The sequence below is a fragment of the Clostridium sp. chh4-2 genome (genome assembly GCF_002899675.1).
Taxonomy (GTDB): Bacteria; Bacillota; Clostridia; order Lachnospirales; family Lachnospiraceae; genus CHH4-2.
The window spans coordinates 57672-115342 of record NZ_PKUU01000012.1 but is presented as its reverse complement, the minus strand read 5'-3'; the positions used below and the strand labels follow the sequence as shown (position 1 = coordinate 115342).

Here is a 57671-nt window from a genome sequence, read left to right as displayed (position 1 = left end):
CAGACCGCCTGCCGCACTCCCTCCTGCAGCCTGGCCGCCAGAAGAAAATCGGCCAAAAGCTGATGAAGTCCGCTGTCGGAGCTTTTTATAATGCCGCGGATCACATCCACAGTCAGAACCGCCGTATTATTGTCGCTGAGAATCAGTTCCCGGACAGCCTCAATCACATCGCGGTCTCCTAAGTCAATCCTGGCCGCAATGATGTCGTCAAAATATTTCATGGTAAATCCGTGAATGGAATTTCTCTTATAATCCAGTTTTTCCGGAGCCATCCGGTCCAAAAGATAATCCGCCACGCTGCATTCAAAAAACTGGAACATCCGGTAATCCCTTAAAAGGATAAACACGTGGCTGATCTGAGGAAAATAGCGTTTCGTCCTCACAGTTCTGCGGTACATAGTTTCGGAATAGGGAAACCGGTTTAATTTATCCACGATATAATAATAATCGTCGCTGTACTTCTTTCCGGCAAAAAACTCCGTCAGTTTTCCATAATGCTTCTTCATCAGCTCCCCATAGGATGTAATCGTTTCCTGTCTGCAGTATTCCAGCGCTTCCGGGGTGATGGTATCCGGTTCCGCCCGGTATGTGCCCATCTGCTCCACTTCTTTTACCTGCTTTTTCAAACCGCTTCCTGCTAAAAGAAGCTTTTTATTCCATTTCTTCTTAAAATCCTCCACCAGCTTCAGCCGGGTATCTCCATTGTACTCCATAGCCCTTCCCTCACCACATTCTGCCGGCCAGCATGGTCATTCTGATAAATGTGAGTTCACTCTCCTCATGCAGCCTCACCGGCGTTTCCAAGTTTTCCAGCCTCTCTCCATCCACAAACAGGGCGGTAATCCCATCTTCAAAACACTGCCATGCATTTTCCACAGCCGTTTCAAATTCCGCTTCTTTTGTATTATAATGGATTCCAAAAGCGATTTTACCCGATTCCGCCTGGTTTTCGATCTCTTCTTTAGAAAGCACACAGGCGATATCCGCGTCTTGACAGCCTTTTTTATAAGCGTCCAGATTGATCCGCACCGTTTCTTTCAGAAGGTCTCTCACCGTGAGGACGGAAGCCGGATAGTCGTAGATGACGGCCGCTGTTTTGGCCCGGTTTCTGCCCAGCTTTTTTACGTAAATTTTTACTTTCACAGGCACCTCCATTGTGATTGGTCTTATGGGTTTATTTTACCTTGGAGGGGAGGGTTTTACAAGTCTTTATGAAAGTTCCTGCTAATACATCAGTTCAAAATCGATTATATTTTTCATTTTATCATTATTCACATAGCGGCTGAGATTTTCATAGAATACGGAAAACTGCCGCTGGCCTGTGGATGGGGATTTTCCGGAAACATGAGGGGTGATGATCAGGTTTTTAAGCCCCCATAACGGGCTGTCTGGCGGCAGCGGCTCCGGAGTTGTGACATCGATGGCCGCTCCGGCAAACCGGTCATTTTTGAGAAATTCATATAATGCTTCCTGGTCTATCAGAGCTCCCCGCCCTATATTTATCAGATAAGCATCTTTTCTCAGCAGCGATAGCCTGTTCCTGTCCATAATATGAACCGTTTCCTTGGTGGTAGCAAGGCTCAATACAACAAAATCTGCCCTGGGAATCACTTCATTTAACTGCTCCGACGTATATAATTCATCCAGATATTCCGGTTTTTCAATCATCGTCCGTTTCACTCCGATCACTTTCATCCCCAAATTCCGGGCTTTTACAGCGAGGGTTCTCCCCACATCTCCCAATCCCACGATACAGAGAGTTGAGCGGAATAAGTCTTTTGTCGAATCCATCTTTTTCCATTCGCATAAGCTCTGCTGGTCCCTGAAATAATGAAGATTTCTGGACAGCATGAGCATAAGACCCAGAACATGATCTGATATGGGCATACCGTATGTACCGGCGCTGTTGGTGAGCACCGCATCCTGATTGCAATATAATTCCCTGTTTACATGTTTGTCCACCCCGATGCTGCTGAGATGGAGCCATTTTAAATGAGAGGCCATTTTCACCTGTTCCGGCAAGGGAAATCCCACCATAACATCGGCTTCTCCAATTTCCGGCGGAGTAATCTCACCGTCTCTTTTAAAGACAAATCGGCATCCTGGAAAATCTTTGACCAGAGTTTCTTCCTGTTCTTTATCAAATTCAAACCCGGCCGTATATATAACAGCAACGTTAATCATTGAATACCTCCCATTACCCCTTCATTCCCGAAGTGGCTATTCCCTGCACATAATATTTTTGGAAAAAGATAAATAACACCAGCATAGGCAACACTGCCAACGTCAGCGCGGCCATCACCGTGCCGTAATAGATGACCGTATCATTAAATAACGACTGGACGCCAACCTGTACGGTCCTGATATCTTCGTTGATCGTAATAATCAGCGGCCACATAAAATCAGACCATCTGAGCACCACATCCAGAATGAAAACCGTCGCAAACACAGGCCCTGATATGGGCACCACAACGCTGTAAAAAGTCTTGAATTTGGATGCCCCGTCAATCTCTGCGGCCTCTATAATCTCATCCGGCACGCTCAGGAAAAACTGTCTGAACATGTAGATGCTGAAGCATCTGGCAGAAAACGGAATGATCAGCCCTGCAAGACTGTTCAGCATTTTCATCTTATTAACCAGTACGAAAAGCGGAATCACAATGCTCTCAAACGGAAATACCATCAGGGATAAAATCAATGTGAGAATTAATTTCTTACCCTTAAATTCAAATTTTGCCAGCGCATAACCGCACATTGAATTAATTGGAAGGCTTACCAGCATAATAATTGAAATATAGATCGTACTGTTTATGATATATTTAAACATATGTACATTATTAAGGGCATTCTTAAAATTTTCCAGGGTAAAATCCATAGGTAAAAATGCCCTAATGCTGGTCAAATCCTGAAATATTCTGTTTTCCGGCTTAAAGGCGGTCACAATCATCCAAATAAGCGGAAGCAGAAACAAAATTGACAGTCCAATGCTGACGAAATACAATATAATTTTTATAAAAAGCCTTGAATGTTTCCTGCTCATATCTCCTCCTGCTGCTTTTCAACGATCCTTTTATCCCACATTTAATTTTCATTATCTACAAACCTTTTTACAATAAATGAAATTGCAACGACAATGATAAAAAATACAACCGACGCAGCGCTGGCGAAACCAATATTATGGTATTTAATGCCCTGCTGGTAAATGTAAAATACCATGGTCGTTGTAGAATTATCGGGACCTCCATTGGTCATAACATAGGACTGTGTAAACATCTTCATGGCGGATATTGTGGTCATCAGTATAACAAATACGCTGACATTGCGGATAGAAGGTATGGTTATATGAATGATCTTATCAATGGTATTCGCTCCGTCAATAGACGCCGCTTCATATAAATCATTTGGAACTCCCTGAAGTCCGGCCAAAAATATCATCATATAATATCCGGCCAACTGCCACACAGACATGCCGAGAATCGAATTCAGCGCCGTTTCTCTGCTCCTCAAAAACATGCAGACAGGCAGACCCATTTTTTCCAGAATCGTATTGACCAGACCATAGCCGGGAGTAGGATTTAAGATTACCGTCCATAAAATCGACACTACAGTCATGGACAACAGAACCGGACTGAAAAATGCGGTTCGGAAGATCGTACTCCCCTTCAGTTTTTGATTTACCAGCAATGCCAGCAGGAAAGAAACCACGCACACCACCGGCACTAATACAACCGCATATTTAATTGTATTTATCATCGCCGTGGCAAACAAATCGGCTGCAAACAGGCTGGCATAATTCTCAAATCCGATAAACTTAATCTTCTGGGGCTTCAGCATATTAAAATATGTGAAACTATACCCTAAAGCCATCAAAGCGGGAATCACTAAAAATGTAACGATAATGATAACCGCCGGACCGACAAACAGATATGGCGTGACCCTGTTAACAAATTTTCTGCTGTGCATCAATTTCTTTCCCTTCATTTGATTCCTCCTAAATTCTGCCCTTTTATTCCGCAAAATTCATCTCGTATTCTTCATCCACTGCCTTAGCCGCCTCATCCAATTTTTTCTGAGGTTCCGAACCCAGGATAATATCCGAAACAGCGCTGTTATATGCGGAATTCAAAGTAGTCCAAACCGCAGTTCTGGGCCTCGGCGCACCGTTGTTTTCCAACTGTTCCATGAATATGCGGTAGGGCTCTTCCCGATACTGCGTAAGTGCCTCAGTCGAAGAGTGTCTTGCCGGAAGATAACCCGAAGCCGGACTTCCTGAAAGGTTTGCCTCTTTATCAGTCATATAATTTAACAGGGCATACGCCGCTTCCTTGTCACCGGCGCTTTTTGTCATTCCCACAGTCCAGCTTCCGGTAGGCGTCGCTTCTTTTCTGTCATTGGAAACCGGGTAATAGGTCACTCCCCAATTCAAGTCGGGATATTGGTTTTGAAGCATGGAAATCTGATAGGAAGTGGCAAGCCACAGTGCGGAACCTCCGTCTGCAAACTCTGTGCTGGTGGGTTCGATATTAGCGATCCCGTCTTCGTAAAATCTCTTGATAAAGGATGCAACTTCAACGGACTCTTTGCTGTTTATATATCCGTCTGTCTTCGTTCCCTCCGGATTGGTGAGACAGGAACCAAGCTGTTCCAAAAGCGGAGAATAATAGTAGGTAATTTGGCTTTGATTTGTATTCAGGGTGATTCCGAACCGGTTCTCTTTTTTCAGTTGTTTTGCCGTTTGATACAACTCATCCCAAGTCCATGCTTTATCCTGCGTCTGAGGCACTTCAATCCCTTCCGCCTCCAGCATATCCTTGTTATAGTAAATACCTACCGATGATTCCCATAAAGCGACTGCATAGAGTTTTCCGTCTACGGTTCCCTGTTTCAGGCAAGATTCCAGCATATCCTTTTTATCTTCCTCTGTTACAAATTCATCCAGAGGAACTAAAATTTCATTTTGAGCATAGCTGGACACATTTGGCCCGTCCACCAGCATTAAATCCGGCAGATTGTTGGCAATGACCGCCGTATTGATCTTCTCTGAGTAACTGTCGGAACCGCTTTTAGGAAATGTTTCCTGGACAGCCTGATATTTTCCTTCATACTCTTTATTAAAGGAATCCAGCATTGTGGTCCACCATTCTTCAATTTCCTGAGTATTTTGCGGTCTCCATATGGTTATCTTCTTCACTTCGCCTCCGGTTTCTACCTTCGTACTCTGCGCTTCTGAACCTGCCCCTGCAGGACTTGGATTGGAACATGCCGCCATAAGACCGGCTGATAATATCGCTGCCATAACATACAATAATTTTTTCATTCTTTCATCCCTCCATTTTTCCAAATACTGTTTATCTGAGAAACCGCCAGTTCTTCTACCTCCTCCCTCTTCTCAAACCAGTATTCAATTTTTTTATTCTGCGGCTTAAAGAAATAAGTTTTTGTCCCCACTTTTTCGCCGTCGTTCACATATAGTTCAACAACACTTTTATCCACAAAAATCTCCAGCTGTATCACTGTTTCCACGGTTACGTTTAACTCAGGCTCCGTCTGTATCCCTTTCTTCCCGTACAGTAAGCCAAGCTGATCCCCTTCGTACCTCACTCCAATCCACCTTTCCTCATTCTGCGCCAGTATAATTTGAAATGAGGTTCTGTTCCTGATTTTCAGGTTTAAATGATACCCATTTGAACGTTCGGGCGGCTGCTCATTCACCCTTCCGCCTTTTATCACCATTGTTTTATGATGTAAAAGCTGCCTTATTTCCTCTGCCGGCCTGGTAATCAGCCGCCCCTCCCGGACAATCAATTCTCTTGGAATTGTCATGCAGCCGTTCGATCCGCTGCCTTCCTCTTTGAATTCCCCATAAGCGCTTACCACCCAGCCAAAAGCCAGATTCCGTATTCCTGCTTCAAAAGTCTGCACTGCATAGCATTCTGTTCCGAAATCATAGATACCTTCCTCCTGTGGAACGAATTTTCCCTTCACAATTTCTCCCACATAGTATTTCATTAACCGCTTTCTTCCCATCGGATCAACCGCATTCTGCAGAGAACACAGCAACGCATACCGCTGATTTTCTCCCCGTATCAGATTAACGCATTCCATTGTTTCACATTTCGTATCATCCTGGAAAAAAGGGCCCCAGTCCGTCCATTTTCCCTGCCGCTGCACATATTTTTCCACCGTGCACGTTCCATTGACCGTAGTTCCGATCAATATACATTTTTCCTGCCCAATCCGTACGATCTTTGGATCCCTGAAATTAAAATCCCTGTTTCCCCCCGGCTTATCAGCAATAATCACCTGTTCCTGATCCACGGTAACTCCATCTTCACAAACAGCCTGCATCTGTACTTCTTTGGTCTGGGGTCCCTTATTCCATGGTGAAAAATGTCTGGTAAAATAAAGAAATATCTTATGTTTTTCCGGCCATGCGGACCCGCTGTAGGCTCCGCCTTTGTAGTTTTTCAAACCGTACAATTCTCTTTGAGGAAATAATGCGATAGGGAGATGGGTCCAATGAATCAAATCTCTGCTGCAGGCATGTCCCCAATACATATTTCCCCACGCCATTCCTGCCGGATTCATCTGATAGAACAGATGATACCGCCCTTCATGGAAACACAAGCCGTTGGGATCGTTCATCCAGTTTTTATAGGTACTGAAATGGAACGCATTCCTATAAGTCTGGCCATAGGCCTGATCCATATTCGTTTCATCATACTTATAGATTTCTTCATTCTGAAATTCTAAAAAACAGACTCCATGTTCCAAAACATCCTGGTTTTTACAAAGATAAGCAAAGTGAATATCAATTGAATTACAGAAAATCTTATAGGTACCGTTTTTTTCCAATCGAATTCTGTCATACCATGGCTGATCGCTTGTATAGCGCTTTAAGAAAATTAAATCGTAATCCTTGTATATTTCCACCAGGCCGTCACCGGTATTTTGGCTTATAATCCAAATCAATTCCGAATATTTATCAGTTTTTAATAGATACATCCCGCTCCTTTCTGAACAATATTCAATGTTTATCCATTTATATTTACAATTAAAATTATATTATCAATTCAGGTAGTTTTCCATTTTCAAAAAAACAAAAAGAACATGCATTTTTGTGTCATAGACACAAAACACACGTTCTCATCAAAATCCGCCAATATGCCGATGGATTATCTTACCCATTGTTACTTATTATTCAAATATTCATATAAATAGCTCAGATATTCTTTATCAATCTTACTGGCAAATGGATTCACATTAAATATTTCCCTGATCTTATCCACGCGATATGCCACTGTATTTTTATGAATAAACAATTTTTTACTGGCCTGAACCATACTGTAGTTGCACTCTTCCAATTCACCAATAATTTCTTTATAGTTATCGATCACACTGTCATCCAGGATCTCATCAAATACGTTAAATACAGACTGCAGTTCGCTGATGGGAATCATGCTTTTAAAGTATTTTCCAACATGGTCATAAAAGAAAAATCCGCTGTCTCCCACAAGATTTGCTTCCATCCATTTACAGTGCATATACGCGGTCCGGTAATTCAACAGGTTATTCTGAAATGAGCCCACATAGCTTCTGTAATTAATATTATTTTCTTTCAGCAGCATGAAAATCGGATTTAAATATTCTCCGATAATATATTTGTAATCCGCCAGTATATTACGGTTGTCAGTCACATTTTTAAATATAATTACATGATAATCATCCGTCCGGTAAGAGATATCCTGCCTGGTATGCAGCGGATGTCTGCGGATCAGTTTAAAAATCTCTTCCAAATCATAATTATCCATAACGTGAATCAGGATAGGTATACGAACCAGCGTAGTCTTATACTGCAGCTGATTTGCCAGAAAAAATAACCGGTCGAGATCCAGCTTTTCCTCAAACAGCAATTGGTTGATGAATGCTTCCTTATTCGTCCTGTGTTTAAATACTTTTTCCTTCTGCATCTCGTAACTGATCGTTGCTTCCAATCCCATTTTGATGACAGAAGCTATGGATTTTATCTCTTTCGGGTCTCCGTTAATTCCCACCACTCCAACCCTTTTCCCGTTATACACCAGCGGAAGAAGAATTCCCTCTTCTCCATCCGGCTCCGGATCTCTGCCATTCTTTATTATCTTATAAGCCGCTTCATGAAAGCTGCCTATCCGGGAACTGTCCTTACCAGCAATTATAATTCCTTTTTCATTCATGATGTTAACATTATAATCGATTAAACCAGCTAGTTTTTCAATAAATTTCTGGGCAAGAGCCACTTCAAGCATAGACTGACCGCCTCCAAATACGTCAAATTAGATATTTATTTTCCTATATATTGCACCGCTTGTTTCCCTTATATCATATATTCCCGGCAATCATCTGTCTAGTTTATTGTCTTTCTTTTCGGAAACCCGGTTTTTTATTCGCCCCTTTGTACCAGTGGATTTTACCCGGAATCATGGTTTTTCACCGAATTGACAATTGAATTTCGGTGTGTTATAGTAATTCCATTGTGATTAAGGAGAATTATCATGGATTTTTATATGACTGATCAATTGAAAAGGAAGCAGAACTCTGTACAAACCAGACCGATGAAACATTGTGCAGAGTATGGCGATATACGCTTTAACATTCATCGGGAAGGGAAGTAGTGGATTAAGTCCGGCCGTAAGAGCCGGGATTATTCGATTGCTTGTTTTTCCTGTGAAAAATTGCGTGCGGAAGGCTATGGACAATGTTTTGTCCATGGCCTTTTGTTATTTTATGCCCCGGGTAAGGGATGGATAGCAGAAGGCGGATACATTGGTTGTATCCTGAATTCTGCTTTTTTTATTGGTCAGATTGCGAGCGGCTGATCTTGAATTTACATTAAGCCTGAAGGCATTTCGGAAAAAGCTCTCACGTTTTAATGTAAATCTTCAAGGCATTTTCCAAAATGCCTTCAGGCTCGATGTAAATCTTCACCACATATAAGAACACTAAGAAAGGATGTATTATTATGAGTTTACTTGATATTACCGAATTAACCCATTCCTTTGGCGATGGCTTCCTCTATAAAGATGCAAATCTTACCCTCAACAAAGGAGAACACATGGGCATTGTAGGCCAAAATGGAGCCGGAAAAAGCACATTGATCAAGCTTTGCACCGGACAAATCGTCCCCGACTCCGGCAGAATCGCCTGGCAGCCCAAAATCACCGTAGGCTGCTTAGACCAATACGCCCAAATAGAAAAAGAAATGACATTGGAATCATTTCTAAAATCTGCGTTTTTCAATCTCTATGGGATCGAATCAAAAATGAATGAACTATACGATCAAGCCGCAAACGGGGATTTCAGCGTCTTAGCTGCCGCCGCCAGATATCAGGAACAGCTGGAACACCATGATTTCTATATGATCGATACCCAAATTGAGCAGGTGGCTTCCGGCTTAGGCCTGCTTCCCATTGGCTTAGACCGTCCCATCATGCAGATGAGCGGGGGCCAGAGAGCCAAGGTCATCTTAGCAAAGCTTTTATTGGAAAAACCCGACATCCTGCTGCTGGATGAGCCCACAAATTTTCTGGACAAAGAACATATTTCCTGGCTTTCCGGCTATTTAAAAGACCTGGAAAATGCCTTTATGGTGGTTTCTCACGATTATGATTTTCTTGAAAAAGCCGTAAACCGCATCTGCGATATAGATAACGGAAAACTCACGAAATATTACGGCACCTACTCAGAGTTTTTGAAAAAGAAAACCCTTCTTCGTGAAGACTATATCCGCCAATACTCCGCCCAACAGCGGGAAATCAAAAAAACGGAAGAATTTATTCGAAGAAATATTGCCGGAAGGAAATCTAAGATGGCGCGGGGACGCCAAAAGCAGTTAGACCGCCTGGAGCGAATGGAAGAACTGGATCAAAAAGAAATCAAACCCGTTTTCCATTTTACCTGCCCTCCCATCACGGAAACGGAACATCTGAATGTAAGACATCTGTCCGTGGGATACCATTACCCAGTACTTTCAGGTATTGACTTTGCCATAAAAGGCGGACAGAAAGTGGTGATCACAGGCTTTAACGGAATCGGAAAATCGACCTTGATGAAAACTCTGACAGGGCAGCTTACTCCTTTAGGAGGCAGTTTTACTTTTTCCGATCAGGTAATCACCGGATATTATGAGCAGGATCTGATATGGAAAGACGATACGAAAACACCACTAGAAATCGTCTCCGATTTCTTTCCATCCCTGCCATCAAAAGAAGTCCGCCGCCTGCTTTCCCGATGCGGAATTTCCAGCAAACACGCGGCACAAGAGGTGGGCACACTCAGCGGCGGAGAACAGGCAAAGGTGAAAATGTGTTTATTTCTCATAAAGCCCTGCAATTTTTTAATCATGGATGAACCCACAAATCATCTGGATATCCAGGCAAAAGCAGCTTTAAAGACAGCCTTGACGGAATTTCCCGGCACAGTACTCCTGGTATCCCATGAAGAGGCTTTCTATAAGAATTGGGCCGATCGGGTGATTCCTGTTGGCAAGGGGAAATCTTTATTTAGTTAACTAAGGTACGCCGGAAAGAAGGGGAAGCCTGGGCGGGCGGCGGAAATAATAAGGAATAGGGGATTCGAGTTTCGACCCTAAGAGGTACTAAGGCCGCCAGAAACGCAAAAAGGCAGCGCGGTGCCCATTCACGATGAACTCCTGATGACTTCATCGTTCAAGGGGCACCTCAAATACTGATTCGGTATTCAGTATTTGTCTGCCTTTTTCCGTTTCTGCCGGCCAAGTACCTCTAAGGGTCTGCAAACGATCCCCTATTCCTTATTATTTCCGCCGCCCGCCCAGGCTTCCCCTTCTTTCCGGCTGTTGCTTGGCTAGCTAAGGAAAAAAGATTTGGGGGATAGAGTAGTTTTTTACATCAACCGCGAAGGAATTTTCAGAAATGCCTTGAGGATTTAATGTAAAGGGTGAGGTCTTTACGCTAAATGCCTTGACGTTTAAAGTAAAACATGAAAGCATTTCAGAAAATCCCTTCACGATCTACGTAAATGTAGTGCTATATAAATACCTATACACCAATATTGTTTTTAACTAGGCCAGCCAAAACCAGCATGGAATCAGGAGGCGGAGCCGGAAGGAACTGGTCTGAGAAGGCATCCGGGCCGCCGAAGGAAGATACAGCCGATTGGGATCGTATGGAACCCCTTTAGAACTACTTAGACCCGGAAGGACAGAACGAGGCAGGTAGAACCTGATTTCGGTGTCAGGTTCTAAAGCGCCGCTGAGCAGCGAAGTCATCAAGAGTTCACTGCGAATGGCGCTGGCCTGCCTCGTTCTGTCCTTACGGGCCTTAGTAGTTCTTAGGGGCGAATCCCGAATCCCAATCGGCTGTATCTTCCTTCGGCGGCCCGGATGCCTTCTCAGACCAGTTCCTTCCGGCTCCGCCTCCTGATTCCATGCGTCCCTTTCGCCAACTACGTTAAATAACAATTTTATGCCTTTTTATCTTGAGCCATCCACCTTGGCATTGGAATCTGCGCCAATATAATCGCTGCAAAAACCAACACACATCCGAACTGCTCTTTCGGCTTTAACACCTCTCCCAAAATCACCCAGCCCGCCAACAGCGAAAACACCGATTCCAAACTCATAATCAAAGAAGCGATAGCCGGTTCAATATTCTTCTGAGCCACAACCTGCAGGGTATACCCCACGCCGCACGACATGGCGCCGGCATAGAGAATCGGCGCCCAAGCCTGACAGACCGCAGACCATTCCGGTTTTTCAAACAAAAACATAAAAATTCCTGAGATAATCCCTGCCGTAAAAAACTGTACACAGGATATCAGCACCCCATCCGCCTTTGGGGAAAAATAATCAATGACTAAGATATGAAAGGAAAAGCCAATGGCGCACAAAAATACGAAAAAATCCCCTTTGCTGATGGAAAGCCCTTCCGTCATGCACAACAGATACATTCCAACCACTGCAATCGCCACGCTGATCCACACATTAAACGGAACCTTCTTCTTAATAAAAAGCCCCAGAATCGGTACGATAATAATATATAAAGAGGTGATAAAACCGGCCTTTCCAACCGACGTATAGGAAACGCCGATCTGCTGAAGCATTGCCGCAAAGCATAAAAAGATTCCGCAGCAGAATCCGCCGATCACTCCTGTTTTGAATCGCGCCCTCTTCTCGTCTTCATCCTGGTCAGATTCCACGCCTTCATTTGACCTGCCGAGAAAAAATATACATGGAACCAGAACGATTCCGCCTATAATAAATCTGGCCGCATTAAATGTAAACGGCCCTACATATTCCATTCCCACGCTTTGAGCCACAAATGCCGCGCCCCAGATCAGCGAGGTCAGAGCCAGCATCAGACTGCTCCTAATCCTTTTCGTTTTCATATGTAAAAATCTCCTATTCCTGTAATCCTTTGAGCAAATCAACGCTCATTCTATCACAGTTATAGGAGATTTGCAATAATAGCGAATCTAGTTTGTAAGGAATCCCTTTCCGATAATTTCACTGGAATTTGAGATCAGTATAAATGCGGTCGGCTCAATCCGGCGGATGTAATTACGGAGTTTTACCGCCTGGCTGCGTTTCATGGTGGTCATGATCACCGTCTTCTTATGATGGGTAAATGCGCCCTGCGCTTCGTATACTGTGGCGCTTCTGTTTAATTTGTGAATGATGTATTCACAGATCGGCTCCGGATCGTCGCAGACAATGTTAAAGCATTTGCAAAGATTGATATTCTCGATGACTCCGTCGATCACCAACGATTTTGCCATAAGACCGAGACTTGAGAACAAACCGGTCGTCGGGCCGAAAACGAAGAAAGACATAATCACGGAAGTGATATCCACCACCAGCAACGCCGTACCGATATTCATGCTGGTATATTTTTTCAGAATCATCGCGATAATGTCCGTACCGCCACTGGATGCTCCGATGTTAAATAACACGGCAGAACCCACTGCCGGCAAAAAGATTGCAAACATCAGCTCTAAAAGAGGCTCCGGCGTAAGCGGGGCGTTCATCGGATAAATCCGCTCCAGAGCGGAAAGGCTGAATGACATCAGCATACTTGCATATACCGTCTTGATTCCCACGCTTTTGCCCAGGAAGACAAAACCGCCTACAAGGAGGGATGTGTTGACAATAAAGGTGAAATCACTGGCCGACCAGTGAGTCATTTTACTGATAACTGTTGAAAAACCGGTAACGCCGCCGAATGCAAAATTATTGGGGAACTTAAAGAAATAGATTCCCACCACCATAATCCAGATGCTGATCGTAATTACGCCGTACTCCGCCGCCACTCTTGCGGTCGGATTTTTGATTTCTTTCATAATATGAGTCCTTTTCCCCTACGAATGGGCATAACAAGAGCTCAAATAAAAGGCAGTCAATCCATTTCTCTTATTTGATTCCGTGTAACCCCTTCGTTACTCCCTTATTCTTATTTTATTCTCGTTTTAATCTTTTACCTCAATTTACTTCAGCCGTGAAGGCATTTTCAAAAATGCCTTCACCCTTTATGTAAAAATCTGTTGGCTTTCTTTATTTTCCTATAGAATATACCTCCTTCATATAACAATTACAAACACCAATATAATTGGAAAAGCCACAACTATTTCATTGTGAAATAGTCATGGCTTTTCTTATCATCTCTTTTTATCCGTTTTTTCAGACTTTCTCAAATCCAACCTTCTCCAAAAACCTTGTAAATGCCGCCCTTCCTTCCGGCGTACATTTATAAACTCCGGCATCCTCCAGCACTTTTTCAAATACCAGACCCACTTCTTCCTTTAGAATCTGCTGGATATTGTCCCTGGTAATTAAATCATATTTAGGAAGAAATTCCTCAACCCAGTCCGCATGTTTTTCCAGCATCTCATCGGAGCGGATCTCTTTTTTCTCCACTATGTACTCTCCCAAAACTGCCAGCTCATTTTTCAGTCTGGACGGCAGAACGGCTAGGCCCATCACTTCGATCAAACCGATGTTTTCTTTTTTGATGTGATGGAGCTCCTGATGGGGATGGTAAACGCCCAGCGGGAATTCCTCTGTCGTTATATTGTTGCGGAGCACCAGATCCAGTTCAAACATATCCCCATTTTTTCTGGCGATCGGGGTTATGGTGTTATGGGGCTCTCCGTCCGTTTCCGCAAAGATAAATGCGTCCTCATCCGTATAACCTCTCCACGCATCCAAAACCTTGGCTCCCAGTTCAATCAGCCGGTCGGAATCCTTGGCGCGAAGTCTTAACACGGACATCGGCCACTTTACAATTCCCGCCTCCACGTCTTCAAAGCCCTGAATCTTAAAGTCGGCTTCCATAGGCGCTTTCGCCATGGCGAACGTATAATGGCCGCCCTGGAAATGGTCATGGGTTAAAATGGAGCCGCCCACGATAGGCAGATCCGCATTGGAACCCAGGAAATAATGTGGGAACAGTTTTACGAAATCAAACAATTTGATAAATGTCTGTTTCTCAATCTTCATGGGTACGTGCTGTCCGTTAAACACAATACAGTGCTCATTATAATACACATAAGGGGAATACTGGAAGCCCCACTGGCTGTCATTGACCGTAATCGGTATGATTCTGTGGTTATTGCGGGCCGGGTGGTTGGTCCGTCCTGCGTAGCCCACGTTATCCATGCAGAGCAGGCACTTGGGATATCCGCTCTGTTTGGCCAGTTTGGCCGCGGCTATGGCCTTGGGATCTTTCTCCGGTTTGGATAAATTGATGGTAATATCCAAATCTCCGTATTCAGTAGAAGTAACCCATTTCATATCCTTGCATACCCGGTATCTTCTGATATAATCGGAATCCTGGCTCAATTGATAGAAATAATCGGTGGCAGTTTCCGGCGAAGTCTTATATGCATCCCAGAACTTTGCCGTCACCTCACTTGGACGGGGCATCAAACAGTTCATAAGCCTTGTATCAAATAAATCCCTGTAAACAATGCTGTCTTCAATCAATCCCTGTTCACAGGCATAATCAAGTAATTCCATCAGGATTTCTTCCAAACTTCTTGATCCGGTAATCTCCATATCCTCGTACTCATCCATGTTAAGCACGTCTAAGATCTGATTTCTGGCATAGATCTCATCCTCTGCCAAAAGCAGTCCCTTATCCAAACCGTACTGTACTAATTCCTTTATTGCCTGATCTACCATATGGCTCCTCCTCGCGCCATAAGGCGCTCATTTCATTTTCTCAATTTTCCTGTTGCCCTGCCTTTATTGGCCTGAAATTAAAAGTGTGAAAGCATAAATCTTTTACATCCGTTTTCTCAACGGCCAAAAAGACAGCGGATATTCATAACTGCAAATTGCAAATGCACGGAACCGTTACGAATATGCTATCAATTATTATAGCCATGTATCTCTGTAAAAACAATATAATATCCAACACATTATTTATAATATTTTGTGATTGAACGGACTCTTCCGGCGACAAGACCGCCTACAATGCCAATTACCCCGCCTGCCGCAGTGCCTGCAAACAAAAGAGCCGGAAGATATACCAGGACTCCTGGCTGCTTTGTCACCCATACCGCAATACACAGCTGGCCGATGTTATGGCCGATCCCGCCAACAACGCTGACTCCGGTCTGGCTGAACCATCCCGTCTTTTTTAAAATCACCATAAGGATTAAACTCACGCTTCCCCCGGCCAGTCCGTACAGCATGCTGGACATATTGCCAAAGGTAAAGCCTACTAAGACAATCCTCAGAAGCGCAACTGCTGCGGTTCCCGGAACGCTGACCGTGTATAAGCCCACTATCGTAACTAAGTTAGCCAGTCCCAGCTTCATGCCGGGTACGGGAAACGGAACCGGTATCAAGGCTTCCACGTAGCTGAGAACCATGGCCAATGCAATCAGCATCCCATACCGGGATACCATAACCGCTCTATTTCTTGAATTCACATTATGTCCTCCATCCTATTTTCCCGCAGAGAGAATAAACAGCAAAAAGGATGCTCCTAATTCTCCCGGGGCATGTCTGCCGTCTAAATCATTCAATAAAACGGTTCATATCTATAATCTTTCCTGCGTATCATGTTATACTCAATCACCTCTGTGTCAACATAAGTATGCGAATATATAAACGGCGTATCCGTCTTATCATAATTAATCCCTTTTAACAAAAGAAAGGAGCGGCATTCCTCTCCGCTAAGTCCGGCCGGCCCGTTAATCTCCGGAAACTGGGAGTTTGTCACGGTCTGAATCCGGAGCGTATCCCATACTGCCTTTCTGCCCTTATATTGGAAGAGATAGTCAAAGGAGGAAAACTCCGTTTTAGAAAAACTCTGAATCTGCTCCCTGGACAGCTGTTCCCTCAGAAAATAATCGATGCAGTACAGAGCAAAGGCATTGCCCGCAAAAAATGTCTTTTTCACAACAACCACTTCTTCGCCTGGCACAGCGTTCAGTGACGAAACGGCTTCCTCCCCGGCTTTCTCTATAAATATCCCTTCCAGCCGGATATCCGGCTCTGCCCCGCCTTTTCGGATAATATTCTCATACAGCTCCGGTACAGCCAGATTAAAAACTACCTTCTGGGCCATGGGATTTACGTATGTTCCGCTGCCATGCCGGGAAAATACCCTTCCCTCCATCTCAAGCTCCTTCAGGACCGATCTCAATGTCACCCGGCTCACCCCCAGCATGATGCTCAGTTTTTCTTCCGACGGGAGACGGTTGCCCTTCCTAAAATCCATAGACTGCATATATTCCAACAGCTGTTTTTTTACCTGCCGCTTCAGACTGCTTTCCTGCCCCAATTTGTTTCCTCCGCTATGACCTGTCATGTGTTCTGTTAGTCCACATTTTAGCACAAACGGAGAAAAATAAAAACCCTTTGAGTTAAATCTCCTTTTCTTTTTCCCCCTCTTTTGCCACCAGGAGGACACTTCCAACGACACAGATTCCACCTGCAATTTTAAAGAAAGAACATCCTTCCTTCAGCACAAGAATCCCGAGAATGACGCCTGTGATCGGCTCCAGCGTGGAAAGCATCGCAGCGCTGGAAGGACCGGACAGCTTCACCCCCATCTGAAACAGGGAAAGAGCCAGAACAGAGGTGAACATGGAGACAAGGAAACTGCACAGCCATGCTCCCGGCGTCATATCGGCGGTCAGCTGCCCCAGCGCAGTCCCAAACACCATAGATGTGGCCGCCATCATGATGCAAAGATAAAAGGACAGCTTAAAATATGGGATATCCTTCAGCTCCGACCTGCTTAAATAAAGAATATAAAAAGAATAGCAGATGCCTGACAAGAGGCTGAGAGCAATCCCCGCCACGCTGATGCCGCTCCCCGGTTCTAAAAGAAACAGGATGCCCGCAGCGCCCAAAAACAGTGCAAACCATTTTAATTTTCCCATCCGTTCCTTAAACAGGAGGCGGCAGCACAGGGTGACCACAAGAGGATAGATAAAGTGCAGGGTGGTGGACAGCCCCACGCTGATATAATTGTAAGACATATAAAGAAAGACTGTGGTAAGACCGGTGCCCAGTGTGCCGGTCACAGCAACGTCGTACAGCTGCCTTTTGGACAGGCGAAGGGAAATACCCTTTTTCCGATTCAGCAGATAAAGGACGGGTAGTGCCAGAAAGGCCCGGAAAAATGTCATGGTAATTCCGTTGCTTCCTCCGTCATATGCGATCCTCGCCAGTATGGGCGTAAAGCCAAAGATGATGGCTGACAACATAGTAAAAATAATTCCCTTTTCCCTGCTCTTTTCTGTATTCATTCTGCATCTCCCTTTGATTCCGATTTATTAACCCCATTTTATCAGCAGGGAAATGCCGTTTCTATTCTCATAGTTGACAAAAAACACCGGCTGTTATTATGCGTTCTGGAAAGTCGTATTACCAGTTAATTCAAAGTGGTATTACGACTTTTCGCATTTCACAGTTTTATGAATGGATTCACACATGTTTTTGTTATATTGTACAGAAAATATACTGTTTTTGCTTTCTTTATTGACATTTCGAGCATAAAGTCCTATTCTCAATATAAATCAACAGAACTTTCGCGAATTTTCTGACTAATTAATTTATCAGAAAGGATAAAATTATGAAACGACTAAATGAAACAATGGACTCTTTCTTCCATCTGACAGAACGGCAGACCACCGTACGGACTGAACTGGTGGCCGGCGCCACTTCTTTTATGACATTGGCGTTTTTAATCGCTGTCCATCCTTCCATCATGGCCAGCTGCGGAATGGATAAGGGAGCCATGGCTACTGTTACCATCGTAAGCGCAATGATCTTTACCCTGGCCTGCGGGCTCTACTGCAACATCCCGTTTGTCCTCGCCACCGCAATGGGGAGCAATGCGCTGATTGCCTATTCCATCGTTGGCGCAGGAATCGCGTCATGGCAGGTTGCCCTGGGAATGAATTTTATTTCCGGCGTCGTATTTGTCCTGATTAGTGTATGCAATATACGTGAAATGGTTGTAAAAGTAATCCCTAAAGGGCTTAAAATTACCATGGGCACTGCCGTGGGCGTATTTATCATCGCTACAGGCATGTCCAATATCAAGCTGATCCAATTAAATGGTTCCGGCTTTCTGAAGCTGGGAGAATTAAACAATCCTGAAATCATACTTGCGGCCGTGACTATCCTCCTCATCCTGATCTTTTCCTCCAGGAATATGAAATCAGGGCTGCTGCTGGCCATGATAATCGGTACGGTCATTGGAATTCCCATGGGCCTTACTACGGTTCCCGAAACGCTGGTCAGCCTGCCGCCTTCCATGGCTCCGGTTGCATTTAAACTGGATATTTTAGGCGCGTTGAAGCTGGTCTATATTCCATTTATCCTGGCATTTTTCATGGGAGATTTTTTCTCCACGGTAGGCAACCTCTTTGGTATCGGAGCCAAAGCCAACCTGCTGGATGAAGACGGAAATTTCCCGGAAATTAAAAAACCTTTTATCGTTGACGCTGTCGGCACCTGCATCGGAACTGTTATGGGAACCAACACGGTCACCATCTATGCCCAGTCCGCAGCAGGCGTGGAGGCAGGCGGCAGAACAGGTCTTACGGCTGTGGGCTGTGCCATCTGCCTGGGTCTTTCCCTCTTTTTTACGCCGATTGCGCTCATGGTACCCAACAGCGTTTCTTCCGCCGCTCTGATCACCATCGGTCTGGGGATGCTCAGCTGTATGGAAAAGCTGGATTACTCCGATTTCACGGAATCTATGCCTGCATTTGTCTCTGTGATGGGAACCGCCTACACATATAACATCGCTACCGGCTTATGTCTTGGCATCATTACCTGTGTCGTGACAAAGATCGCTGCCGGACGGGCGAAAGAACTGCATCCGGCCATCTACATCATCGCTGTTCCGCTGCTGTATTATCTCGTAGCGCTGGCATAAGGAGGGTAAAAATATGGGAATCACATTATTTAAAAACTGTAAATTCATATTTGTAAAGCCGGAGCCAGACGGTATTAAAAGCGGATTATCCGTTGCAGTGGAGGACAACAAAATCCTTTTTGTAGGAACGGAGGACGAATACCGCGCACAGCACCCGGGTAAAGCTCCATACACGGTAATCGACTGCTGCGACAAAATTGTAATGCCGGGCCTGGTGGACGGACATAACCATTTATGCAATACCCACATGAACATTTCCAGGGCATTTCCCTATGACTACGGACACATTTCCGAGCATATGCTGACCACGATTCATGACCCTTACGGCTGGCTCACACGTGAAAGCCTGTATGACATCTCCATGACCTCTGCCATTAATGCGTTAAAGCACGGGACCACAACGGTGGAAAACAGTACGATTCTGCCCGACACCGCCTATGAAGCCATGGAGGACAGCGGAATCCGCGGAATCCTAGCTCCCCAGATGGCATCCTCGTTCCGGCTGGATTCCGACAATCTTAACTGGAAGCAGTATCTGGAAAAAACCAGGGAATGCATCGAACATTATCACAATCCTGACCGCCGTATGACAGTGGCCGTTCATATTCATGATTTATGGGACTGCTTGGAACGGCTGATGGACGGGGCTATGGAACTGTCGGAGCAGTACAATACCCGGTTTGTCACCCATTTCTGGGAATTCAAAAATGCGGTTGACCGGGCGGATGAACTGTGGAAGGAGGAGGGCGGAGCCTTCGCCCACTACATGAGAAAAGGCCTGATTACCAGCAAAAGCGTTCTGTTCCATGGTTCCATGCTAAGGGAACATGAGATTGAGCAAATTGCGAAGGCAGGCGCTTCCGTCATCCACAATCCTGATATCAACGGTTCCAATTGCGGCAACTGCGCCTACGTGCCCTATATGCTGAAAATGGGCGTCAACGTCGGTCTGGGCAGCGATTACGGTTCCCTGGATGTTATGTCCGCCATGAAGCTGATGCAGATTCTTCATAAGATCATGCCAAGAGAGGAACGGGAATTTCCGTATCATAAGCCGTTTTACGCGGCCACGCTGGGAAGCGCCAAGGCTTATGGACTGGATCATCAGATTGGCACTCTTGAGGCGGGAAAACGGGCCGACATCATAACCATTGATTTGAAAAAAGCGTCCCATCTGCTTCCGATGTGCACCGCCCTCACCCGGGTAAAACCGGATCTGCTCTATTTCCTGTTCCTGAGAAACTGTGCGGGTACCACCACCAGCGAGACGATGGTCGACGGGAAGCTGCTCCGCAGAGATGGGGAATTCACTGAATTGGATGAAGAAAAATTCGTCCGCAGATCGTTTGAATGGACGGAGCGCTGCATGAATGACCTTGTGGCAAAGAAAGAACAGGGCGCACACTATGCGCGTATTATTCATCCCGATTTTGTACGCGATGAGGAAATTACTTATGATATTTTGTAACTGTTCAGTAGGTCAGCGCATTTACTGCGCTGACCGTAATAAAACTTGGAAAAGCAGGCAAAAATCCTATCGCCGCAGGCGATTTCGTATGGATTTTTGCTCGTAATTGTGAGGGTACTGAACAATTACGATATTTTAAACTAATGCACAAGACAGAGGGCTGCCATTGACGGCAGCCCTTTCGCTTTGGCATTCTCTTGCATTTATTTATTGATGGGCCTGACCTATTTCAGGAGTATAGAGTGAAACTTCCCCGTTCATTTCCATCAGCAGTGAATGGGCGGGAATGTTAACTCCTTCATAAGAATATTCGTCGCTGCCAAAATTGGCAACCGCCCGAAGGCCTGCGCCGTATTGGGTCATCTGGACAGAACCGTCTTCCTGAAGATACCGGAAATCTGTCATTTCACGGGTCACCGCCTGCCTGCCAAACTCGGACCAGACCTTCGTATGGCTCACAATCTCATTTTTATACTCCTGCCACTCTTCCCCGTCCAGATGATAGAGAGGCGGAACGTTATACAATACTTCTCTCAGCATTCGGTCCTTTACGGAACCGATAATTTTAAAGGTAGACCAGTCCCAATGGTAACCGGTTATAACGGAATCATTATAGACCAGCTTAAAAAGCGGAAGGTCATATACGGGATCGATGAAAATAGACCGATACTCTTCCTTTACAGGAATCCGTTTGGAAAAATGTTCCGCCACCCCGCCGGACGGATTGTAATACTTTCCAATATAATACGGGCTGTCCTTCCTGCTCTTCATATCTTCGTCCATCCAGGCAAAAGATTTTAATTCGATCCCATGAGCGAACGCGATATCGGCAGCGGAAAAATCATTACCCCCTTCCGAACCCACCACCATGCCGTACTGATCCCGGATATAGGCCATGCGCTCTAAACGGGCGGATAAATCCTCCTGCTGTGTGGTAACGTGTTCCGGCGTGTAATCATCATAGATTTCTCCGGTAGCGTCACAGTCAATAAACCAGGAGTTAAAGGGAATTTGAGACGACATGATCTCACCAACCCTCTGTTTTACGGAAGGCAGGGATAAAGTGGGATTCAGCTTACGTCCTACATTTTGAAAACCGGACGCTTTTTCTCCGTTTTTTAAAAGGACGGTGGCATTTTCATATAAAGAATGATCTTTAAATGACGCTGTAATCCACTGCTCCTCTCCCGGTTTGTGAATGGAATGATAGGAATCGTAGGGTCCGGTTAAATACCCGTTCTCCACGGCCCGCTCCACCAGTTCCGGTTTCGCATATGCCTGTTCCCAGCTGTTAAGGCCGATCCACGCCCGGTCAATGCCGGACGCTTTCATCTCGTCAATCAGGCCGGTGGTCTGGCTGTCCATCCACGTCTCTGCCGGGCGGAATACATCAGGAAGGCCGGACGCCAGCGCGTGTTTGTTCAGCTGAATCAAACCGGACTCGTCAAGCGCATCGATTCCTTTATTTAAAAGGCCTTTCATGGTTTCGTCCTGGGAGGTGAAAACCTCCGGGTCATAAAACTTCGCTGATTTCAGGATTTCACTCAAATACCGGCATATTATATTCTTCTGATACTGGCCCACATAATCCTGATTGGCTATGTCCCCAAATGCTTTCAGCGCCTCTTTCCCATTCTCGGTTTCTGCCGCCAGACTTGTCACCCGCTTTAACACCTCAGAATCCAACGCCCTGCGAAATGCAGGCCAATTAATATCTTCGGGAGCGATCAGGTTCTCTCCCCACAGATAGATTTGCGGCGCGCCGTACAGCTTTCTGATATTGGGATTCTTCTCCGCTTTTTCCTCCAACGTCATAAACCGCCCCTGTTCCTTTACATACCGGCGGTAAATCTTTGCCGCTGAAACAGGGCTGTTGTCCGTCAGATAGATACGGAAACTGCTCTCTTTTTCCGGGTCTATCTCCGGATATTCATGGATCAGACTGAACTGCACCCGGTCTTCCTCTGAAAATACTAAGCTGCTCCAAAACGGATTTTCCATGATATATAAAACGGCATAATCTCCGTTAACCGCCGCCCAAAAGGGCATGGAAAGCTGTTCTAACACGGAAAATTCATTTCCTTTTAAATAATTGTTCCATACGGGATCATCCGCCGGAATCCGTTTTCCTTCCCCAAAAGGCAGATAATAGGCGTCTCCTGCTATATAAGGCCATTGGAACTGATGATCCTCCGGTTTTTCCGAAACGATGGTAACATGCAGATAATCCAGTTCCGGTTTAATGGATACGGAAATATTTTCATCCGGATATTCCCAGCTCATCGATTCTCCGTCCTGCACAAAATTGGCGGTCCTGTATTCCTTTCCCGGAAGGGATGCCGGAACCGAAACCGTTCCGTCACTGATGGTCAGGGAAAAATCCGCCGGATTTGCTTCATAGGATATGGATGATGCGGGGATTTCCAAAGAATCCGTTTCCGGCCGCATCCCGGGCGTTTCTCCGGTCTGTGCACCCGGGACGCATCCGGCCAGCAAAGCCATGGAAAGGAGACAGACGCAGGAACATTTTATCGGTTTTCTGTAATTTTTCATTTTGAACCTCCTGTTTTTTCTGTTTACATTCCACATCATAAAACAGGCATGTTACATCCGTTTGACATCGTCAAGATGACAAAAATAAAATGAAATCAGGATTAACCGAACTGTCACGGAAATTCAACCGTAAATATAATGCGGTCATTTTCCAGCCCGCATCCGCATCGGAATCCATTCTGCACTGCAGCCGCTTTCACAATCGCCAGGCCAAGGCCCGTGCCGGACACCGCCTTATTCCTGGATTTTTCCGCAACAACAAAAGGTTCCCATATCTGCTGCAAATCGATCTGCCGGGGATCATTTATCCTGTTTTCCACACGCAGAATCACACAGCTCTCCGTCTTATGCAGACTTACAAAAACCTGTTTGTCCGCCGTGTATTTCACCGCATTGGACAGCAGATTTGACAAAATCATGACAACCGCCTCCTCATCGCCCATAACCGTCAGGCCTTCTTCCGCTTCGCACCCGAACCTGACCCGGCTGCATTCCTCCTGAAGGCGGTAATCCCGTATCAGCTCCACCAGGCTCCGGCTGATATCCACCGGCTTTTTAACCGCCTGCTGCCTCTGCATTTTCGCCAAATCTATAAGCCGCTCTATCATCTTTTCCATACGGTTATTCTGCAGGATGATGGTATCCAAAAAGGTTCCGTCGTCCAAGCCGTCCTTGATTCCGCCGGCATATGCTTTTATCAGGGCCACAGGCGTCTTTAAATCATGGGAAACGTTGGCTAACAGCTCTTTCATCTGTTCATTTTTAAGTTCCAGCGATTCGTGGGCCTCTTTTAATTTCATGCTCATATGGTTGATAGCTCCGGCCAGGTCCTCCAGTTCGTCTCCGCTGTGGATTTCCACGGTTTTATAGTCCAGGGCCGATATAGATTCGGCGGCTTGCCCGATTGTCCTGAGAGGGGATATAATTTTTTGCACCAGTACGGAGATCAGCAGGAACATGATAACAAGAGCTCCCGCAAATACGGCGACGGTCACCTGGTTAATCAAAGACATGGTCCTGTCAATGGAAGGAATGATCTTGGAAACGGCCACAAAATAAGAATCCACCGGCATATATACGACCAACAGGCTGTAATGAAGCCCTTCCTGGTTATAGATTCTCATCTTCCGCCCGTCCGTCATGGCATCCTGCTGATCCTGATCCCAAAGCCAGTATTTTTTCAAGCTGATTCCTTTATTGCGAAATGATTCCCTCAGTCTTTCATTTAACAGCTCATTGTCCTCTGTATTCTGAACCCAGGCGATTACCACATCTTCCGAGCTTTCCAACTCAGCGGCCGCCTCATCCACAGGCCCGTCATAGTCCTCCAGCAGCCCGCAGATGCGCCTCATCTCCTGTTTTTCCTGATAGAGAAAATAACGCTGGATAAAATTCTCATTCAAAAATAAGGACAGTAAAACCACTGCGGCAAATACAAATGACAGGCTGATAATAAATTTACGGGTTAATCTGCTCATCCGGTTCATCCATCCTATATCCCATTCCCACATAAGTGGTAATGTATTCTCTACCAATCTTCCCTCTCAGCCGTCTGATATGGGTATCCAAAGTCCTCTCATCCCCATCGTATTCTTCTCCCCATACCCGGTTAAGGAGCACCTCTCTCTGCAGCACAATCCCCTGGTTTCTCATAAATACTTCCAGCAGCAGATATTCCTTCTGGGTCAGGCGGATTTCCTCTTTTCCCACAAATACGGTCTGGGTTCTGCCGTTTAAAACGATGTCCCCGCACCTCAGAATCTCTTCCATCTGAAACATTTTTTTAATCCTCAATAACAGAATTCTGGGTTCAAACGGCTTTCGGATGTAATCGTCCGCCCCGCAGCTGAGCCCCGTTATCTCATCTTCCGTCTCACTTTTTGCGGTCAGCATAATGATTTTTAACGGCAGGGAACAGGATCGAATCTCTTTGCAAAGCTGTATTCCGCTCATCCCCGGCATCATCCAGTCCGCAATCAGCAGGTCATACCCTCCTTCGCAGGCCATTTTAAGCGCAGCGGTTCCATTGTCCGCAACAGATACCTCATATCCTTCCTTTTGCAGGTAGAGACGGATAATCCGCTGCATATCCGGCTCGTCTTCCGCGATTAAAATCTTCATATTTTCCCCTCCTTTTTCTATACTCTTTTTTGTGTATTTAAAAAGATTAACTGGCAGTATACCAGTCATACGCAGTTACGATTCAAAGTTCCGGTGGTCTTTGACGTCCGTTCCGGTTTTGGCAGTTTTCAGGAACTTTCCTGTGACTTTGCAGGGCATTAGCAATTCTAAACGCGCAGAATTTTTCGTTCAAGGGAAATGTCCACCTGTCTGAGTGTTAGCGAGTTTGGACATTTCCCTTGGTTTTTAGAAAAATCCTGCACGTTTAGAAGCGCTTATGTCCGAAACCGGAACTGGAAAGTTCCTGAAAACTGCCAAAACCGGAACGGACGGCAGAGACCACCGGGGCTTTGAATCGTAACAATACGCCGTTTTTGCCAAAACTTCAAGCAAATACCACCTTGGTATACGTTTTTCTTTATGATATAATACCATGGATAAAGAGAAAATAAACTGCACAATCAGATTGAGGACTCGAAAATGGATAAAAAGAAAAAAAGAGATTTAATTCTAATTGGAGTGATCCTGGCCGCCGCCGCCGTATTCAGCGCCGGAAGCTATATACTTAAACTAAAACCGGCTGTCTATGCGGAAGTGAGCGTGGACGGTAAGGTGGTGGAAACCCTGGATTTAAATGTGGATCAGGAACTGACCATAGAAGGCTATAACGGAGGTACCAACCATCTGGTCATAAAAAATAAGGAGGCTTACGTTACGGAAGCCTCCTGTCCTGATAAAGTCTGTATTCATCAGGGTAAAATTCATAACAGCACAGAGATGATCGTCTGCCTTCCAAACCGGTTCAGCGTAAGGATCGTTGGAAATTAACAGAGAATCACCGACACCTTGTCCCCGGGAACCAGTTTCTTCGTTCCGGCCGGAATGTCGATCAGACAGTTACATCTCATCATAGACCCTAAAACGCCTGAGGAATGAAGTCCCTTAGGCAGGGTCACTTTCCCGCCGTCAATCACTCCGCGGACCATTCTTCTCACCCTGCTTTCCTTTAAAAAGGAATCTGCCATGATCCCCTCTTCCACTTTTGGTATCAATGCATCCTGATGGCTCAGCTTCGCCAGTACAGGCCTCACCAGCACTTCCATATTCACTACAGCGCCGAAGGGATTTCCTGACAGGCTGATAATCAGCGTATCATCGTAAACAGAACACAGGGTGGGCATTCCCGGCTTCATGCGGATTCCCCAGAACAGTCTGCGTGCGCCGATTCCATTTAAGGCCCCATGCATGATATCTTTTTTGCCCACTGAAACGCCGCCTGTGGTAATGATCAGATCCGCCTCAGCTGCGGCTGCCTGAATCATTTTTCCCATGACTTCTTCGTCATCGCCCACCGCCTGCATCATAACCGGCCGGATACCCAGCTCCATCAGCCGGGACACCAGCACATAGAGGTTGGAATTATAGATCTTTCCAGGCACAAGGGGATTTCCCGGCTCCACCAGTTCATCTCCTGTGGCAAATACGGCCACTCTCGGTTTTCTGTATACAAGAACCCGCTCCCTTCCCATGCTGGCCGCAATTCCTATGGCGATGGAGTCCATCGCGGTTCCCCGCTCTGCAAGGCAGTCTCCCTGCTTAAAATCCTCGCCCTGAAAACAGTAATTTTCATAGGCATGGTGTTCCACAAAGACTTTCACCTGTTCTTCTCCATAATCCGTGTCTTCCTGGCGGACGATGCAGTCCGCACCGGATGGGATGGGCGCTCCTGTCATGATTCTAACCGCTGTTTTTTCTTTTATAACGGCGTCTGTATAACTGCCGGCCATAACTTCATTTATTACATTTAAAATTACCGGGCACTCCTTAGAAGCCCCTTTTATATCTTCCGACCTGACCGCATAACCGTCTAACGGAGACCTGGGAAATGGAGGCTGGTCCATGGGCGACAAAAGATCTTCTGCCAGCTCACAGCCAAGGGCGTCTAACAGAGAGACTTCTTCCTCGATCCCATGAGGAATTTCCTGCAGCATCAGTCCCATCACTTCTTCAATTGTCGCTCTTTCCATTTTTACTCCTTTTTACCTTTTACCGTCATTCATTTTTTATAATCATCCATTACAGCATACCAAATTCTCTTTGGAAGGAAAGGACCAGACCGTCCCTGATCCACCGGGTCATTGGCGCATCGTTTACCGCATCAAATCCATGGCCTACTCTGGGCATCATATACAATTCCACCGGCACTGCATCCTTCATCAGGCTGCGGGCGTATTTTAGCCCTTCGTCCCTCAGCGGATCGTATTCAGCTACAATAATCAGTGACGGAGGCAGGTTGGAATAGTCGATTGCTAAGTTGGGGATGGCATAATAAGAAGGAATCTGACCATTAAAGCCTCCCACATATTCCACAAAGGCGGAGGACAGATTATCCCCGCAAAGCACCGGAGCCCCATACCGCATCTGCTCTGCCGATAAAGTGGGGCCAAATCCTATGGCTGGAACATTCATTGCATTAAAGGATATCTTAGGGCCGTCATGGTCACGGATATAAAATGCCAGACCCGCGCACAGGTTTCCTCCCGCGCTGGTGCCAAAAAGCCCCATCCGCTCCCTGTCTCCTCCCATCTTTTCTGCATGGTCATACATCCACTGCCATACCGCCCGGCAGTCGTCAAGAGCCGCCGGAAAGATGTGCTCAGGTGCCAGCCTGTAATTCAGCGCCACCACTAAAGCAGGTATATTCATCGCCAGATATGCAATCCGATTGCTGTCCATATCATAATCCCCGCTGGTAAAACCGCCGCCATGAATATCCATAATCATAGGCAAAGGCTCTTCCTCCGGTTCATGATCCGGCTTGAATATACGTATCTCAATATCCGGAGCTCCGTTAATTCCAGGAACCGTCCGATCCTCAATCGAAAGCCCTTCCGGCTTATGAAAAACCCTCAAAAGTTCCTGGGCTTTTTTCATATCCGCCGATTCAAATACTTTATAATGCGGATGCAGCTGTATCTTCATACGTTTCCCTCCATTTTACACTCATTTACTTAAACTTTCCATTACAAATTTAAATAGATCGTGAAGGGATTTTCAGAAATGCCTTCAGGTTTTTACTTAAAACGTCAAGGCTTTTCGCAAAATGCCTTCACCCTTTACATTAAATCCTCAAGGCTTTTTCGAAAATGCCTTCACCCTTAATGTAAATCTTTTTTTCCTCAGCTAGCCAAGCACCAGCTGGAAAGAAGGGGGAACCTGGGTGGGCGGCGGAAATGATATGGGATCGGGGATCGTGTGCAGACCCTTAGAGGTACTTGGCCGACAGGAACGGAAAAAGGCAGACAAATACTGAATTCCGAATCAGTATTTGAGGCGCCACTGAACGATGAAGTCATAAAGAGTTCATCGTGAATGGCGCCGCGCTGCCTTTTTCCGTTTCTGGCGGCCTAGTACCTCTTAGGGTTGAAACTCGATCCCCTATCCCATATCATTTCCGCCGCCCGCCCAGGTTCCCCCTTCTTTCCAGCGTTTCTTTTATACTAAAACAAAGCTTTTCACTCCCCCGCCAAAGACCCCATGGGGTCCCATGGCTCCAGTTCTTTAGGTTCTTCCGAAAGAGCCGTCTGCAAATCCTCAGGCAGATATTTTTTATGTACCACCGCCTGATAGGTAAACTCATCAAACCACTTGGCGCTCATTACGAAATATCCTTTTTGTCCGGCTTCCTCGCCCCAGCTGTTTTCTATTTTCCACCGGTTCGGCAAACCGTTTTCATCGAAATTCACACCTGCGATTACCATAGCGTGATTCATGGCGCTGTCTCTGTAATCCAGGCTCTCTTCCTTGCTCAGGCCAAAGGTAAGCCCTCCTAACATCTCGCCGTAGAGGAAAGAATCCTGATCCCAGATACCAAGCTTCCGGTCTCCGAATTTGGAACAGTCGCTTCCAAACCATACCGGTTCTCCGTCTTTTAACTGGTTTACAACCATTGCCTTCAAATCGTCCATCGGAACGTTGATGTGGCGGACGGAATCTTCCACTACATTGCCAAGATATTTTACCGTATAGGCTTTTCCATATGGTTTATCCGTTGTAGGGGAATTGATAATGCTGACGTAATCGGCTAAATCCACCCCGATGTATTTCTTGTAAAATGTCTCCGGAGTCAGGTTTCTGTCCTCAAAATAGTTTTTATCCCTGTCTCTGTACTCAAAATCGAAGGTATCCGCCGGTTTTCCAAAGCAGATGCACAGAGCCCGGTACATTTCTGTAAGCATCTCTTCCTTCCGCTCCCACGGCTCTTTACCCTGGGAAACTATGGAACGCAGTTCGATGGCGTATTCTCTCAGTTTCCTGTTGATCATCCGGCTCATCACCCTGGTGTTGGATGACTGATAGGTTTCCGGCATGGCAGAAAGAGGCACCACGCCGTATTTTTTAATGATGGATACGATCATATCCCACTGGCCGCCATCGCTGATTCCCTGGAGAATCCAATCCAGAGTCCGGTCTCCGACGGGAAGGTCTGCGCTGTCTATCACGGATTCCAGGAAATAATTGATTTTCTCAAATTTATCCCAAAAGGCAATATAATTTTCCGACAGCTCAATCCGGTCCATGTTGCAGTTCTTAGCGGCCACTTCCCGAAGGATGTTCAGCGCCGCAAAGATCCAGCACCGTCCGCTGGCCTTCTGCCAGGTAACCTTGGAATCGCACAGGTCGATGGAAAATGTCATATCCAGTTTCCGGGCCGCCGTATCGCAAAAAGAGATATCCGACAGCTCCGATTTAGACGCCGCACAAGCCAGCGCCCGATTGGCTGAATTATTCTCAAATTCGTCGGCACACCGCTTTAGCAGCTCCTTTGTTATAGGTTTTACTTGTTTCATCATCTGATTTGCTCTCCTGAATTTTCATCCCGTTCCGCCTGAATCATCTCGTCAATGGCCAGAATGGACATCACATAGATCTTTATAGCATCTAAAATACCCTGAATATTTCTGGCTTCATCCGGCTGATGGACTGCGCCGTGGCCCGGGGGAAGGAAATCGGCATGCGTTCCGTTTCCTCCGCCGTACCCGACCGCGCGTTTTAATTTTCTCGCATAAGTTCCGCCGTCGATTACGTAAGCCTCTCTGTCAAGTCCCGTTACCTCATGATAAACCTTCATCAAGGTCTGCACATAGGGATCGTCTTTTGCCAGATACAGAGGACCGTTATTGGTGATATCCTTAACGACAAAGCCTTTGTCCGTAATCACCTTCAAAAGTTCTGTTTCAATTCTTTCCCGGTAATCCGTAACAGGATAGCGGATATTGAATAAAATCTCCGGCAATGTACCGTCCATTTTGGCCTTTACCGCCGCACAGACTAATTTTCCGGAAGGTTTGTCACTCCAGTCAATTCCCAGTTTTTTTCCTTCATAATCACCTGTAAATTCTGCAATGCTGGCACAGATATCCCGGTCGGACGGATCTAAAGCCTCCAGATCTTTTAAGAAATCCGCTAACACCCATATGGCGTTAATGGTTCCGTCCGGCATGGAACTGTGGCCTCCGGTTCCATGCGCCGTAACGATAATCATATCATCTGCTTCCTCGACTGCAATATCTGCTCTTGAACCGGCGGCTTTAACCGCCTGTTCATAGAACCGGGGGCAGCGGCAGATTCTGGCCTCTGCCTTTTCCGGTATCATGTTCTCCGCCTTGCCGCCGGAAAAATCTGCGATTTGAACGAATCCGTTTTTCGCCTGCAGAGACAGTTTCAGATTACCTTTTTCTCCGTAGCACACCGGAAAAAACAGGTCCGGAACCATGGAATAATCAGGCATCAGATGTTCTTTGGCGAACCGTTCGATATCCTTCATTCCTTTTTCTTCATTGCATCCGAAGTACAGCATCAGATTGCTTCTCAGCGGAATATTCAGTTCTTTTACTGCCTGCATAGCATACATCCCGACGACTGCGCCGCTTTTATTGTCTCCGGCTCCGCGGCCAATCAGGAATCCCTCTTTCTCTATGGGCTCAAAGGGCTCATAGATCCAGTTGTCCCCTACTTCCACCACGTCCAGATGAGAGAATATGCCGATCAGGCCATTGTCATTCTTCTCACATCCGTAAAGGGCCGTACCATACCAGTAATCATGATTGTTGACGTAGAAGCCCCGCTCTTTTGCCATGGAAAGCGCCTGATCCAATGCTCTGGCGCATTCCTCTCCAAAAGGCTTTTCTTCATCTCCGTCGACGCTGATGCTGGGAATCCGCACCAGCGTCTTTAAATCTTCAACAATCGCATCCCGGTTCTGGTTTATGTATTGCTCTACCTGTTTCATCAGTTCCTGTTTATCCATGATTCCCTTACCTTTTATTTTTTATTTGCAAAATAAGCTCTTAAATATTTCTCCGTATCGCCTGGCTGATAAGGCAGTTTGTTGCCCGGATCAAGACAGGTTGCAAGCGGGCTGTAGCATTCAAGGGCATTGCCACCTAAAACTGCTTTGATGTCTTCAAAATTAATCGCAGATGCAACTGCTTTTCTTAAATCTGCGGAATCAGATACGATGGAATTTCCATGCATATTGAACGCTAACATGAACACGCGGATACCGGAGAATTTCTTCAGGCTTAAATTCGGATCGGATTCTGCAACATCGTATTTTGTCTGAGGAATATTGTAGCAATAGTCCACATCACCGCTTCTAAGTGCGGAAAGGGCTGTCTCCTGATCTGCGATAAATTTGTTTGTAAGTGTTTTGATTAAAGTGCATTCCGGATCTTTTGTGCGGATTGCCGGGTTTGCAACAAAGTTCATCTGATAGTCGTTCATGGATGTGAGCACATAGTTTCCGCTTACGGATAACTGGTTGTCATAGCTGGCGCCTTCTACTGTGGTAACGGAATCGCCGTACAGACGGTCTTTAGTCGCATCATAATTTGCAATATCCACATCCTTGTTCATGTTTTCTACCCATTCGCTGTCCACAATACCTGCTCCATGGAAGGTCAGGCAGTTTAAGATCTGTGGGAACGGTACGGAAGTGTTGCAGCGTACAACCTGGTAATTTCCTGCTTCATTGTCCACTTCATCTCTTCCTGCTACAACATTGCTTATCGGTGTAATACCATTTTCCAGGATTTCCTTCACTGTTTTTCCGTCAGCTGTTTTTATGCTTTCAAGTTCGCTTAAATCAGTTACCAGTTCAACGGTATCCAGGTTTTCATACATACTGTAAGTCTGGTGCATTGGAATGGAATTTTTGTCTTTTGCTCTGTTTAAAGAATAAACTACGTCCTCACCGGCTACTTTAACGCCTGAATCATATACGTTGCCGTCTTTATCAACTCTTGCAAATCCACAGTCATCTCTGAGTACAAAGTAGTAAGACTTATTATCTTCTGAAATCGCATAATTATAGGACAGAGAACTGTCTGTTGTAACGCTCCAGTCAGGAGCCAGGGTTACCAGATGGATATAGAGTTCATCTAAGGTATATCCTGAACTCTGGTCGTCCGCTCTGATCGGATCCCATGTGGTGATGCTGGAACCGGTCTGTGTGATTACGAGTGTTCTGGTATCGCGCTGGGTAGTATCGGCATAATCGATATCTTCCCATCTCTGGTTATTTACAATGCTGTCCGGATTCAGTACATTGCTGAAAGCGCGGGCATTCAGGTTCTGGTATAAAGGAGTCATATAGCACTGCTCTTCGATTGCCAGTTTTTCTGCTTTTCCATAAGTTTCTATGTATTTGTCCTCTGTTTCACCTGACGCCTGAATAACCAGTTCGTCTAAAGCAGGGTCATTGATGCCCGTAACATTGCTGTCGCCTGTGCTCAGCCAGATTCCGCGGCAGCCGTAGTCAGGTGTTCCGATAGGGTTAGCCCAGCCGGTCAGTGCGATATCAAAGTTGCCGTTTTTCTCCTGCTCCTTAAAAGTTGCTCCGTCAGATGCGGCGTTCATCTCCACTGTCATTCCCGCTTTCGTCAGTTCGTCACGGATAACATTTGCCACATTTTCATTGCTGGACTGATACAGAAGCCTTAATTTCACTTCACCGATCTCAACGCCTGCGTTGGGGTCCGCTTCCTGGTTTGCAGCTGTCTGGCTTTCCGCCGCAGCTTTTGTGGTATCGCTCTTCGTCTGCACATTACATCCGGTCATGGATACCGCCATGGCACCACATAATAATAAGGACACCAGTTTTCTTTTTTTCATAGATTATATTCCTCCTTGGATTTATTTTATCGGCATTACCGATTAAAACCTTAATTTGCCTTCCATCATTTCCTTTGTTCTGTGGCAGGCCACAAAATGATCCGGCTTCACCTCTTCAAACACCGGGTTGTCAATTAAGCAGCGCTCGGTTGCAAATGGACACCTGGGAGCGAAACGGCAGCCCGGTTTTGGATTTACCGGCGATCCGATTTCACCTTTTAATATGATTTTCTCCTTCTTCACCTTCACGTTTACAGACGGTATGGCGGAAAGAAGTGCGATGGTATATGGATGAAGCGGATTTTTAAACACCTCATTTTTAGGCGCTTTTTCGATCATCTGTCCCAGATACATAACGCCGATATTGGTGGAAATGTGTTTGATTACCGACATATCATGGGAAATGAATATGTAAGTCAGCCCCAGTCTCTCCTGTAATTCCATCATCAGGTTGATGATCTGCGCCTGTACGGATACGTCCAATGCGCTCACCGGCTCGTCGCAGACAATAAACTTAGGGTTTACGGAAAGAGCTCTGGCGATAACCACCCTCTGACGCCTTCCGCCGTCAAATTCATGAGGATACATGTTGTACATGCGCCGGGACAGTCCGGTCAGTTCCATCAGTTCCTCCACCCGTTCCCGCCGTTTTGCGGCATTTCCATAGAGATTGTGCAGCTTTAAAGGTTCCTCAATGATCTGTGATATGGTGTATCTTGGATTCAGCGACGCATAAGGGTCCTGGAAAATGATCTGCATCTCTTTTCTCATCTGGCGCATCTCTTCTTTATCAAAAGACACGATATCCATATCGTTGAAGATCACCTTGCCGGCCGTCGGCTCATGAAGCCTTAATATGGAACGTCCCAGCGTACTTTTTCCGCAGCCGGATTCTCCTACGATTCCCAGGGTCTCCCCTTTTTCAATTTTAAAGCTTACATTGTCCACCGCATGAAGCTGTCCGCCATTGGCTACCTGAAAATATTTTTTAAGTCCGATTACCTCCAGCATTGTGTTCATGGCTTCACGCCCCTTTCTCATCATCGCCGTTTCCTAACGGGAAGAAACATTTGTATCTGTGGCTTCCTTCCGTCATTTCCGGAGATTTTGTTTTACAGATTTCCTGGCAGTATTTACATCTGGGATGGAAGTAGCAGCCTGTTGGCGGCTCCGCCATGTTGGGCGTCATTCCTTCAATGGGAACCAGCTTGGTGCTGTCTTCATCCAGTTTTGGTATGGAATCGAACAGGCCGCAGGTATATGGATGTCTGGGATTTAAGTAAACCTCTTCCACCGTGCCTGTCTCAACGATTTCACCGGCATAGACAACCGCCACCTTGTCACAGGTTTCCGCCACCACGCCTAAATCATGGGTTATCATCACAAGTCCCATCTGGAACTTATCTTTTAAGTTCATCATAATATCCAGCACCTGAGCCTGAATGGTAACGTCCAGGGCCGTGGTCGGCTCATCCGCTATCAGCAGGTCCGGATTGCACAGAAGAGCCATGGTGATTACCACCCTCTGCTTCATTCCTCCTGAAAACTGATGAGGATAATCGTTAAACCGCTCCGCCTTCACCCCTACCAGCTCCAGCATCTCGATACAGCGTTTTTTCGCCTCTTCCTTGCTGATCTTATTATGTCTTCTTAAAACCTCGATCAGCTGCTCTCCCACCGTCATGGTTGGATTCAGCGCCGTCATAGGGTCCTGGAAGATCATGGAAATACCGTTTCCTCTTATCTTTTCATTCTCTTTATCCGAATTGGTAATCAGGTTTTTGCCTTTGAAATAGATCTCGCCTTCGGTAATCACACCCGGCGGGTCCGGCACAAGCTGCATGATCGCCATGGCCGTGGTTGTTTTTCCCGCTCCGGTCTCGCCTACCAGGCCGATGCTGTCGCCCTCATTTAAGTCAAAGCTGATTCCATTGACCGCATATACTTCCTCTTCGTCGGTGATATAGTGCACATGCAGGTTTTTCACCTGCAGAATACATTTTTTCTCCTGCTGTTCCATCATCCGTCTCCCTCCTACTTCAGTTTTGGATCAAGTGCATCCCTCAGTCCGTCACCTAAAAAGTTAAATGCCAGCACCAGGAGCACAATTGCGAATCCGGGGAATATGGCCATATAGGCGTTTGTTTCCAGATAGGAACTTCCCGCTTTCAGGATGTTGCCCCATTCCGGTATCTGAGGCGGGATTCCAAGTCCCAGATAGCTGAGGGAACTGACTGCCGTAACGCCTGCGCCGATTCCCAATGTGGCTCTGATAATCAAAGGAGCCATGGAATTGGGCAGGATATGTTTAAATATGATCACCTTGTCTTTTGCTCCGCAAGCCCTGGCCGCTTCCACAAATTCCGCGTCGGACAGGGTGAGAACAGACGCCCTGATGGTTCTGGCGTAGCTTGGAATCGCTCCGATTCCAAGGGCGATCACGATGTTGACCGTACTGGTTCCAAATGCCGCGATGATGGCGATCGGAAGAAGAAGTCCGGGAATTGCCATGAACACATCAAGGATTCTCATGATGATATTATCCGTACTTCCCGAATAAAATCCTGCCACCGCTCCCAAAAGGATTCCTGCTATAATGGACAAAGCAGTGGATACAATACCTACAGTTAAGGAAATTCTGGCTCCAAACACAACCCTTGTAAATACGCAGCGCCCGTAATCATCGGTTCCAAACGGATAAGCCAGGCTCGGCGCATTTAAAATCAGTGAATAATCATTGTCAATGGCAATTCCGTAATCAAACGTCAGATTTGCACAGATGGAAAGGGTCAGCAGAAATACGATGATAAAAGCTCCCATTACCGCCATCTGGCTTCTGAAAAGACGCTTTACCACGTCCACCCAGCCGATCGATACATTATCGTCTTTTGTCCAGCTCTTTCGAATCAGCACTGCTCCTAAAAGGAGGGAAAACAGATTGCCGGTCAGTGTGGTGGCGATCAGGATAACGCCCAGAACAGCCATCATTTTATCGGCTTTATTACCGTTAACATGAGTTACCACAAGGGGGAGGCTGACCGCATGGATCAGAATCACAACCGCTAACACTCCCATTCCCAGGAAAAATGTGTCGCATACATAAGGCTTAAATACGTTCATATAGGACACGATCATGATCAGAACTTCAACCAGAACCATGTAGCACCCTATGAGATATTCCAGGTTTTTTTCTTTCTTAATCAGCATCAGTCCCGCAAGGGCGCAAAAGATGTTGCCGTTTATAATCGTGGCCGCCAGAATGATTCCTGTCAGCCTGAGCCCTCTGCTGATTCCATTGTTCTTTAATATCTGGCTTTTCACCGCCTGCCAGATCAGAAAGGCCACGGCCGCCTCTGCGATGAAAACCGCCGCGATTAAAAGCGGAGCGGCTCCAAAGGATTTGGTCTTAATGTCAAATGACAGGGCCGCTGAGATGAACGCCAGCAGAGCGGAACCGCCGCATCCGAAGGCCAGTATTTTCTGTTCCTGAAAGCGGTTTAATTTCCGTATATTCGCTTTCTTTATAAAATAATTTTCAGTTTTCATATCCTTACCCTCCTTATTGGCTCTTCAGCCTGGACTTGATACGTGGATCAAGATATACATAAATCAGGTCAACCGCCAGGTTCATAAGGCTGATAATGATGGACACATATACCACGCCTGCCAGAATTGCCGGAATATCAGGAAGGAACTGTTTATCCACAACATAGCTTCCGATTCCCTTTACGTTAAATACTTTTTCTATGATCGCAGAGCCGCCCAGCATACCGCCGAACTGAAGGCCCGCTACGGTTACGATGGGGATCATCGCATTTCCAAGCGCATGTTTTACGATTACCCTCACATTGCTCAGACCTTTGGCTTTCGCCGTAACGATGTAATCCTGTCCCAGCACCTCGAGAAGAGCGGAACGTGTATTACGCGCTAAGCTGGCCGCCAGATGGGTCCCCAGCACAATGGCCGGCATCAAAAGCGACAGTTTGTTGTCCGCCACATAGGAAGCAGGCAGCAAATGGGTGTTAATGGAGAAGTTTAATATCATAACCATACCAAACCAGAACGCCGGCAGCGACAGACCTACCAAAGCGATGAACATGAATATATAGTCATACGCCGTATTGGGTTTTACCGCCGTCAGAATTCCAATCGGTATCGATATAACAACCGCAATCAGGAAGGCGTAAACGCTCATCTCCAATGTTACCGGGAACTTTCTCATAATAGCCGCCATAACGTCTTCATTGCCGGAATAGGAATTGCCCATGTTAAAGGTGGCAAGATTTTTGAAGTTATGGAAAAGCTGCATGATATAAGGTTTATCAAGCCCGTATACATGGTTAAAATCATCAATCTGCTGCTGTGTAGCCGCTTCGCCGAGCACATTAAGCGCCGGACTGGATGAAGCGAAATGAAGAATGGTAAATACCACAAACACCACACCGAAGGCCACGAAAATCATCATTATCAAACGTTCAAATATGTAACGGCTGTATGCATTGGAAAAGATCAGCAATAAGATATACATGGGAAAGGATGTGATAACGGATAATGCCAGCCACGCCTTATTCTCCAAACATCCGCATAAATACTGTACAAAGGTTTTCTGTCCGCTTTTACCGTCTTTTAGGTAAGCAGCCTTCACTCTTGCGGAAATCTCTTCTTCCGTATCCGCTTTAATCTGCCGATCCAGTTCCTTTTGGAATTCAGCGCTGTTTTCCTGCTTTCCAAAATACCGGTACTTGTTTGCCAGATAATACTTGGCGCTGTCCCGTATCCTCTGCAGTGTTCCATCCCCTTCTGCATCACGTTGCGCCGCATCCCGGTATCTGCCGTATTCCGCCTCTTCCTTTTTCCTGTTAATCATAAACCCCAGGAACGCCACTATAAAAGTGGGAAGACCAAACACGATCACAGCTATCCGGTACAGCGGTTTTCTAAATGCTCGATTCATAAGCTTGTCAAGTTTGTCTTTCATCTAACAGTCCCTCCAGACATTCCTCACCCTCGGTGATTTTTTCATAATTACCGCAATTTACCGTTAATTATTTGTTAAACCCATAGTATCATATCAGCAAATCAACCGTCCAATATACGATTTTTATCTATTAATATCAAAATACGTATGAATGATAATTGATTTCTATCCCCAATCCCCAATAAATTCTGACAATGGAAATCTTTATTTAGTTTAGAAAGAAACGCCGGAAAGAAGGGGGAACCTGGGCGGGGGGCGGAACGGATGAGGCATCGGGGATTCGGGTTCCGACCCTAAGAGGTACTAAGCCGCCAGAAACGGAAAAAGGCAGCGCGGTGCCCATTCACGATGAACTCCTGATGACTTCATCGTTCAAGGGGCACCTCAAATACTGATTCGGAATTCAGTATTTGTCTGCCTTTTTCCGTTCCTGCCGGCTAAGTACCTCTAAGGGTCTGCACACGATCCCCGATGCCTCATCCGTTCCGCCCCCCGCCCAGGTTCCCCCTTCTTTCCGGCTGTTGCTTGGCTAGCTTAGGGTAAAAAAGATTTGGTGGATGGAGGAGTAAGTTTTTACATCAAGGGTGAAGGCTTTTTCAGAAATGCCTTCACGATTTAATGTAAAGGGTGAGGGCTTTTCGCGAAATGCCTTGACGTTTAAAGTAAAAACCTGAAAGTATTTCTGTTAATCTCTTCACGATCTATGTAAACGATCCATGTAAATGAATTCTACGCAAATACAGAAGAACAACTATTGTTTTTAACCAGGCCAGCGAAAACCAGCACGGAATCGGGATGCGGAGCCGGGAGACGAAGGGCGGAGGGGCCGTCCGGGCCGGCGGAGGAAGATACAGCCATATGGGATCGTATGGAACCCCTTAGAGCTTCTTAGACCCGTAAGGGCAGAACGAGGCAGGTAGAAACTGATTTCCGTGTCAGTTTCTAAAGCGCCGCTGAGCAGTGAAGTCATAAAGAGTTCACAGCGAATGGCGCTGGCCTGCCTCGTTCTGCCCTTACGGGTCTTAGTAGCTCTTAGGGGCGAATCCCGAATCCCATATGGCTGTATCTTCCTCCGCCGGCCCGGACGGCCCCTCCGCCCTTCGTCTCCCGGTTCCGCATCCCGATTCCGTGCGTCCCCCTTTCGCCAACTCGGTTAAATAACAAATTCACGTCAACTCAGCCGCAGCCGGAGCATTCGCCTTCGCACTCTGATTCGAAATAGCTGATTACGTACTTGCGGAATTCCTTTGCCATTCCGTTGAAATGGTGGCCGGCTTTCCACACGATATAGTGTTTGCGGGTATATTCCGGGTCTACGATGGGGATGAAAACTAATTGGCTGTTTCCGACATTTTTCTTAGCACGCTCTTCGGTCATCAGCGCTATGCCCTCTCCGGCCGCCACCATCTCCGCCATATGGCAGTGGAAGCATTCCGTGGTCACATTGGCCGTAAATCCTGAATCCTGGCACATCTCGTCTGTGATCATTCTGTATTCGTACTCCTTGGGCAAGTTGATAAATTCCTCGCCCTTTAAATCGCACAGGCGGACGGACTTACTCTTAGCCAGCGGATGAGCGGATGAAACGGCCAGCATCATCTTCTCTTCCCGGATCATCTCTCCCACGATGCCGGGGGCCGAACTGAGGCGGCTGGAAATCACATAGTCCACCTCATTTTTCTGCAGCTCTTCTTCAATGCTGTCAGGGGTTATATTGATCTGCCTGATCCGGCTGTTTGGAAACTGCTCTTTAAAATGCACCAGCATCATCTGGGAAAACGGCTTGCTGACAATGCCCAGATTCAATACATTTTCCAGTTTTTTGCAGTAGGTATCCACTTCCCGCTGAGCCTTTTCCAGGATATCCAGGGCCTGTTCCACATGTTCCAGATAGATTTCGCCGCATTTATTCAGATAAATTCCCCTTCCAATACGGTCAAAAAGGGGCACTCCCACCTCGCTCTCCAGCCTCGCTATGCTGACGCTGAGAGCCGGCTGGGCTACATTCAGCTTTTTCGCTGCATTGGTCAGATGCCCTGATTCCGCAACAGCCTTAAAATATTCCAGTTGGACGATATCCATGTCTGCCTCCATTCAGTAAATTCAACATTCCACCTCAACAATCTGGCTAAATTATATCAACCTTATCCTCAGACTGCAAGAATGAATTTTCATTTTTTATCATTTTCATTTTTAATTAATCTGATTTTTAAATAATTAATATGGATTTGTATATCAACTAATAAAAAGCATGTATTGGACTTATCCTTTTACCAATAGTAACATTAAAAGAAAAGGGTAAAGGAGTTTTGCGCTTATGGATCCTGAATTTAATTTTGATAAACCAGTATGCAGAAAGGGAACCAATTGTATCAAATGGGACCGGAGCCGGGGGAAATTCCAGGAAGAGGACCTGCTGCCGTTATGGATTGCGGATACGGACTTTAACTGTCCCCAAGAAGTGACCCAAGCCATAAATGACCGATGCAGCCACCCCATCTTCGGCTACAGTTTCCCGTCAGAGGATTATTATACCAGCATCATCAACTGGTTCGGCAGGCGTCACGGCCTGACGCTCCAAAAGAGCTGGATACGCGCCTGCTGCGGAGTTGTAACCTCCATCAGCTACAGCATACAGGCTCTGACAAAACCCGGCGACAAAGTGCTGATCCAGACGCCGGTTTACGATCCTTTTCAGGCAGTGATCGAATCCACCGGAAGAAGGGTAACAGAAAATCCTCTGATTTACACCGGAAACACCTATCAGATCGATTTCGAAGGGCTGGAAGAGGAATTAAAAGGCGGGGTACGCCTTATGGTCTTCTGCAATCCTCACAACCCCGTGGGCAGGGTCTGGACGCAGGATGAAGTCTCCCGGGTTGTATTTTTGTGCCGCCGCTATCATGTATACCTGGTTTCCGACGAAATCCATTGTGATATTGAACTGTTTAACAACCGGTATACGTCTGTTCTCTCTTTCCCTGAAAGCCATCCTATCGCAGTAAGCTGCGTCGCTCCTGGAAAAACATTTAACATCTCCGGTTTGGGCGTCTCCGGCATGCTGATTCCCAATCAGGAAATTCATGATAAGATCTTCTCAAAGCTGAGAAGCGCCTGGCTTTTAAATCCGTCTGTCCTGTCCATGGAAGCTTCAGCCGCCGCTTATACCCACGGTTTTAACTGGCTGGACGCACAGCTGGACTACATAGAAGGCAATGCGCGGCTGGTTTTTGAACGTCTGGCCGCTTCGGCGCCCAACATCAAACCGTCTGTCCTGGAAGGAACATTTCTCATGTGGCTGGATTTTAACTCATTTAATATGAACGACGACAGCCTTCATCAGGAGCTGATTCATACCTGGCATCTGGGGCTGAACGACGGAAATCACTACGGAACAGGAGGTTATGGATTCATGCGGATGAATATCGGCTGTTCTAAGGAACTGCTTTCACAGGCACTGGACCGTCTGATTCAGATGCATGAAGCTCATTTTCCCTCTTTAGAAAGGAGTTAACTATGGCATCTTATGCAATCATCGGCTTCGGATGTGCCGGTTATTATGCGCTGACCGCAATCCGCGATGCAGATTCCACGGGAAATGTGGATATCTATTCCGACCACCCGGACGCCCCTTATAATCCCATGCTCACCACTTATTATGCCTCAAACAGGCTTCGCTACGAAGGGATGTTTCCATTTGGCGAATTGGAAGATATCGCTCTGGCCTATAAGGCCAATATCTTTTCCAATACTGCCGCAGCCTCTTTAAATGCAGAGCAGAAAGAAATCATTTTAGAGGACGGAACCGTCCGCCGGTATGACAAAATCCTCATCGCCACCGGAGCCCGCTCCCTGATACCACCTCTGCCCAACGACTGTCCCGAACGGACGGTCTATATGAGAACTCTGGATGATTCCAGAAATTTGAAAAAGCTGCTGGAAACGGAAAACATGACCTCAGCGGTTGTCGTAGGCGCATCCATGGCCGGAATCAAGGTGCTGGAAGTGCTCTACAACAATGGAATGGACACCACTCTAGTGGATATGTCTCCCCATATCTTTCCTCTGGCCGCATATCCGGAAACGGCCAAACGGATTGAAAAGCGGCTTATGGAAAAAGGCGTTAAGCTTAAATTTTCCTCCGGCCTCTCGGCAATCCGGAAAGGAGATGAAACGGCCCTTTCGGTGGAGTGTTCCGACCAATCACAGCTTCCGGCCGACGTGGCCGCCCTCTGCATCGGAACCAGAGCCAACACATCTCTGGCCTTAGCTGCGGGCATTCAGGTGAACCGGGGAATTGTGGTGGATCAGGATATGCAGACCTCCTGTCCCGGCATCTATGCGGCCGGGGACTGCTGCGAAGGAAATAATCTGCAGAGCCAGACCACTCAGATCATCGGGTTATGGGCCAATGCCGCCTATCAGGGATACACGGCGGGAGCCAATATGGCGGGCAGCAAAAAAGAATTTAAAGGCAATATTTTACATAATATCACTCATTTCTTTGATATGGATTTCATTGGATTCGGTGACAACCGGATTCAGGGAACGGTTATAACATTTGAAAATAAAGAAAAAGACTTATGGATCGAAGCGGTTAAAAAAGACGGCGTGCTGGCGGGAATCAACATCCTGGGCGGCAGCCGGATCAGCGGAATATTAAAAAACCATCTGCTGAGTATTCTGCAAAACCACCATCAGGTCATTTCCGATATGCAGAAAGGTGTTCTGTTAAGGGAAGGTCTGAGTGAAGAACTGATCCGGCAGCTGGAAGGAGGCAGTCATGACAAGAATTGAAGAACTGATAAAAGCGAAAATTCCCTGTCCTGAAACAGGAATTGAAATCCGTCACACCTTGTGTGACATCTGTTCCCCCTCCTCTCACTGCGGTGTGGATGCCTATGTGAAAGACGGCGTGATTATAAAAGTGGAAGGCACAAAGGACCACCCGTTAAACAAAGGGCTTCTGTGCACAAAGGGAGCGGCCAACCGCCAGTATATCTACCGGGAAGACCGGATTAAGACCCCGTTAAAGCGGACCGGCCCAAAAGGAAGCGGCTCCTTTGAACCGATAACCTGGGAAGAAGCATATCAGACCATCGCGTCCAAACTGTTGGCGGCAAAAGCGGAATACGGAGCCCAGTCCGTCCAGTTTTTCTCCGGATACAGCAAATGGTACCGGCCAATCCTTCAGCGCCTGGCCTACTCCTTTGGCACGCCTAACTACGGCACGGAATCCAGTTCCTGTTTCACATCGGGTCTTATGGCATGGCAGACTGCCACCGCATCCCCTGCCCGGCCTGATATGAAGAATACAAAACTATTTCTGGGTTGGGCCCATAACCCTTATTTTTCAGGCTATTTAGGCGCTAAAAGCACGGAACGCCTGAAAAAAGCGGGCTGCAAATTCATCATCGTGGACACCATGTATACCCAGACCGCCGAAAAAATCGCCGACCTGTTTTTACAGCCAAAACCCGGCACAGACGGAGCTCTGGCTCTGGCAATTGCCAACGTCCTGATTCAAAACGGCTGGATTGACAAGGAATATATCGATCAATACGTACACGGATTTGAAGAATATGCCCAATACTGCCGCGGCTTCAATGAAACCAACGTGGAAGAGCTGACCGGCGTCCCTTATGAAAAAGTGCTGGCCGCCGCCCAAATGATCCACGAAAACGGCCCCATCAGCGTCCGCGAAAGCTCCGCCCCTCTGGCCCATCACATCAACGGGATGCAGAACTACCGGGCGATCATGGCCTTAACAGCCATCACGGGAAGCTACGATAAAAAAGGCGGTCAAATGCCCGTAGAATTTACCTATGTCCATCAGGCCTCCGGCTATCACACCCTGGAACATGAATTTGTGGCCGAAGCCAGAAAAGCTCCTATGGCCGATCCGGTGGGCGCCAAACGGTTTCCGCTTTGGAATCTGCTGGAGCATGAAACGCAGTCCATGGACATTTCCAGACAGATTTTAGAGGAAACACCTTATCCGCTGAAAGCGATTGTGGCATTTGGAATGAATTTCAGAATGTTCCCGGACAGCGAAAAGATGAAACGGGCTTTGGAACAGCTGGATTTCTTTGTGGATACCGACCTTTTCATGACGGATACCTGTCAATATGCGGATATCGTGCTGCCGGCCTGCAGTTCCTTTGAACGGGAAGAATTCAAGTCCTATCCCGGCGGATATGCATTTTATACCAAACCGGTCATCGAACCGCTTTATGAATCAAAACCGGATACCACAATTATGTGCGATCTGGCAAATTATCTGAATCTGGATGACCCTCTGCTGAGAAAGGGTTACCGGGCCTGCCTGGAATACATACTCAGCCCCATTTCTTATACGGTAGACCAGCTTCAGGAAGCCAATGTGCCCCTTAAAGTGCCGGAATTCAAGCCTCATCAGGAGATGGCAGCCTTAAAACGTGGGCTGAAAACGCCGACAGGAAAATTTGAACTGAAATCAGAGCTGATCGCAGCCCATCCCGAATGGGGGCTGGACCCGCTCCCTACCTATAGAGAGCCACTGGATTCCATAGATGAGGAAATGTATCCTTTCACCCTCACCTCAGGCGGACGTCTTCCCAACGCCCTCCATTCCAGGCTCCACGACGTTAGCTGGCTTCGCAGCCTGAGGCCGAAAGCCATGGCCGATCTAAATCCCGACGATGCCAAAAACATGGGTATTGCCCAGGATGACGTGATTGAAATCAGCACGCCTGCGGGAAGCGTAACCGTTTGCGCCAACCTGTCCTACCACAACCCGCCCGGTCTGGTCAGCCTGTATCACGACTACCGGGAAGCCAATTTCAATAACCTGGTGGACTGCGGCCGCCTGGACCCTTATTCCGGATTCCCGGCTGTCCGTTCCAACCGGTGCCGTGTTGCAAAGAAAGGAGATTTCCATGAAAAAAATGATTCTGGACTTTGATGCTGAACTCTGCTGTTCCTGCGGAGCCTGTGCGGTGGCATGCATGGATCAGAATGACTATGATCCCAAAACGGGAAATGCCCCTTTCCGCACCATATTTGAAATGCAGCACAAAGACGAAAAACCGGTATTCACCCACTATTCCGTAGCCTGCATGCACTGTTCACCGGCTCCCTGCATCACCGCCTGCCCGGTAGGCTGCCTGAAAAAGGACCCGGAAACCGATCTGACCATATTCGACACCACCGACTGCATCGGATGCCATAGCTGCTCCATGGCCTGTCCATTCGGAGCCCCCTCCTTCAACGCCCAAGGAAAAATGGAGAAATGCAACGGCTGCTATCTCCGCCTCCAACACGGAATGGAGCCCGCCTGCGTCCGCGTCTGCCCCACAAATGCCCTCCGCATGGTTACCGAAGAAGAATACGAGGCCGCCCACGGTTCCGGTTCCATAACAGAAACCGCAAGGGATATCGCCGGCCGGCAGATTTAGGAACGATGCAGAACACCTGGGTTCCGGCTGGTTTTCTGCCGGACCGAGAAAGGAACCATATAATATGAAGAAACTAAAACTTTTCCAGGAAGCTCTGAAAAGGGAAGGGATTGAGGCCGCGCTTGTGACCTCTTCCACCAACTTATTTTACCTGACAGACTTTTTTGCCAGCGCCGTTTTACTGGTCACCCCCTGCGAAAGCTGGTATTTTACCGATTTCCGCACCATTGAAGGGGCACAGAAGCATTTTTCTGAATCAGGTGTTCATTTGGAGCAGGCCGATGGGGATTTCGTCCCCATCATATGCCGACTTGCGGAGGACTTAAAACTCAGCTCCCTGGCCCTTGAAAACAACACTCTGACAGTCAGCCAGTTTCGGCGTTACACAGAGACTCTTCCCTGCACCGCTATTTTTCTCAACGGCCTTTTAGAAAATCTCCGGCATCAAAAGCTGCCGGAAGAGATCGAATGCATGATCCGCGCCCAACGGATCGCAGAGCAGTCTCTAAAAGAACTCCTTCCCATGATACGCCCCGGCGTCACGGAACAGGATCTGGTAGCGGAAATGGTATACCGGCTGTACAAAAATAAAGCAGAAGGACTGGCCTTCCCGGTCATCATCCTGAGCGGCCCCAATTCCTCCCTCCCCCACGGATTTCCAGGAACGAGGACGCTGCAGCCCGGCGATTTTGTCACCCTGGACTTTGGAGCTAAAATAGGCGGATACTGTTCCGATATGACCCGAACGTTCGCCTTAGAATATGCGACAGACGAGATGAAAGAAGTTTACGATCTGGTTCTAAAAGCCCAGCTTGCCGGCATCGACGGACTGGCCCCCAAAAAGACCGGAGATGAAGTGGACAATGCCGCCCGCGCGGTCATCGACTCCACCCCATATAAAGGTACGTTCGGACACGGCCTCGGCCACTCCGTAGGCTTAATCTGCCACGATGGCCTGAGGGCTTCCAAAGGAAGCAAAGATCTGCTTTCCGTTGGAAACGTAATCACCATGGAACCGGGCATCTATCTCCCCGGCAAGTTCGGAGTCCGCATCGAAGACATGATCTGGCTGTCGCCGGACGGCAAACAAAATCTAACCGCTTTCCCAAAAGAGTTGACTATATTGTGATTTAACTGAGTTTGGGAAAGGTACGCACGGAATGGGGAAGCGGAACCGGAAGCCGAAGGTCAAAGGGGCTGTCCGGGCCGGGGAAGGAAGATGCAGCCGGATGGGATTCGGGATTCGCCCCTAAGAACTACTAAGGCCCGTAAGGACAGAACGAGGCAGGCCAGCGCCATTCGCAGTGAACTCTTGATGACTTCGCTGCTCAGAGGCGCTTTAAAAACTGAGGCGGAAATCAGTTTTTACCTGCCTCGTTCTGCCCTTACGGGCCTAAGTAGTTCTACAGGGGTTCCATACGATCCCATCCGGCTGCATCTTCCTTCCCCGGCCCGGACAGCCCCTTTGACCTTCGGCTTCCGGTTCCGCCTCCCCATTCCGTGCTGGTTTTCGCTGGCCAGGTTAAAAACAATATGAGTGCATCGATATTTATGTAGAATCATATTTACATAGCTCATCTACACAAATATTAGGGGATTTTCAGAAATGCCTTGGGGTTTTACTTTAAACGTCAAAGCATTTCGCAAAATGACCTCACCCTTTACATTAAATCATCAAGGCATTTTCAGAAAAGCCTTCACCCTTGATGTAAAAACTTATTACCCACAATCCACCAAATCTTTTTTATCCTTAGCCAGCCAAGCAACAGCCGGAAAGAAGGGGAAACCTGGGCGGGCGGCGGTAATGGAAACGGATAGGGGATCGTGTGCAGACCCTTAGTGATACTTGGTCGGTAAGAGCGGAAAAAGGCAGCCAAATACTGAATTCCGAATCAGTATTTGAGGCGCCACTGAACGATGAAGTCATAAAGAGTTCATCGTGAATGGCGCCGCGCTGCCTTTTTCCGCTCTTGGCGGCCTAGTATCACTTAGGGGCGTAACCCGAATCCCCTATCCGTTTCCATTACCGCCGCCCGCCCAGGTTTCCCCTTCTTTCCGGCGTTTCTTAGTTAACTAAACAAAGATTTACTCCTCCACCTTACTCTCCGAGCAAGGTGATCGTTGTTTTTTCTTTTATAAATTTCCGTATAACCTTTTCTTTGTTACGCCGTCTTGCATATCTGAAAAGGGTACTTTCGTCGATCAGATAAAGCTGGAATGCGGCCTCATAAAACGCCTGTCTTTCCTCTTCTTCCAACAATCCCAGAAGCAGTTTATTTGCAAATAAATCCACCAGTATCTTTTCCAGCCTCACCTTATGCGGATCATCTCTGTGCCGCGGGGATTCGGAGGAAAGGGGGAGAACGACAACCGTCTCCCCTTCCAGATATTTATTAAAATATTGATGAGCCGGTTTCAGCCAGACATTGCAGTCCAGATTTCGGCGCAGATGTTCAAATGCCGGCTCCATCTGCTCTTTTGATACTTCCGCAAACACGAGATGGGGAAATCCGGCGCCGGACGGAAGGAATTCTTCCAGCATCCGGCTGTCCCAAAGCTGGTATGAAGAGATGGGTCTCTTCATTTCCAGCAGGTCTATGGCTTTGGCGGACAGCTCGGAATATTCCGGTTCATAACGCTCTTTATCCAGTTCACTTCCGGCCAGGGTATACATGTTGCGGCCGATGCGTTTAAAGATGTGCTGTTCCTGGCAATTGTATACGAACCAGTCCATTGATTCTTTCGACAGGTCAGGATGAAGCTGCTTCATCAGATCCCACAGATCTTCTCTGCTGATCACCGACCGGTTATGGTTATGTATGTACTCTCCCATATTAAACCCCCGGTCCCTTCTCCTGTTTTGACGGGGCTGTTGCTCCCGGCTCTCCAGGGCCCTTGGGGTGGGAATTTTCTGTGGAAGGCTGCGTATCCGGCGGCGCTGTGGTGGTATCGGGAGCCGTAACGACTCCGACTCCTCCGTCTGTGGTCTGAGGCTGCGACGGGGTGGTCTCCGGCGCAGGTGACGTTTCAGGAGGCGTGCTGATTGCAGGCGACGTTTCAGGCACGGCTGGAGTTTCCGGTACTGCCGGAGTGGTCTGCGGCTGAGTGGCTGCAGGTGTTGTCGCAGGCGGTGTCACAGTAGAAGTGCCTTTTGATTCGCTGCCTTCCAAATGGTAGCAGAGAACCGGATCTCCGGCTGAAATGTTCTCATAAACGGTTTTCGCCACAGAAGGCGGCAGGTTTACACATCCGTGGGAACCGTTGGTTTTATAAATGGTTCCGCCGAATTTATTACGCCAGTCGGCGTCGTGGAGGCCGATTCCGCCGTTAAACGGCATCCAGTAATCCACAGGAGTTGCGTAATTTTCGCCTTTTAACGTGGCATTTCTCTGTTTATAGGTCAGCGGATAGGCTCCGGCAGGAGTTGCCCAGCCTCTTGATTCGTTGCCGGATACAAAATCGGCTTCCGCCAGCATCTTTCCGTCTTTATAAAACCACATGTGCTGCGCTGTCAGATTGATCTCCACATATGTATTGCCATAGTCATTTTCACCGTGGCTGGCCGCTTTCTGAAGATACTCCGGCTCTCTGGTCTGGCTCTCTCCCGACCGGAGCACGGCTGTTAATGCCTCCGTTTCTGCGGACTGGTTAATTCTCCATCCATAATTTCCGCCGACGATTTTAACCGTCTTTCCTGAGTTGGTTTTTAAAGTCTTTGGCTGATAGGCCGTATCGTATTTTTTAGCCAGCTGTTTTACAAATTCCTTTATCTGATCGGTGTCCAAAGCGATAGTGGAATCCGCGTTGACGGATACCCACTGGTGTATGGTTTCACCGTCCAGCACTTCCTGCTTATCTCCGAATTTGTAAGTCACTTTCATGTTCACGTATTTATTCAGGTTTTGAACGGCGGTGTTAAGGGCTTCGTCTTCACTTGTTACAGCCGCTTTGGCGTAGCAGCCTGTTTCTTCTAATACAAGTTCATTTTTAAGGCTCATAACCGCTTCCGATATCTTTTCCTTTACCACTTTAGGGTCTGCCTGGGTTCCGTCTGTCTCCGGAATCACTGTATATCCCTGTCCGGGAACATAATCCGACAGATGGGCGTCTTCCGGTTTAACCATTTTCTCTTCATCCAGACACTCCAGACCTTCTACCGCTTTATCAAATGCATCCTGGTCGTATTCGATCATCGTATCGATCACATATTCCGTGGTGTTCTTTTTATGTTTCAGCCATTCATTCGTATTCTGCCCTGCGATAATTTCTTCCAGGGTGCCGTCGAATTCACAATAGAGGCCGATATCATTTTTTGAAATTGTTTCCGTCTTGTCTCCCCGCGTTTTTATGGTTAACACATAGCTGTCAATGCCGGACGCAATCAGCGCTTTTACCTCTTCCACGGTTTTATCCGAAGCATCAATCCCGTTAATCGTCGTGTTGGGGAAGAACAGCGAATTGTATTTCTTTCCCATCTGAACGTATACAACAGCTGCCAAAGCCAGCAATACAATAACGGCCAATACAGCTGCCGCCGCTATGACGCTTCCTTTTGAATCTTTTTTTCTTCTGCTGCGTAATTCACGTTGCTGCTCCATGATTAAAACCCTTTGTAAATGCGCAGACCTGCTGAACAGTTACAATCCTTTCATATAAAATCTCTGCCATTTTCGTTATATGTCAACTGAATGCCATTTGGATTTTAACATAAAACAGCTGAATATACAATGCTATTCTACCGACTTAAATGCTTCGTCTAAATCTTGTAAGATATCCGAAATATTTTCGGTTCCGATGGACAGACGTATGGTATTGGGCTTGATTCCCTGCTCTAAAAGCTCCGCTTCGTTCAGCTGGGAATGGGTGGTGGAAGCCGGATGAATCACCAGGGATTTTACATCCGCCACATTGGCCAGAAGGGAAAATAATTCCAGATTATCGATAAATTCCCTGGCCTTTTCTTCGCCTCCCTTTATCTCAAAGGTGAAGATGGAACCGCCTCCGCCCGGGAAATATTTCCGGTAAAGCTCCTTTTGTTTCTCATCTTCCGTAACAGATGGATGATGAACCTTTTCCACCATCGGATGAGCGTTCAGATACTGAACCACTTTCAGCGCATTTTCCACATGGCGTTCCACTCTGAGGGACAATGTTTCCAACCCCTGAAGCAGTAAAAATGCATGAAACGGCGACAGCGTAGCCCCCGTATCCCTTAAAAGCACAGCGCGGATCTTGGTCACAAATGCGGCCTTTCCCGCAGCTTTTGTGAAGCTGACTCCATGATAGCTGGGATTCGGCTCCGTCAAAGACGGGAATTTGCCGGACGCTTCCCAATCAAATCTGCCGCTGTCCACAATGACTCCGCCTAAGGTGGTGCCGTGGCCGCCGATGAACTTTGTAGCGGAATGCACCACGATGTCAGCGCCGTATTCAATAGGACGGATCAGATAAGGAGTTCCGAACGTATTGTCAATTACAAGAGGAATCTGGTGGGAATGGGCCACTTTGGCGGCATATTCGATATCCACCACATCTGAATTAGGATTGCCCAGCGTTTCGATGAAGACCGCCTTGGTGTTCTCTCTGATGGCATTTTCCAATGCCCCTTCCTCAAAAGGGTCCACAAACGTGGTTTCCACGCCAAATTCCTTAAATGTATGAGCCAGGAAATTGTAGGTTCCGCCGTAAATATTCTGAGCGGCTACGATATGATCTCCCGCATGAGCAAGATTTTGGAAAGTATAGGAGATGGCCGCGGCTCCGGACGCCACCGCAAGAGCGGCCACGCCTCCTTCAAGAGATGCCATCCTCTGTTCGAACACATCTTCCGTAGGATTGGTAAGTCTTCCATAGATATTCCCTGCGTCCGACAGATTAAACCGATCGGCCGCATGACGGCAGTTGTCAAATACGTAGGATGCCGTCTGGTAGATCGGAACCGCCCTGGCTCCGGTAGCCGGGTCCGGGAGTTCCTGACCTGCGTGAAGCTGTAATGTCTCAAATTTTAATTTTCTGTCCGCTCTCTTAATTTTTTCTCCCATACTCGTGTCTCCTCATCTTGTTTTATTTAATTCATATTATTTTAATATGAATTGTATTAAATGGGATTATATTCCATATGGGAACAGCTGTCAAGTTGAATATTACGTTTTTTTCATTAATTAGTTACGATTCACGGCCCGGGGGACCTCTGCCGTCCGGTCCGGCTCCCGCAGTCTATACGGCCTTTCCTGTGACTTTGCAGGGCATTAGCAATTCTGCACGTTTAGAAGCGCTTATGCCCGAAACCGGAACAGGAAAGGCCATATAGACTGTCGGAGCCGGAGCGGATGGCAGAGGTCCCCGGGGCCGTGAATCGTAACCTTAATTATTGCGTTGTTTTTCTTTAAATAAATCCAGCTGGCGCTGTTTTTCCTGTATCACCTGCTGGATACCGGCCCTATCCAACTCTTCCAGAAACATTGGAATGGCCGTTTCCGGGTCCAACTCCCCGCATAACAGCGGATTTTCATATTTGTTGATCACAGCCTGGCAGGCGTCCACTTCCGTCCTCACTTCGGACGCATCGAACAGAAATCCCATAGCAGAAGATTCAATCACCGGCTCATCCCAAAACTCAATATATTGCACCAGATCTTCTCCATTGACCATCCACCGCTCAATGGGCACACTGACCGGCCACGCCCACTCCGTTGTCCGCCACAGTTCAGCCCCCTCTTCGCTCTTCTGGCTGCATGCGGTAACAAACCGGCTGTTGACCTGACTGTAATCAACGCCCTCCTCTCCATATGTGAGAATCTTCGATATTTCATAATCCATAAACATTAAATTCAGGACATCCATGGCAAGCTCCGGTTCTTTGCTGTCTCTTCCGATGCACCATACCATATTGCAGCTGTCCGAATCCATCACCCTTGGCGCAAGCTGGACGGCGGCTATATCGTAATTTACATAGCGTCCTATATTATAAAGAGAAACTTCCGAAAGATTTAAAAAGCTTCCGAATCCCTGGCCTGTGGCAATATAATTCTGACGGTTTTCCGTGCCTGCAAAAGCCCTTTTCATAAAAAGCCCTTCCTCATTCCACTGTCTCATCCGTTTACACAGACCCTCAAAATAATCGGACGCATACAGATTTTCCGTCTTCAATTCCTTCTGCCCGCGTTCAAGCAGAACGCCCAGATTATTATTTAAACGGTCCTGTCCCACATTGGGAATAATTTTGCCGCTGTGTGGGACAATCATATCCATATCCGGGTATGCTTTTTTCACTTCAAGCAGCATTTCGTGCAGGTCGTCCATGGACTTTACGGCTCTCCAGTCAATTCCCAGTTCCTCACAGATATCTCTCCTGAATACGAAACCCATGCACTTATTTTCTGTTATGCTGGAGGGAATTCCATATAAATGTCCGTTTAAAGTGGTTACCAGCCATTCCTTCTCCAACACATACTCATCCAATCCCTCTTTATAAGGCTGAATCAGTTCCTCCATGGGGAGAACGGCTCCTTTATCAATCCATCTCTCAAAATTGGTAAGTTCAAATGCCGCAAATATATCCGGCATCTGCCTGGATAAATACTGATAAGAAAGTTGCTGCTCATATTTGTCCATACTCCATCCTGTAATCACCACATTACAGCCCAGCTTTTCTCTTGTAATCCTGCTTATCAATTTCGAAATCCGCTCATTGGACTGTTCCGATGTGGTGTTGACCGTACAGATTGTGATTGTAGGAATCTCTTCCTTCTTCCCTCCGTCCCCCAACGCTTTCATCCCGCCGCAGCCGCAGATCAGCGCAGCTGCGGCTGCCGCTAACAAAATCACCCATTTGCTACCCCTCTTCATACTCCTCCCTCTGCGCTTTCTGTCGTTCTTCCTGCGGCGTAACTCCCATGATTTTTTTATAAGTATAGGAAAAATGTGAAAAATTATTGTATCCCACCTTCGCCGATACGATGCTGACCGGAAGCCTGGTTGTCCTAAGCAGCATCTGCGCTTCCTTCATTTTCGTCTGGATCACAAATTCCTTTAACGTCATCCCCGTCTCTTTTTTAAAGATCCGTGTCAGGTAATCCGGGTGCAGATGTACGTGATCTGCCAGATCGTCCCGGCGGATGTCCTCTTCTAAATGATCCAGAATATAATTTACCGTCTTTTCCACAAGATTTTCCGGTTTATCATTGTGATCCCCATTGTCAAAACGGCTTACAATATAGCGGATCAGCCGCTTCATCTGATCTACGCTTCGCATTCCGTCCATATAGATCTGAAATTCCTCCTGCGTGGAAAACAGTTCTCTTAAAAACCCGTCTCCCGCCTCTGCCGCATGGTAAGCCACCTGCAGAAAATCCTGATAGAATTCCCGCAGAACCTTCCTGTTTATCATCCCGGAAGCCGCAAGATTGTCCAGGAAATGACAGGATTCCTCCTCCACGGCCTTTGCATAACCGTCCTTCAAAAGTTCAGACCAGCGCCGTATCTCCGGCAGACGGTATACAAATTCCTGTTTTTCCCTTTTCACAACGTAAACACCGCTGGTCATGGCCACATTATCTTCTCTCAAAAGTTCCAGATGATCCCACTGCTCTCTCACCTGTTCCAGTTTTACCGGATTTTTAATGTAGACGGCGGCTTCACATTTCATAAACTGCTGGCAGACGCTGTTGATAAATTGGAGCTGGCAAAACATGGTTTCCATATCTAACAGCTTCTCTCCCCATATAAACATGGCAAACCGCGGATAGAGAACCGGCACGGCTGCCACCTTCTGCCCATAGGTTTCAAATACTTCTCCTGCGATATTTTCCATGGTATCCGATAAAAGCTTCTGATCCCATGTTTCAGAATCATTCCACCGGAGCAGTTCAACCATCACCAGGTAAACCTCCTGATCCAGAGACGGAATTTTGCCAAGCTGATGCAGGGATTCCAACTGTTTTTTCGTATAAGCGCCCGTTGTATAATTGCAAAATGCATTGCGGACGATATTTTTCTCCTGCTGTTTAAAAGCGATTCCCAAGCTTTCCAGCTCTTCCTTCTTTTCCGAATCATAAACTTTTTGAATTGCCCGGCGGATGCACTCTTCTATCGTGTGATAGGATGCCGGCTGAAGGATATAGTCAAAACATCCCAGCTTTACGGCGTCCTGAGCATATCCGAAATCGGCATGTGCGGTCAGCACAATGCACTGGGCCGGCAGATTCTGCCGTTTTATCCAGCCGATCAGCTCAAGACCATTTTCCATAGGCATCTCAATATCGCAAAGCACGATATCCACCTGATTCTGTTTCAGAATATCCTTAGCCTGAAAAACATTCAGCGCGCTGAACACATGGTCAATGTTCAGCCCCTTCCAGTTGACACCATTTATAATCCCCTCAACAACCCGGTACTGGTCATCCACAACTAACAGATTCATCGTTTCATCCCCTCTTCTTCTCTCAGCGGAAAAAATAGTTCTATGATCGCCCCATTGCGGTTCGAACATGCAAACATAAATTCTTCGCCGTAAATCATACGGAAACGCTCCAATACATTATAGATCCCGATATGATGCTTGCATTTATCATCCACGATCTCCTCCCCGCGATTCAGCTTTCCGAGAACTTTATCCGGAAATCCCGGCCCGTTATCCGACACCGTAATATGAACCAGCTCCTGATCCTCCATTTTCACCCGTCCGGCTCCGATCTTGATCTCCAGCCTTTTTCCCGGCATCAGCCCATATTTTACGCTGTTTTCCACAAAAGTGAGAATGCTGATGGGCGGTATGGGAAGCCCGGTCAGGCGCACGTCATAATTGGTGCGCAGGATGGCCGTTTCCTGCTGGTTTATGGAAAACAGATCCAAATAATTTTTGCACTGCCCGATCTCCGTTTCCAAACTGATGGTATCTTCCATGGTGCTGAACGTATATCTGAGATGGTTGGACAACAGCAGGATGGTCTGCTGGATCTCCTGAAAGCGGCCGGACTGAGCCATTCCATAAAGGTTCTTCAAGCAGTTCAGATAAAAATGCGGCCGGATCTGGGCCTGTAAAAATTGAAATGCGGCCTGCTTCCTTTCCAATTCCTTCTCATATGCCTCTATCTTCAGGGTCCTGATCTCCCCCATCATATTATTAAATGTCCTGTTTACCTGCTGCAGCTCCCTGACCGCATACCGGTTTTCCACATGGGCCGATAAATCCCCGCTCTGTATGGCTTCCATCGTCTCAGTCAGGGAATTTAAAGGCAGGATCACCACACGTCTCAGATAAAAGCTGACCGCCGGAACTGCAAGAAGCACCAAAACAGCGCAGACAAACATGCTGATCTGAAACAAGTTCATATTGCTTAACATCCCCCGGTAGGGAACCGCGTACACAAGGCCTAAGTTCTGGATTTCCTCCCGCAAAACCATGTATTTGCTGCTGCCTCCTGAGATTTCATAACGCACATCACCCTCCGGTATCTTTATCTGCCCTGGCTCCAGCACAGGGTCCGCATAGAACAGCTCATTGTTCTCCAAAAGCGCCATGGCGCCCTCCATATGGTATTCCCGGTTCATCAGGCTACTGATCCGTTCCAGATCGATGAATGCGGCGCAGTACACATCACGGTAGTTCATCACCCGGACCAGATAATGATACTTTCCGATCTTTTGACAAAACCAATATTCTTTCAGTTTCCCTTCCGCATCCGGATAAGACCTTACCTTTGGCTCCAGAATCTTCTGGATGCCGATCCGTTCCTCTGACGTAATCTCATAAATCACATTGGATTCGTTGGCATACCAGTCATTGACCGGGCTGTACAGCACAAGGCTGAAAAGGTTGGGATTGGAGACCAGCATGTTTTTCATCTCCTGCTGGACCTCGTAGGAATGAAGATATACGTCGTTATGCGGTAGTTCATTGGTCAGCTGTTGAAAATCGCTGTTCCTGGTCACGATATTGGACATAAAGCGTTCCGCCGATCCCATGGTATTTTCCAGATTACTTTTTAAAACTGCCAGAGTAGTCCTCTCCGATTCATAGACGGTATCTTTGATGCTGCCTGCAATATAGGTACTGTATACAATCAGAAAAAGGGAAAGCGGCACTAAGATTCCAAGAAATGTACCCAGAATCACCTGTTTCAGTGAAAGCTCCCGTTTCTTCTTCATTTTCCCCTCACCTTCTTTATGTTACGATTCACAGATCCGGCGGCCACTGCCGTGTGTTCCGGTGTTAGCAGTGTGCAGAAGCTTTCCAGTTCCGGTTTCGGGCATAAGCGCTTCTAAACGTGCAGGATTTTTCTAAAAGCCAAGGGAAATGCCCAAACTCGCTAACGCTCAAACAGGTGGACATTTCCCTTGAACAAAAAATTCTGCGCGTTAAGAATTGCTAATGCCCTGCAAAGTCACCGGAAAGCTTCTGCACACTGCAAACAACGGAACGCACGGCAGTGGCCACCGGATCTGTGAATCGTAACCCTGTCATTTTAAATGGTATTTTTTAACTACTTTAATTATAGAAAAAGAGAAAGGAATCCGCA

At 46.9% G+C, this 57671-nt stretch carries 44 protein-coding genes (1 of these 44 only partly in view); 10 read left to right on the top strand and 34 right to left on the bottom strand.

The annotated features are described in order from the left end of the window. From C0033_RS14100 to C0033_RS14065, 8 genes are all read right to left on the bottom strand, one after another. Nucleotides 1-713, bottom strand: partial view of a DUF4132 domain-containing protein gene (locus tag C0033_RS14100; protein ID WP_103228516.1) — the beginning only. The gene continues 4414 nt to the left of window position 1, outside the view; the window shows 713 of its 5127 coding nt (coding positions 1-713); its start codon is at nt 711-713; the stop codon falls past the left edge of the window. Between the two features lie 10 nt (nt 714-723). Continuing rightward, on the bottom strand, nt 724-1143 hold the full coding sequence (locus tag C0033_RS14095; protein ID WP_103228515.1) for a hypothetical protein: 420 nt from the start codon (nt 1141-1143) through the stop codon (nt 724-726). Nucleotides 1144-1224: 81 nt separating this feature from the next. Beyond that, nucleotides 1225-2184: a D-2-hydroxyacid dehydrogenase gene (locus C0033_RS14090; protein ID WP_103228514.1), complete on the bottom strand. Its 960-nt coding sequence runs from the start codon at nt 2182-2184 to the stop codon at nt 1225-1227. A gap of 13 nt (nt 2185-2197) precedes the next feature. After that, complete coding sequence (locus C0033_RS14085) at nt 2198-3040, bottom strand: carbohydrate ABC transporter permease (RefSeq protein ID WP_103228513.1); 843 nt, start codon at nt 3038-3040, stop codon at nt 2198-2200. Nucleotides 3041-3081: 41 nt separating this feature from the next. Beyond that, entirely contained in the window at nt 3082-3981 is a 900-nt protein-coding gene (locus C0033_RS14080) for a sugar ABC transporter permease (protein WP_242984504.1), read from the bottom strand. Between the two features lie 25 nt (nt 3982-4006). Then, nucleotides 4007-5317 carry an extracellular solute-binding protein gene (locus C0033_RS14075; protein ID WP_103228512.1) on the bottom strand — a complete coding sequence of 437 codons (1311 nt, stop codon included), beginning with the start codon at nt 5315-5317 and terminating at the stop codon, nt 4007-4009. Then, on the bottom strand, nt 5314-7005 hold the full coding sequence (locus C0033_RS14070; RefSeq protein WP_103228511.1) for a GH32 C-terminal domain-containing protein: 1692 nt from the start codon (nt 7003-7005) through the stop codon (nt 5314-5316). The genes C0033_RS14075 and C0033_RS14070 overlap by 4 nt, the downstream gene beginning before the upstream one ends. 185 nt (nt 7006-7190) lie before the next feature. Continuing rightward, entirely contained in the window at nt 7191-8288 is a 1098-nt protein-coding gene (locus C0033_RS14065) for a sugar diacid recognition domain-containing protein (RefSeq protein WP_103228510.1), read from the bottom strand. Between the two features lie 713 nt (nt 8289-9001). On the opposite strand from C0033_RS14065, the gene C0033_RS14060 reads away from it, so the two are divergent. Continuing rightward, a complete protein-coding gene (locus C0033_RS14060) occupies nt 9002-10549 on the top strand; it encodes an ABC-F family ATP-binding cassette domain-containing protein (protein ID WP_103228509.1) in 1548 nt (515 codons plus the stop codon). A gap of 932 nt (nt 10550-11481) precedes the next feature. On the opposite strand, the gene C0033_RS14055 is transcribed toward C0033_RS14060, so the two are convergent. The 6 genes from C0033_RS14055 to C0033_RS14030 form a co-directional block, all read right to left on the bottom strand. Beyond that, entirely contained in the window at nt 11482-12405 is a 924-nt protein-coding gene (locus C0033_RS14055; protein ID WP_103228508.1) for a DMT family transporter, read from the bottom strand. An 87-nt stretch (nt 12406-12492) separates the two neighbouring features. Next, on the bottom strand, nt 12493-13356 hold the full coding sequence (locus tag C0033_RS14050) for a YitT family protein (protein WP_103228507.1): 864 nt from the start codon (nt 13354-13356) through the stop codon (nt 12493-12495). Nucleotides 13357-13693: 337 nt separating this feature from the next. Beyond that, the gene (gene galT / locus C0033_RS14045) at nt 13694-15196 is read right to left on the bottom strand and encodes a UDP-glucose--hexose-1-phosphate uridylyltransferase (protein ID WP_103228506.1); all 1503 of its coding nucleotides are present in this window, start codon (nt 15194-15196) and stop codon (nt 13694-13696) included. Between the two features lie 239 nt (nt 15197-15435). Beyond that, nucleotides 15436-15951: a Gx transporter family protein gene (locus C0033_RS14040; RefSeq protein ID WP_242984503.1), complete on the bottom strand. Its 516-nt coding sequence runs from the start codon at nt 15949-15951 to the stop codon at nt 15436-15438. A 92-nt stretch (nt 15952-16043) separates the two neighbouring features. After that, nucleotides 16044-16835: a GntR family transcriptional regulator gene (locus C0033_RS14035; protein WP_103228505.1), complete on the bottom strand. Its 792-nt coding sequence runs from the start codon at nt 16833-16835 to the stop codon at nt 16044-16046. Nucleotides 16836-16890: 55 nt separating this feature from the next. Then, nucleotides 16891-17781, bottom strand: coding sequence for a DMT family transporter (locus C0033_RS14030; RefSeq protein WP_103228504.1), 891 nt, complete (start codon nt 17779-17781; stop codon nt 16891-16893). 326 nt (nt 17782-18107) lie between these two features. Here C0033_RS14030 and C0033_RS14025 point away from each other — a divergent pair, with 326 nt between their 5' ends. Both C0033_RS14025 and C0033_RS14020 read left to right on the top strand, forming a co-directional pair. Further along, the gene (locus C0033_RS14025) at nt 18108-19421 is read left to right on the top strand and encodes an NCS2 family permease (protein ID WP_103228503.1); all 1314 of its coding nucleotides are present in this window, start codon (nt 18108-18110) and stop codon (nt 19419-19421) included. Between the two features lie 13 nt (nt 19422-19434). Next, nucleotides 19435-20889, top strand: coding sequence for an amidohydrolase family protein (locus tag C0033_RS14020; RefSeq protein WP_103228502.1), 1455 nt, complete (start codon nt 19435-19437; stop codon nt 20887-20889). Nucleotides 20890-21096: 207 nt separating this feature from the next. Here C0033_RS14020 and C0033_RS14015 read toward each other — a convergent pair whose 3' ends face one another. The 3 genes from C0033_RS14015 to C0033_RS14005 form a co-directional block, all read right to left on the bottom strand. Beyond that, a complete protein-coding gene (locus tag C0033_RS14015) occupies nt 21097-23442 on the bottom strand; it encodes a glycoside hydrolase (RefSeq protein ID WP_103228501.1) in 2346 nt (781 codons plus the stop codon). Nucleotides 23443-23555: 113 nt separating this feature from the next. Next, on the bottom strand, nt 23556-24920 hold the full coding sequence (locus C0033_RS14010; RefSeq protein WP_180994738.1) for a HAMP domain-containing sensor histidine kinase: 1365 nt from the start codon (nt 24918-24920) through the stop codon (nt 23556-23558). Beyond that, entirely contained in the window at nt 24901-25563 is a 663-nt protein-coding gene (locus tag C0033_RS14005; protein ID WP_103228499.1) for a response regulator transcription factor, read from the bottom strand. Before C0033_RS14005 ends, C0033_RS14010 begins: the two co-directional genes overlap by 20 nt. Nucleotides 25564-26043: 480 nt before the next feature. On the opposite strand from C0033_RS14005, the gene C0033_RS14000 reads away from it, so the two are divergent. Next, a complete protein-coding gene (locus tag C0033_RS14000; RefSeq protein WP_103228498.1) occupies nt 26044-26391 on the top strand; it encodes a NusG domain II-containing protein in 348 nt (115 codons plus the stop codon). Here the strand turns inward: C0033_RS14000 and glp are convergent. From glp to C0033_RS13950, 11 genes are all read right to left on the bottom strand, one after another. Beyond that, complete coding sequence (gene glp, locus C0033_RS13995; RefSeq protein WP_103228497.1) at nt 26388-27590, bottom strand: gephyrin-like molybdotransferase Glp; 1203 nt, start codon at nt 27588-27590, stop codon at nt 26388-26390. The two genes, C0033_RS14000 and glp, sit on opposite strands and share 4 nt — an antisense overlap. 49 nt (nt 27591-27639) lie before the next feature. Beyond that, on the bottom strand, nt 27640-28545 hold the full coding sequence (locus C0033_RS13990; protein WP_103228496.1) for an alpha/beta hydrolase: 906 nt from the start codon (nt 28543-28545) through the stop codon (nt 27640-27642). A 533-nt stretch (nt 28546-29078) separates the two neighbouring features. After that, nucleotides 29079-30416, bottom strand: coding sequence for a C1 family peptidase (locus tag C0033_RS13985; RefSeq protein ID WP_242984501.1), 1338 nt, complete (start codon nt 30414-30416; stop codon nt 29079-29081). Next, on the bottom strand, nt 30413-31873 hold the full coding sequence (locus C0033_RS13980; RefSeq protein ID WP_103228495.1) for a Sapep family Mn(2+)-dependent dipeptidase: 1461 nt from the start codon (nt 31871-31873) through the stop codon (nt 30413-30415). Before C0033_RS13980 ends, C0033_RS13985 begins: the two co-directional genes overlap by 4 nt. A gap of 14 nt (nt 31874-31887) precedes the next feature. Continuing rightward, a complete protein-coding gene (locus C0033_RS13975) occupies nt 31888-33738 on the bottom strand; it encodes an ABC transporter substrate-binding protein (RefSeq protein WP_103228494.1) in 1851 nt (616 codons plus the stop codon). Nucleotides 33739-33780: 42 nt separating this feature from the next. Continuing rightward, on the bottom strand, nt 33781-34758 hold the full coding sequence (locus C0033_RS13970; protein ID WP_147737673.1) for an oligopeptide/dipeptide ABC transporter ATP-binding protein: 978 nt from the start codon (nt 34756-34758) through the stop codon (nt 33781-33783). A 4-nt stretch (nt 34759-34762) separates the two neighbouring features. Continuing rightward, nucleotides 34763-35761, bottom strand: a complete 999-nt coding sequence (locus C0033_RS13965) for an ABC transporter ATP-binding protein (protein ID WP_103228493.1) — start codon at nt 35759-35761, stop codon at nt 34763-34765. An 11-nt stretch (nt 35762-35772) separates the two neighbouring features. Beyond that, the gene (locus tag C0033_RS27450; RefSeq protein ID WP_103228492.1) at nt 35773-37284 is read right to left on the bottom strand and encodes an ABC transporter permease; all 1512 of its coding nucleotides are present in this window, start codon (nt 37282-37284) and stop codon (nt 35773-35775) included. Between the two features lie 13 nt (nt 37285-37297). Next, nucleotides 37298-38716 carry an ABC transporter permease gene (locus C0033_RS13955; RefSeq protein WP_103228491.1) on the bottom strand — a complete coding sequence of 473 codons (1419 nt, stop codon included), beginning with the start codon at nt 38714-38716 and terminating at the stop codon, nt 37298-37300. A 1022-nt stretch (nt 38717-39738) separates the two neighbouring features. After that, the gene (locus C0033_RS27650) at nt 39739-39864 is read right to left on the bottom strand and encodes a hypothetical protein (RefSeq protein WP_278320753.1); all 126 of its coding nucleotides are present in this window, start codon (nt 39862-39864) and stop codon (nt 39739-39741) included. Between the two features lie 28 nt (nt 39865-39892). Next, on the bottom strand, nt 39893-40798 hold the full coding sequence (locus tag C0033_RS13950) for a LysR family transcriptional regulator (RefSeq protein ID WP_180994737.1): 906 nt from the start codon (nt 40796-40798) through the stop codon (nt 39893-39895). 235 nt (nt 40799-41033) lie between these two features. Between C0033_RS13950 and C0033_RS13945 the strand changes: the two genes are divergently transcribed. The 6 genes from C0033_RS13945 (at nt 41034) to C0033_RS27645 (ending at nt 47415) form a co-directional block, all read left to right on the top strand. Further along, nucleotides 41034-42230, top strand: coding sequence for a MalY/PatB family protein (locus tag C0033_RS13945; protein ID WP_103228489.1), 1197 nt, complete (start codon nt 41034-41036; stop codon nt 42228-42230). A 2-nt stretch (nt 42231-42232) separates the two neighbouring features. Continuing rightward, entirely contained in the window at nt 42233-43513 is a 1281-nt protein-coding gene (locus C0033_RS13940; RefSeq protein ID WP_103228488.1) for an FAD/NAD(P)-binding oxidoreductase, read from the top strand. Next, nucleotides 43500-45659: a molybdopterin-dependent oxidoreductase gene (locus C0033_RS13935; RefSeq protein ID WP_103228487.1), complete on the top strand. Its 2160-nt coding sequence runs from the start codon at nt 43500-43502 to the stop codon at nt 45657-45659. Before C0033_RS13940 ends, C0033_RS13935 begins: the two co-directional genes overlap by 14 nt. After that, nucleotides 45634-46152 carry a 4Fe-4S dicluster domain-containing protein gene (locus tag C0033_RS13930; protein WP_242984500.1) on the top strand — a complete coding sequence of 173 codons (519 nt, stop codon included), beginning with the start codon at nt 45634-45636 and terminating at the stop codon, nt 46150-46152. Before C0033_RS13935 ends, C0033_RS13930 begins: the two co-directional genes overlap by 26 nt. 64 nt (nt 46153-46216) lie before the next feature. After that, nucleotides 46217-47281: a Xaa-Pro peptidase family protein gene (locus C0033_RS13925; protein WP_103228486.1), complete on the top strand. Its 1065-nt coding sequence runs from the start codon at nt 46217-46219 to the stop codon at nt 47279-47281. An 11-nt stretch (nt 47282-47292) separates the two neighbouring features. Beyond that, nucleotides 47293-47415, top strand: a complete 123-nt coding sequence (locus C0033_RS27645) for a hypothetical protein (protein ID WP_278320752.1) — start codon at nt 47293-47295, stop codon at nt 47413-47415. 835 nt (nt 47416-48250) lie between these two features. Here the strand turns inward: C0033_RS27645 and C0033_RS13915 are convergent. The 6 genes from C0033_RS13915 to C0033_RS13890 form a co-directional block, all read right to left on the bottom strand. Further along, the gene (locus C0033_RS13915; protein ID WP_103228484.1) at nt 48251-48985 is read right to left on the bottom strand and encodes a DUF6577 family protein; all 735 of its coding nucleotides are present in this window, start codon (nt 48983-48985) and stop codon (nt 48251-48253) included. Nucleotide 48986: 1 nt separating this feature from the next. Further along, the gene (locus tag C0033_RS13910) at nt 48987-50750 is read right to left on the bottom strand and encodes a L,D-transpeptidase/peptidoglycan binding protein (protein WP_103228483.1); all 1764 of its coding nucleotides are present in this window, start codon (nt 50748-50750) and stop codon (nt 48987-48989) included. A 132-nt stretch (nt 50751-50882) separates the two neighbouring features. Then, nucleotides 50883-52193: an O-acetylhomoserine aminocarboxypropyltransferase/cysteine synthase family protein gene (locus tag C0033_RS13905; RefSeq protein WP_103228482.1), complete on the bottom strand. Its 1311-nt coding sequence runs from the start codon at nt 52191-52193 to the stop codon at nt 50883-50885. 322 nt (nt 52194-52515) lie between these two features. Beyond that, nucleotides 52516-54000, bottom strand: a complete 1485-nt coding sequence (locus C0033_RS13900) for an ABC transporter substrate-binding protein (protein WP_103228481.1) — start codon at nt 53998-54000, stop codon at nt 52516-52518. Continuing rightward, nucleotides 53987-55573 carry a response regulator gene (locus tag C0033_RS13895; RefSeq protein WP_180994736.1) on the bottom strand — a complete coding sequence of 529 codons (1587 nt, stop codon included), beginning with the start codon at nt 55571-55573 and terminating at the stop codon, nt 53987-53989. The genes C0033_RS13900 and C0033_RS13895 overlap by 14 nt, the downstream gene beginning before the upstream one ends. Beyond that, complete coding sequence (locus C0033_RS13890) at nt 55570-57300, bottom strand: histidine kinase (RefSeq protein ID WP_103228479.1); 1731 nt, start codon at nt 57298-57300, stop codon at nt 55570-55572. Before C0033_RS13890 ends, C0033_RS13895 begins: the two co-directional genes overlap by 4 nt. Nucleotides 57301-57671 lie beyond the last annotated feature (371 nt).

Coding starts and splice junctions, on each gene's coding strand:
- C0033_RS14090 (WP_103228514.1), bottom strand. CDS start 2,184: ATGATTAACGTTGCTGTTATATATACGGCCGGGTTTGAATTTGATAAA.
- C0033_RS14085 (WP_103228513.1), bottom strand. CDS start 3,040: ATGAGCAGGAAACATTCAAGGCTTTTTATAAAAATTATATTGTATTTC.
- C0033_RS14080 (WP_242984504.1), bottom strand. CDS start 3,981: ATGAAGGGAAAGAAATTGATGCACAGCAGAAAATTTGTTAACAGGGTC.
- C0033_RS14075 (WP_103228512.1), bottom strand. CDS start 5,317: ATGAAAAAATTATTGTATGTTATGGCAGCGATATTATCAGCCGGTCTT.
- C0033_RS14070 (WP_103228511.1), bottom strand. CDS start 7,005: ATGTATCTATTAAAAACTGATAAATATTCGGAATTGATTTGGATTATA.
- C0033_RS14065 (WP_103228510.1), bottom strand. CDS start 8,288: ATGCTTGAAGTGGCTCTTGCCCAGAAATTTATTGAAAAACTAGCTGGT.
- C0033_RS14060 (WP_103228509.1), top strand. CDS start 9,002: ATGAGTTTACTTGATATTACCGAATTAACCCATTCCTTTGGCGATGGC.
- C0033_RS14055 (WP_103228508.1), bottom strand. CDS start 12,405: ATGAAAACGAAAAGGATTAGGAGCAGTCTGATGCTGGCTCTGACCTCG.
- C0033_RS14050 (WP_103228507.1), bottom strand. CDS start 13,356: ATGAAAGAAATCAAAAATCCGACCGCAAGAGTGGCGGCGGAGTACGGC.
- galT (WP_103228506.1), bottom strand. CDS start 15,196: ATGGTAGATCAGGCAATAAAGGAATTAGTACAGTACGGTTTGGATAAG.
- C0033_RS14035 (WP_103228505.1), bottom strand. CDS start 16,835: ATGACAGGTCATAGCGGAGGAAACAAATTGGGGCAGGAAAGCAGTCTG.
- C0033_RS14030 (WP_103228504.1), bottom strand. CDS start 17,781: ATGAATACAGAAAAGAGCAGGGAAAAGGGAATTATTTTTACTATGTTG.
- C0033_RS14025 (WP_103228503.1), top strand. CDS start 18,108: ATGAAACGACTAAATGAAACAATGGACTCTTTCTTCCATCTGACAGAA.
- C0033_RS14020 (WP_103228502.1), top strand. CDS start 19,435: ATGGGAATCACATTATTTAAAAACTGTAAATTCATATTTGTAAAGCCG.
- C0033_RS14015 (WP_103228501.1), bottom strand. CDS start 23,442: ATGAAAAATTACAGAAAACCGATAAAATGTTCCTGCGTCTGTCTCCTT.
- C0033_RS14010 (WP_180994738.1), bottom strand. CDS start 24,920: ATGAGCAGATTAACCCGTAAATTTATTATCAGCCTGTCATTTGTATTT.
- C0033_RS14005 (WP_103228499.1), bottom strand. CDS start 25,563: ATGAAGATTTTAATCGCGGAAGACGAGCCGGATATGCAGCGGATTATC.
- C0033_RS14000 (WP_103228498.1), top strand. CDS start 26,044: ATGGATAAAAAGAAAAAAAGAGATTTAATTCTAATTGGAGTGATCCTG.
- glp (WP_103228497.1), bottom strand. CDS start 27,590: ATGGAAAGAGCGACAATTGAAGAAGTGATGGGACTGATGCTGCAGGAA.
- C0033_RS13990 (WP_103228496.1), bottom strand. CDS start 28,545: ATGAAGATACAGCTGCATCCGCATTATAAAGTATTTGAATCGGCGGAT.
- C0033_RS13985 (WP_242984501.1), bottom strand. CDS start 30,416: ATGATGAAACAAGTAAAACCTATAACAAAGGAGCTGCTAAAGCGGTGT.
- C0033_RS13980 (WP_103228495.1), bottom strand. CDS start 31,873: ATGGATAAACAGGAACTGATGAAACAGGTAGAGCAATACATAAACCAG.
- C0033_RS13975 (WP_103228494.1), bottom strand. CDS start 33,738: ATGAAAAAAAGAAAACTGGTGTCCTTATTATTATGTGGTGCCATGGCG.
- C0033_RS13970 (WP_147737673.1), bottom strand. CDS start 34,758: ATGAACACAATGCTGGAGGTAATCGGACTTAAAAAATATTTTCAGGTA.
- C0033_RS13965 (WP_103228493.1), bottom strand. CDS start 35,761: ATGATGGAACAGCAGGAGAAAAAATGTATTCTGCAGGTGAAAAACCTG.
- C0033_RS27450 (WP_103228492.1), bottom strand. CDS start 37,284: ATGAAAACTGAAAATTATTTTATAAAGAAAGCGAATATACGGAAATTA.
- C0033_RS13955 (WP_103228491.1), bottom strand. CDS start 38,716: ATGAAAGACAAACTTGACAAGCTTATGAATCGAGCATTTAGAAAACCG.
- C0033_RS13950 (WP_180994737.1), bottom strand. CDS start 40,798: ATGGATATCGTCCAACTGGAATATTTTAAGGCTGTTGCGGAATCAGGG.
- C0033_RS13945 (WP_103228489.1), top strand. CDS start 41,034: ATGGATCCTGAATTTAATTTTGATAAACCAGTATGCAGAAAGGGAACC.
- C0033_RS13940 (WP_103228488.1), top strand. CDS start 42,233: ATGGCATCTTATGCAATCATCGGCTTCGGATGTGCCGGTTATTATGCG.
- C0033_RS13935 (WP_103228487.1), top strand. CDS start 43,500: ATGACAAGAATTGAAGAACTGATAAAAGCGAAAATTCCCTGTCCTGAA.
- C0033_RS13930 (WP_242984500.1), top strand. CDS start 45,634: ATGAAAAAAATGATTCTGGACTTTGATGCTGAACTCTGCTGTTCCTGC.
- C0033_RS13925 (WP_103228486.1), top strand. CDS start 46,217: ATGAAGAAACTAAAACTTTTCCAGGAAGCTCTGAAAAGGGAAGGGATT.
- C0033_RS13915 (WP_103228484.1), bottom strand. CDS start 48,985: ATGGGAGAGTACATACATAACCATAACCGGTCGGTGATCAGCAGAGAA.
- C0033_RS13910 (WP_103228483.1), bottom strand. CDS start 50,750: ATGGAGCAGCAACGTGAATTACGCAGCAGAAGAAAAAAAGATTCAAAA.
- C0033_RS13905 (WP_103228482.1), bottom strand. CDS start 52,193: ATGGGAGAAAAAATTAAGAGAGCGGACAGAAAATTAAAATTTGAGACA.
- C0033_RS13900 (WP_103228481.1), bottom strand. CDS start 54,000: ATGAAGAGGGGTAGCAAATGGGTGATTTTGTTAGCGGCAGCCGCAGCT.
- C0033_RS13895 (WP_180994736.1), bottom strand. CDS start 55,573: ATGAATCTGTTAGTTGTGGATGACCAGTACCGGGTTGTTGAGGGGATT.
- C0033_RS13890 (WP_103228479.1), bottom strand. CDS start 57,300: ATGAAGAAGAAACGGGAGCTTTCACTGAAACAGGTGATTCTGGGTACA.